Source organism: Lentzea albidocapillata subsp. violacea (genome assembly GCF_900100275.1).
Classification (GTDB): Bacteria; Actinomycetota; Actinomycetes; order Mycobacteriales; family Pseudonocardiaceae; genus Lentzea; species Lentzea violacea.
On the sequence record NZ_FNET01000001.1, the window covers coordinates 518066 to 575736 of the forward strand.

At 70.4% G+C, this 57671-nt stretch carries 55 protein-coding genes (2 of these 55 running past the window's edge); 29 read left to right on the plus strand and 26 right to left on the minus strand.

The genetic code is table 11. From position 1 onward, the window contains the following. Positions 1-442, plus strand: the 3' portion of a protein-coding gene (locus BLR21_RS02050) for a proprotein convertase P-domain-containing protein (RefSeq protein ID WP_090003901.1). Its footprint begins 1331 nt before the window's first position; 442 of the gene's 1773 nt are visible here — the last part of the coding sequence; the start codon falls outside the window, past its left edge; it ends in the stop codon at positions 440-442. A gap of 28 nt (positions 443-470) precedes the next feature. Here BLR21_RS02050 and BLR21_RS02055 read toward each other — a convergent pair whose 3' ends face one another. After that, positions 471-1355: a helix-turn-helix domain-containing protein gene (locus BLR21_RS02055; RefSeq protein WP_090003902.1), complete on the minus strand. Its 885-nt coding sequence runs from the start codon at positions 1353-1355 to the stop codon at positions 471-473. A gap of 389 nt (positions 1356-1744) precedes the next feature. Then, positions 1745-1891, minus strand: a complete 147-nt coding sequence (locus BLR21_RS44600) for a transposase (protein ID WP_176929414.1) — start codon at positions 1889-1891, stop codon at positions 1745-1747. Between the two features lie 34 nt (positions 1892-1925). On the opposite strand from BLR21_RS44600, the gene BLR21_RS02065 reads away from it, so the two are divergent. The 4 genes from BLR21_RS02065 (at position 1926) to BLR21_RS02080 (ending at position 7107) form a co-directional block, all read left to right on the plus strand. Next, a complete protein-coding gene (locus BLR21_RS02065; RefSeq protein WP_218130714.1) occupies positions 1926-3083 on the plus strand; it encodes an RNA-guided endonuclease InsQ/TnpB family protein in 1158 nt (385 codons plus the stop codon). A 178-nt stretch (positions 3084-3261) separates the two neighbouring features. Continuing rightward, on the plus strand, positions 3262-5538 hold the full coding sequence (locus tag BLR21_RS02070; RefSeq protein ID WP_218130715.1) for a proprotein convertase P-domain-containing protein: 2277 nt from the start codon (positions 3262-3264) through the stop codon (positions 5536-5538). Between the two features lie 80 nt (positions 5539-5618). Next, positions 5619-6059 carry a GNAT family N-acetyltransferase gene (locus tag BLR21_RS02075; RefSeq protein WP_256334386.1) on the plus strand — a complete coding sequence of 147 codons (441 nt, stop codon included), beginning with the start codon at positions 5619-5621 and terminating at the stop codon, positions 6057-6059. A 145-nt stretch (positions 6060-6204) separates the two neighbouring features. Further along, a complete protein-coding gene (locus BLR21_RS02080) occupies positions 6205-7107 on the plus strand; it encodes a S1 family peptidase (RefSeq protein ID WP_090003904.1) in 903 nt (300 codons plus the stop codon). Between the two features lie 202 nt (positions 7108-7309). On the opposite strand, the gene BLR21_RS02085 is transcribed toward BLR21_RS02080, so the two are convergent. After that, positions 7310-7840, minus strand: a complete 531-nt coding sequence (locus tag BLR21_RS02085; protein WP_090003905.1) for an AMIN-like domain-containing (lipo)protein — start codon at positions 7838-7840, stop codon at positions 7310-7312. Positions 7841-8151: 311 nt separating this feature from the next. On the opposite strand from BLR21_RS02085, the gene BLR21_RS02090 reads away from it, so the two are divergent. Continuing rightward, complete coding sequence (locus BLR21_RS02090) at positions 8152-10002, plus strand: DUF1996 domain-containing protein (protein WP_090003906.1); 1851 nt, start codon at positions 8152-8154, stop codon at positions 10000-10002. Positions 10003-10078: 76 nt separating this feature from the next. Here BLR21_RS02090 and BLR21_RS02095 read toward each other — a convergent pair whose 3' ends face one another. The 7 genes from BLR21_RS02095 to BLR21_RS02125 form a co-directional block, all read right to left on the minus strand. Continuing rightward, positions 10079-10966 carry a quinone oxidoreductase family protein gene (locus tag BLR21_RS02095; RefSeq protein ID WP_090003907.1) on the minus strand — a complete coding sequence of 296 codons (888 nt, stop codon included), beginning with the start codon at positions 10964-10966 and terminating at the stop codon, positions 10079-10081. Next, positions 10951-11817 carry a dioxygenase family protein gene (locus BLR21_RS02100; RefSeq protein WP_090003908.1) on the minus strand — a complete coding sequence of 289 codons (867 nt, stop codon included), beginning with the start codon at positions 11815-11817 and terminating at the stop codon, positions 10951-10953. Before BLR21_RS02100 ends, BLR21_RS02095 begins: the two co-directional genes overlap by 16 nt. A 3-nt stretch (positions 11818-11820) precedes the next feature. Then, the gene (locus BLR21_RS02105) at positions 11821-12588 is read right to left on the minus strand and encodes a citryl-CoA lyase (protein ID WP_090003909.1); all 768 of its coding nucleotides are present in this window, start codon (positions 12586-12588) and stop codon (positions 11821-11823) included. Then, entirely contained in the window at positions 12575-13711 is a 1137-nt protein-coding gene (locus tag BLR21_RS02110; protein ID WP_090003910.1) for a CaiB/BaiF CoA transferase family protein, read from the minus strand. Before BLR21_RS02110 ends, BLR21_RS02105 begins: the two co-directional genes overlap by 14 nt. Then, complete coding sequence (locus tag BLR21_RS02115) at positions 13711-15129, minus strand: amidohydrolase family protein (RefSeq protein ID WP_090003911.1); 1419 nt, start codon at positions 15127-15129, stop codon at positions 13711-13713. The genes BLR21_RS02110 and BLR21_RS02115 overlap by 1 nt, the downstream gene beginning before the upstream one ends. Before the next feature lie 74 nt (positions 15130-15203). After that, positions 15204-16010 carry an IclR family transcriptional regulator domain-containing protein gene (locus BLR21_RS02120; protein ID WP_090003912.1) on the minus strand — a complete coding sequence of 269 codons (807 nt, stop codon included), beginning with the start codon at positions 16008-16010 and terminating at the stop codon, positions 15204-15206. 155 nt (positions 16011-16165) lie between these two features. Then, a complete protein-coding gene (locus BLR21_RS02125) occupies positions 16166-17137 on the minus strand; it encodes a TerC/Alx family metal homeostasis membrane protein (RefSeq protein WP_256334387.1) in 972 nt (323 codons plus the stop codon). Between the two features lie 205 nt (positions 17138-17342). Here BLR21_RS02125 and BLR21_RS02130 point away from each other — a divergent pair, with 205 nt between their 5' ends. The 4 genes from BLR21_RS02130 to BLR21_RS02145 are packed head-to-tail and all read left to right on the plus strand — an operon-like array spanning position 17343 to position 21001. Continuing rightward, positions 17343-18389, plus strand: coding sequence for a MerR family transcriptional regulator (locus BLR21_RS02130; RefSeq protein ID WP_256334388.1), 1047 nt, complete (start codon positions 17343-17345; stop codon positions 18387-18389). Positions 18390-18399: 10 nt separating this feature from the next. Then, positions 18400-19227, plus strand: coding sequence for a CPBP family intramembrane glutamic endopeptidase (locus BLR21_RS02135; protein WP_090003915.1), 828 nt, complete (start codon positions 18400-18402; stop codon positions 19225-19227). Continuing rightward, positions 19224-20348, plus strand: coding sequence for a sensor histidine kinase (locus tag BLR21_RS02140; protein WP_090003916.1), 1125 nt, complete (start codon positions 19224-19226; stop codon positions 20346-20348). The genes BLR21_RS02135 and BLR21_RS02140 overlap by 4 nt, the downstream gene beginning before the upstream one ends. After that, positions 20345-21001 (plus strand): response regulator, encoded by a 657-nt coding sequence (locus BLR21_RS02145; protein ID WP_090003917.1) that lies wholly within the window; start codon positions 20345-20347, stop codon positions 20999-21001. The genes BLR21_RS02140 and BLR21_RS02145 overlap by 4 nt, the downstream gene beginning before the upstream one ends. A gap of 31 nt (positions 21002-21032) precedes the next feature. Here the strand turns inward: BLR21_RS02145 and BLR21_RS02150 are convergent, their stop codons facing one another. After that, positions 21033-22175, minus strand: a complete 1143-nt coding sequence (locus BLR21_RS02150) for a PucR-like N-terminal domain-containing protein (RefSeq protein ID WP_090003918.1) — start codon at positions 22173-22175, stop codon at positions 21033-21035. Between the two features lie 86 nt (positions 22176-22261). Here BLR21_RS02150 and BLR21_RS02155 point away from each other — a divergent pair, with 86 nt between their 5' ends. The 3 genes from BLR21_RS02155 (at position 22262) to BLR21_RS02165 (ending at position 26427) form a co-directional block, all read left to right on the plus strand. Beyond that, positions 22262-23329: a ferredoxin reductase gene (locus BLR21_RS02155; protein WP_090003919.1), complete on the plus strand. Its 1068-nt coding sequence runs from the start codon at positions 22262-22264 to the stop codon at positions 23327-23329. A 79-nt stretch (positions 23330-23408) separates the two neighbouring features. Then, on the plus strand, positions 23409-24527 hold the full coding sequence (locus tag BLR21_RS02160; RefSeq protein WP_090003920.1) for a fatty acid desaturase family protein: 1119 nt from the start codon (positions 23409-23411) through the stop codon (positions 24525-24527). A 118-nt stretch (positions 24528-24645) separates the two neighbouring features. Continuing rightward, on the plus strand, positions 24646-26427 hold the full coding sequence (locus BLR21_RS02165) for a CocE/NonD family hydrolase (RefSeq protein ID WP_090003921.1): 1782 nt from the start codon (positions 24646-24648) through the stop codon (positions 26425-26427). A gap of 86 nt (positions 26428-26513) precedes the next feature. Here the strand turns inward: BLR21_RS02165 and BLR21_RS02170 are convergent, their stop codons facing one another. Together BLR21_RS02170 and BLR21_RS02175 are read right to left on the minus strand one after the other, a co-directional pair. Then, the gene (locus BLR21_RS02170; RefSeq protein WP_090003922.1) at positions 26514-27023 is read right to left on the minus strand and encodes a YceI family protein; all 510 of its coding nucleotides are present in this window, start codon (positions 27021-27023) and stop codon (positions 26514-26516) included. Then, entirely contained in the window at positions 27020-27340 is a 321-nt protein-coding gene (locus BLR21_RS02175; protein ID WP_090003923.1) for a hypothetical protein, read from the minus strand. Before BLR21_RS02175 ends, BLR21_RS02170 begins: the two co-directional genes overlap by 4 nt. 109 nt (positions 27341-27449) lie before the next feature. On the opposite strand from BLR21_RS02175, the gene BLR21_RS02180 reads away from it, so the two are divergent. Further along, positions 27450-30149, plus strand: coding sequence for an ATP-binding protein (locus tag BLR21_RS02180; RefSeq protein WP_176929415.1), 2700 nt, complete (start codon positions 27450-27452; stop codon positions 30147-30149). Here the strand turns inward: BLR21_RS02180 and BLR21_RS02185 are convergent. Both BLR21_RS02185 and BLR21_RS02190 read right to left on the minus strand, forming a co-directional pair. Further along, the gene (locus BLR21_RS02185) at positions 30133-30789 is read right to left on the minus strand and encodes a response regulator (protein ID WP_090003925.1); all 657 of its coding nucleotides are present in this window, start codon (positions 30787-30789) and stop codon (positions 30133-30135) included. The two genes, BLR21_RS02180 and BLR21_RS02185, sit on opposite strands and share 17 nt — an antisense overlap. Continuing rightward, entirely contained in the window at positions 30786-31571 is a 786-nt protein-coding gene (locus BLR21_RS02190) for a sensor histidine kinase (RefSeq protein WP_218130716.1), read from the minus strand. The genes BLR21_RS02185 and BLR21_RS02190 overlap by 4 nt, the downstream gene beginning before the upstream one ends. A gap of 137 nt (positions 31572-31708) precedes the next feature. Between BLR21_RS02190 and BLR21_RS02195 the strand changes: the two genes are divergently transcribed. The 4 genes from BLR21_RS02195 (at position 31709) to BLR21_RS02210 (ending at position 40209) form a co-directional block, all read left to right on the plus strand. Further along, complete coding sequence (locus BLR21_RS02195; RefSeq protein ID WP_176929416.1) at positions 31709-32401, plus strand: ABC transporter ATP-binding protein; 693 nt, start codon at positions 31709-31711, stop codon at positions 32399-32401. Then, positions 32398-34698: an ABC transporter permease gene (locus tag BLR21_RS02200; protein WP_090003926.1), complete on the plus strand. Its 2301-nt coding sequence runs from the start codon at positions 32398-32400 to the stop codon at positions 34696-34698. Before BLR21_RS02195 ends, BLR21_RS02200 begins: the two co-directional genes overlap by 4 nt. 91 nt (positions 34699-34789) lie before the next feature. Then, positions 34790-36889: a penicillin acylase family protein gene (locus tag BLR21_RS02205; RefSeq protein ID WP_176929417.1), complete on the plus strand. Its 2100-nt coding sequence runs from the start codon at positions 34790-34792 to the stop codon at positions 36887-36889. 227 nt (positions 36890-37116) lie between these two features. Next, positions 37117-40209 (plus strand): PA14 domain-containing protein, encoded by a 3093-nt coding sequence (locus BLR21_RS02210; protein WP_090003928.1) that lies wholly within the window; start codon positions 37117-37119, stop codon positions 40207-40209. An 18-nt stretch (positions 40210-40227) separates the two neighbouring features. On the opposite strand, the gene BLR21_RS02215 is transcribed toward BLR21_RS02210, so the two are convergent. The 8 genes from BLR21_RS02215 to BLR21_RS02250 all read right to left on the minus strand — a co-directional run bounded on the left by BLR21_RS02215 (position 40228) and on the right by BLR21_RS02250 (position 44551). Beyond that, a complete protein-coding gene (locus BLR21_RS02215) occupies positions 40228-40539 on the minus strand; it encodes a YbaY family lipoprotein (RefSeq protein ID WP_090003929.1) in 312 nt (103 codons plus the stop codon). A gap of 4 nt (positions 40540-40543) precedes the next feature. Further along, complete coding sequence (locus BLR21_RS02220; RefSeq protein WP_090003930.1) at positions 40544-40801, minus strand: hypothetical protein; 258 nt, start codon at positions 40799-40801, stop codon at positions 40544-40546. A 13-nt stretch (positions 40802-40814) separates the two neighbouring features. Continuing rightward, positions 40815-41000 (minus strand): hypothetical protein, encoded by a 186-nt coding sequence (locus BLR21_RS02225; protein ID WP_090003931.1) that lies wholly within the window; start codon positions 40998-41000, stop codon positions 40815-40817. 11 nt (positions 41001-41011) lie between these two features. Next, positions 41012-41743 (minus strand): M12 family metallopeptidase, encoded by a 732-nt coding sequence (locus BLR21_RS02230; RefSeq protein WP_256334469.1) that lies wholly within the window; start codon positions 41741-41743, stop codon positions 41012-41014. Between the two features lie 15 nt (positions 41744-41758). Beyond that, positions 41759-42055: a hypothetical protein gene (locus tag BLR21_RS02235; protein WP_090003933.1), complete on the minus strand. Its 297-nt coding sequence runs from the start codon at positions 42053-42055 to the stop codon at positions 41759-41761. Positions 42056-42219: 164 nt separating this feature from the next. After that, positions 42220-43296, minus strand: coding sequence for a sensor histidine kinase (locus tag BLR21_RS02240; protein WP_090003934.1), 1077 nt, complete (start codon positions 43294-43296; stop codon positions 42220-42222). Then, entirely contained in the window at positions 43289-43954 is a 666-nt protein-coding gene (locus BLR21_RS02245) for a response regulator transcription factor (RefSeq protein WP_090003935.1), read from the minus strand. Before BLR21_RS02245 ends, BLR21_RS02240 begins: the two co-directional genes overlap by 8 nt. Before the next feature lie 30 nt (positions 43955-43984). Then, positions 43985-44551 (minus strand): VanZ family protein, encoded by a 567-nt coding sequence (locus tag BLR21_RS02250; protein WP_256334390.1) that lies wholly within the window; start codon positions 44549-44551, stop codon positions 43985-43987. Between the two features lie 101 nt (positions 44552-44652). On the opposite strand from BLR21_RS02250, the gene BLR21_RS02255 reads away from it, so the two are divergent. The 4 genes from BLR21_RS02255 (at position 44653) to BLR21_RS42235 (ending at position 48075) form a co-directional block, all read left to right on the plus strand. After that, positions 44653-45681 (plus strand): sensor histidine kinase, encoded by a 1029-nt coding sequence (locus tag BLR21_RS02255; RefSeq protein WP_176929418.1) that lies wholly within the window; start codon positions 44653-44655, stop codon positions 45679-45681. Then, positions 45674-46726 (plus strand): hypothetical protein, encoded by a 1053-nt coding sequence (locus tag BLR21_RS02260; protein ID WP_090003936.1) that lies wholly within the window; start codon positions 45674-45676, stop codon positions 46724-46726. Before BLR21_RS02255 ends, BLR21_RS02260 begins: the two co-directional genes overlap by 8 nt. After that, entirely contained in the window at positions 46711-47355 is a 645-nt protein-coding gene (locus tag BLR21_RS02265) for a response regulator transcription factor (RefSeq protein ID WP_090003937.1), read from the plus strand. Before BLR21_RS02260 ends, BLR21_RS02265 begins: the two co-directional genes overlap by 16 nt. 93 nt (positions 47356-47448) lie before the next feature. Then, entirely contained in the window at positions 47449-48075 is a 627-nt protein-coding gene (locus BLR21_RS42235; RefSeq protein WP_176929419.1) for a hypothetical protein, read from the plus strand. 37 nt (positions 48076-48112) lie between these two features. Here the strand turns inward: BLR21_RS42235 and BLR21_RS02280 are convergent, their stop codons facing one another. Next, complete coding sequence (locus BLR21_RS02280; protein WP_090003940.1) at positions 48113-48772, minus strand: response regulator; 660 nt, start codon at positions 48770-48772, stop codon at positions 48113-48115. Continuing rightward, the gene (locus tag BLR21_RS02285) at positions 48769-49902 is read right to left on the minus strand and encodes a sensor histidine kinase (protein WP_090003941.1); all 1134 of its coding nucleotides are present in this window, start codon (positions 49900-49902) and stop codon (positions 48769-48771) included. The genes BLR21_RS02280 and BLR21_RS02285 overlap by 4 nt, the downstream gene beginning before the upstream one ends. A 135-nt stretch (positions 49903-50037) precedes the next feature. Between BLR21_RS02285 and BLR21_RS02290 the strand changes: the two genes are divergently transcribed. The 6 genes from BLR21_RS02290 to BLR21_RS02315 all read left to right on the plus strand — a co-directional run bounded on the left by BLR21_RS02290 (position 50038) and on the right by BLR21_RS02315 (position 54962). Next, the gene (locus tag BLR21_RS02290) at positions 50038-51369 is read left to right on the plus strand and encodes a hypothetical protein (RefSeq protein ID WP_090003942.1); all 1332 of its coding nucleotides are present in this window, start codon (positions 50038-50040) and stop codon (positions 51367-51369) included. Next, positions 51366-51752 (plus strand): FixH family protein, encoded by a 387-nt coding sequence (locus BLR21_RS02295; protein WP_090003943.1) that lies wholly within the window; start codon positions 51366-51368, stop codon positions 51750-51752. The genes BLR21_RS02290 and BLR21_RS02295 overlap by 4 nt, the downstream gene beginning before the upstream one ends. Before the next feature lie 11 nt (positions 51753-51763). Next, positions 51764-52864, plus strand: coding sequence for a hypothetical protein (locus BLR21_RS02300; protein WP_090003944.1), 1101 nt, complete (start codon positions 51764-51766; stop codon positions 52862-52864). Then, positions 52857-53375 carry a hypothetical protein gene (locus tag BLR21_RS02305; RefSeq protein ID WP_090003945.1) on the plus strand — a complete coding sequence of 173 codons (519 nt, stop codon included), beginning with the start codon at positions 52857-52859 and terminating at the stop codon, positions 53373-53375. Before BLR21_RS02300 ends, BLR21_RS02305 begins: the two co-directional genes overlap by 8 nt. A 104-nt stretch (positions 53376-53479) precedes the next feature. After that, positions 53480-54445: a hypothetical protein gene (locus BLR21_RS02310; protein ID WP_143027581.1), complete on the plus strand. Its 966-nt coding sequence runs from the start codon at positions 53480-53482 to the stop codon at positions 54443-54445. Positions 54446-54617: 172 nt separating this feature from the next. Continuing rightward, positions 54618-54962: a sunset domain-containing protein gene (locus BLR21_RS02315; RefSeq protein ID WP_090003947.1), complete on the plus strand. Its 345-nt coding sequence runs from the start codon at positions 54618-54620 to the stop codon at positions 54960-54962. Between the two features lie 7 nt (positions 54963-54969). On the opposite strand, the gene BLR21_RS02320 is transcribed toward BLR21_RS02315, so the two are convergent. Continuing rightward, the gene (locus BLR21_RS02320; RefSeq protein WP_090004454.1) at positions 54970-55833 is read right to left on the minus strand and encodes an alpha/beta fold hydrolase; all 864 of its coding nucleotides are present in this window, start codon (positions 55831-55833) and stop codon (positions 54970-54972) included. Positions 55834-55886: 53 nt separating this feature from the next. Between BLR21_RS02320 and BLR21_RS02325 the strand changes: the two genes are divergently transcribed. Further along, on the plus strand, positions 55887-57671 hold the 5' portion of the coding sequence (locus tag BLR21_RS02325) for an ATP-binding protein (RefSeq protein ID WP_090003948.1). It continues 1038 nt past the right edge of the window; 1785 of the gene's 2823 nt are visible here — the first part of the coding sequence; it begins with the start codon at positions 55887-55889; its stop codon lies beyond the right edge, outside the window.

Here is a 57671-nt window from a genome sequence, read left to right on the forward strand (position 1 = left end):
GTTCTTTGTCCGTGCGGTGGACGCGGCCGGAAACCAGTCGAAGCTGTCGGCCGAAGTCAACGCGCGCACGTCGCCCGGCAACACCGGCGGCCGCACGTTCACCAACGGCACGGACTACCCGATCCGGGACTTCCAGGTGGCGATCAGCGCGGTGCGATCCACCGCCACCGGCTCCGCCGAGAACCCCGTCACGGTCAAGGTGGACGCCACCCACACCTGCCTGGAAGACCTGAACGTCACGCTCGTAGCCCCGAGCGGCCGCTGGTACGCGCTGATGCGCACGCCCGGTGGCGGCTACAGCTGCCACCCGTTCCCGGCGGGCAAGACGTTCACCGTGGTCCCCAGTGCAGGGGAGACCGCGAGCGGCACCTGGACGCTGCGCATCGGGGACAACGGTCCCGGTGACACGGGCGTCCTGAGCAGTTGGTCGCTCACGGTCTAGCAAAAGGGTGGACCTGGTGAGCGACCGTTCACCAGGTCCACTCGAAGCCGTAGCAGCCCGGCCCGAACTTGAGAGCCACGCCCAGCACGGAGTTGCCCTCGTCCAGCCGCACCCCGAACGACTGCCGCGTGCCGTCCGCGTCCCGGACGACCCGGCGGCACGTGCGGGGCAGGGCCAGGGCGTCGAAGGTGACCTCGAGGACGTACTCGTGCACGGGCCGGCGGAACTTGCGGGAGTAGTTGGTGGCCGGCGGGTACGGCGCCTGGTTGACCAGCTCGTGCTCGGTGATCACGGTCTGGCCCCGGCGCAGCGGCGCCCGGAACATCAGCTCTGCCACGAGAAGTCCCTCGGACGGCCGGGTCACGACGCGGCCGAGCCGGCAGTTGTGCAGCGGCCTGATCGACGGCAGCGGCCGGTCGTGCTCGTCGAGGTGCAGGATCACGACCCAGCGGTCCGGTCCGTCCTCCTCGGCGCGCAGCACCTGCCGCGACACGTAGGACCGTTCGCCGCGCTCCGGCCCGACCGTCACGCGGTCGTGCTGGCTGATCCGGGTCAGCCGCGAGTCCCAGCGCGTGTCGACCCCGCCCACAACGTCGTCTATCACCGACGGCACCGGCCAGAACGCGCTGATGGTGCTCTGACGCCGCCCTCCGCGCTGGGCGGGCCCGAGCAGTTCCGACAACGCACCGGGTTCCAGCGCCAGCACCTCTTCGAGATGACCGACCGCCGTGAGCGACGCACGACGTTCCGGACGGCTGCGACCCGTCTGCCAGTAGCTCAGCGTCGCGAGGCTGACCGACACCCCGCGGCGGGCGAGGTGGTCGCGGATCCGTTCCAGCGACAGGCCACGCGCCGCGACGGCCTCGCGCAGGGTGTCCGCGAAGCCGGGAGGCGTGTCTGGCGAGAGCGACATCGATGTCTCCTTCCTGCCGGTTCTCCGACGCTATCCCCCTGATGGCTCAACGGAAGCCGTGACTTAAAAGTGAAATCGGACATCGGCGGATCGCCGCACTTCAACGGGCTAATCGCAGGAATCCCGGCCGTTCTTGGCCGGGAGAAATGCGCTCTGTGGTGTCGCGGCGCTCTGGCACCGTGAGATCAGCCGGGACGTTTCTGGGTGACCAGAAGTGGTTGCCCCACAGTACTTCTTGATGTGGCTGGGGAAGTCGTGGCGCAGGTGCCGGGACGAGACGCCTTCGAGGCTGTTGAGCAGTCGGGAAAGGGCGACGTGGGCGGGTAGTGCACGAGCAGTTGCACTTGGTCGGTCTCGCCGTTGAACTCGCGTAGTTTGCCGCCGAGCTCTCACAAGACCTCGTGCATGATCTGCTCGCAGCGGCCGAGGATCTCGTCGGTGAACGCGCCGCGCCGGGACTTGGTGACGAAGGCCAGGTGTGCGTGCAGGGTGTAGACGACGCGCGGCCTCTGCGGATATCGGGGTTCGGCTCCCATTGAGGTGGCCCGGGCCAGCGATAGGATGATCGTTGTGAAGATCGTCGTGCGGGTGAAGCTGCTGCCGGACGCTGTGCAGGCGTCGGCGTTGGCGGCGACCCTGCATGCCTGCAACCAGGCCGCGGACGAGGTGTCGCGGATGGCGTTCGAGCGGCGGGTGTTCTCCCGTCAGGCACTGCAGCGACTGGCGTATGCGGGCCTGAAAGCGCGGGGTTTGTCGGCTCAGCCGGCATTGCATGTGATCCGCAAGACCGCCGACGCCTGTACCACGCTGCACGCGAACATTCGCAACGGCACTCTCGGCCCAGAAGGCTCGAAGCGCCGCGTGAAAGCGGAGTCGAAACCGATCGGGTTCCGGCCGGACGCGGCTCAGCCGTTCGACGACCGCTGCCTGTCGTGGAATCACGACGCGCGGACGGTGTCAATCTGGACCACGGCCGGTCGGATGAAGAATCTGCGGTTCACCGGTTCGCCAGATCAGCTGACGATGTTGCGTGAGCACAGGCGGGGCGAGACGGATCTGGCGCACCACGACGGCATGTGGTTCCTGATCGCCACCTGCGATATCGCGGAGCCGGAGACGTTCGAGCCGTCCGGGTGGCTGGGCATCGATCTGGGGATCGTGAACGTCGCGACCACAAGCGACGGCGACCGCGCCGCCGGGCGCCGCGTGAACCGCTACCGGCGGCATCTGCAGCGTCTGCGGCGAAAACTGCAACGCAAGAAGACCAAGTCCGCCAGACGCACGCTCAAACGGCTGCGCCGCCGGGAATCGCGGCATGTGGCCAACACCAACCACGTCCTGTCGAAACAGTATGTGACCACCGCGCAACGCACCGGACGCGGGATCGGCCTGGAAGACCTGGCCGGAATCCGCGACCGGGCACGGCTGAGGAAACCACAGCGCGTGGCACTGAACTCGTGGGCGTTCCACCAGCTCGGGGCCTTCATTACTTACAAAGCCCAGCGCGCCGGGGTGCCGGTCCAGTTCGTGGACCCGCGTAACACCTCGCGAGGCTGCTCCGAGTGCGGCCACATCGACAAACGCAACCGGCCCAGCCAAGCCCGGTTCGTCTGCCGGTCCTGCTGCTACACCGCGAACGCCGACTACAACGCTTCCCGCAACATCAGCCACAAAGCCGATGCCGCGTGGAACGCGGGGCGCCAGTCAGCCGCCCCGACAGCCGCCTGACCGGTGACTGTCCAGACGCAGCCGGCCACACCACAGCCAGTGGTGCCCGAGCCGCAAGCTCGGCCCTTCAGGGCCGAGAAGCTGACTCGTGACGACAACCATCCGAAAGACCGGATGTCGGCCGTGACTTCGGCGGCTACGGTCGCGTGACCCTGCATCCCTGCGAAGGAGCCCGACTGTGCGAAGAAGAAGATCTCTGCTCGCCACAGCACTGGTGTCGATGACCGTGGCGGCGCTGGCCGTCCCCGCGTCGGCCGCGCCCGCGGCACTGGCCGGGTGTTCCGGCACCAACGACAGCGACGTGGCGATCGGCGACAACACGACCGTCGAGTCGCCGATCGTCATCTCCGGCTGCGCCTCGGCTCCGTCCGCGACCGCCACGGTGCCGGTGAAGATCGTCCACACCTACGAAGGTGACCTCCAGGTCAGCCTCATCGCCCCGGATGGCTCCGCCTACGTCCTGCACAACCGCTCGGGCGGTTCCGCGGACGACATCGACCAGACCTACACCGTCGACCTGTCGGGCGAGACCTCGAACGGCACGTGGAAGCTGCGGGTCAACGACAACGCGGCCAACGACGTCGGCCGGATCGACACCTGGTCGCTCAACCTCGGCGGCTCGACCCCCGCGAACGACTTCTCCGTCGCCGTCTCGCCTGCCTCCGGTTCGGTGGCGGCGGGCTCGGCGGCCTCGACCACCGTCCAGACCCAGACCACGGCGGGCCAGGCGCAGACCGTCGCGCTGACCGCGACCGGGCTGCCCTCCGGCGCCACCGCGTCGTTCAGCCCCTCGTCCGTCACGACGGGCACGAACTCCACGCTGTCGATCAGCACGACCGCGTCGATCTCCTCGGGCACCTACCCGATCACCGTGCGGGCCGCGGGCGGCACGACGAAGACCGCGACCTACACGCTGACGGTCACCGGCGGCACCGGTCCGCAGATCCCGGACATCGACATCAACGCGGTCAAGGCGCACCTGACCGCGTTCGGCACGATCGCCTCGCAGAACGGCGGCAACCGGCGTTCGACGTCGGCCGGCTACCGCGCGTCGGTGACGTACGTGAAGGACAAGCTCACCGCGGCGGGCTTCACCGTCACCGAGCAGCCCTGTACCTCGGGCTGCACCACCGGCGCCGGTCCGAACGTGATCGCGGAATGGCCGGGTGGCAACGCGAACAACGTCTACATGTTCGGCGCGCACCTCGACGGCGTGTCCGCGGGCGCCGGCATCAACGACAACGCCTCGGGCTCGTCGGCGTTGCTGGAGACCGCGCTCGTGCTCGCCCAGCGCAACCCGTCGATGCTGAACAAGGTCCGCTTCGGCTGGTGGACCGACGAGGAGCAGGGCCTCAACGGCTCACGCTTCTACGTCTCGCAGCTCCCGTCCACCGAGCGCACGAAGATCAAGACCTACCACAACTTCGACATGGTGGGCTCGGTCAACGGCGGCTACTTCATCAACAACATCACCTCGGCGCAGTCCACGCACATGAAGGCGTACTGGGACTCCCTGGGCCTGCAGCCGGAGGAGAACACCGAGGGCCGCAACCGGTCCGACGACGCGTCCTTCACCAACGCGGGCATCCCGGCGTCCGGCTACGCCATGGGCGCGAGCGCCCGCAAGACCGCGGCGCAGGCGTCGAAGTGGGGCGGTACCTCGGGTGGCGCGTTCGACCCCTGCTACCACGCGTCCTGCGACGGCACCGCGAACATCAGCGACACGCACCTGAACCGCGCGGTCGACGGCATCGCCTACACCCTCTGGAAGTCGGCCGTCAGCGCCGGCACGCCGGGCGCGGACTTCTCCGTGTCGGTGTCGCCCGCGTCCGGTTCGGTGGCGGCGGGCTCGTCCGTCTCGGCCACCGTCGGCACCGCGACGGTCAGCGGTGACCCGCAGACCGTGCAGCTGTCCGCGTCCGGGCTTCCCTCCGGTGCGACGGCATCGTTCAGCCCGGCGTCCGTCCAGACCGGATCAAACTCGACGCTCACCATCGGCACCACGGCGTCCGTCGCGGCCGGCACCTACCCGGTGACGATCACGGCGGCCGGCTCGGCGTCCCGCACGGCCACCTACTCGCTGACCGTCACCGGCGACGGCGGCAGTTGCACCGGCACCAACCCCAACGACGTCGCCATCCCGGACGCGGGTGCCGCGGTCGACAGCGACATCGTGATCTCCGGGTGTTCCTCGGCGCCGTCCGCCGGTTCCGTGGTGACGGTGCGGATCGTGCACCCGTACGTCGGTGACCTGACGGTGGCCCTGATCGCGCCGGACGGCACGTCGTACACGCTGCACAACCGCTCCGGTGGTTCCGCGGACAACATCGACCGCACCTACACGGTCAACGTGTCGGGCGAGGGCGCCAACGGCACGTGGAAGCTTCGCGTCCGCGACCTCGGGCCGGCTGATGTCGGCAGGATCGACACGTGGGGCCTCAACCTGGCCCCGTAGGCTCCGTCGATAAGTGGCCTCTTGATTTATCCCCGCAATGGGTATTCTGAGAGGCCACTTGTTCGGCGAACATCTTGGTTGTGACCACTACCTTCACTCGCACCATCGCCGAACTGGACGGCGGGGACACCGCCCTGGCGTTCGACGTGATGCGCGAACTCCGCCCGCATCTCACCGACGCCGACGAGTTCGCCGAGCTCGTGCGCGCCCAGCGGCGGGAGGGCTACCGGCTCGTCGTCGCCTTCGACGAGATGGACCGTCTCGTCTCGTTGGCCGGATTCCGGCACATGACCAACCTCTACGCGGGGCCGCACCTCTACATCGACGACCTGAGCACCCTGCCGTCCGCCCGCGGGCAGGGCCACGCGAGCGCCCTGCTGCGGTGGGTCGACGACGAGGCCCGCCGCCTGGGCTGCGCGGGCGTGCACCTCGACTCCGGGACGCCGCGGCACGACGCGCACCGCCTCTACCTGGCGTCCGGCTTCGTCATCCCCGCGTTCCACTTCGCCAAGAGCCTCTGAAAGGGCGTCGCCCCCACGCCCGTCGATCGCGACCGTCGCGGTGTCGCCGCCGTCTCGATTCCAGCGATTCACCTAAACCGGTGCGCCTCGCTGTACGTACACCCAGACAGGAGCGGATCTCAATCCGGTAACGAGAGGGCGCCACATGGGCAAACACCACGATGACAACCGCCGGGCCAAGGTGATCGCGGGCGCCATCGGGCTCGTCGCCGTGGCGATCACCGCCTCGACGTTCACGGCGAGCCAGGCGGCGCCGGAGTTGCGCACGGCCCCCGCGCAGGCCACCGAGACGTTGCGGCAGAAGGCTTCCGTGCCGGGCACCGCGTGGGCGGTCAACCCGACGACGAACGAGGTCCTCGTCACCGCCGACAGCACCGTCACCGGCGCCAAGTGGGACAACCTGGTGTCCACGGTGAAGGGCATGGGCGCCGGGGTGAGGCTGCAACGCACCGGGGGCACGTTCAAGCTGTTCGCCGAGGGCGGAGACGGGATCTTCGCGGGCAACAGCCGCTGTTCGCTCGGCTTCAACGTCGTCACGGACGACGGCCGCCCCGCCATCCTCACCGCCGGCCACTGCGCGGCCGCGGGCAGGCAGTTCTCCCTCACACCGGGCGGCAGGGCCGTCGCGACCGTCGCGCGCTCGACCTTCCCCGGCAACGGCGACTTCGCCCTGCTCACCTACAACAACCGCAACACCGCCGCGCCCAGCGAGGTCGACACCGGCAACGGCCGCAAGGTGCGGATCCAGCGCGCAGCCGAGGCCAGGGTCGGCACGCAGGTCCAGCGGATGGGCAGCACGACAGGCCTGCGCGCCGGCCGTGTCACCGGTCTCAACGCCACCGTGAACTACCCGGAGGGACGCGTCACCGGTCTCATCCAGACGACCGTGTGCGCGGAGGGCGGCGACAGCGGCGGACCGCTCTTCACCGTCAACGGCAACGCGATCGGCCTGACCTCGGGCGGAAGCGGCGACTGCCGCAGCGGCGGTGTCACGTTCTTCCAGCCCGTCACCCGAGCGCTCGCCGCCGTGGGCGCGCGCATCCCCTGATTCAGGCGGCGTCCCGTCTGCTCACGGGACGCCGCCTGATCCGGCGCCGCACGCGCCGACGTCCGCCACGGTCCGCCGTGCTGGACGCGTCGCGTGCGGCGTCGTTCTCGTTGTGCGCCAACGGTTGCGGCCTGCCGATGGATTCCATCGACAGGCCGTCTGACCAGGTCGGACAAACTACGGTCCACAGACCCACGCGGGACTACCAGCGATGCGCGACGTCGACGACCATTCGCGATCCAGTGCCGGGCCCGTCGAGCAGGAACACCCGGAACGGCAGCCGCGCGCGGACGCCCAGCCCGATCGTCGTCTGCCCCTCGAACTGACCCGCCCACGCGACGTGGCGGAACGTGCTGTACTCGCTGACATCGGCGAGTTCGCCGTTCGGGAGGAAGATCGCGTCGGTCGCGATCGTCGGAACCCTCGCGATGACCTCCAGCCGTGCGCCGCCGCGCACCGGGACGAGCTCGCCCGACCCGTCCTTGCGGATCTCGGCGACATACCGCACGGAGTAGCCGCGCACGTCGCCGTTCACGTCGAGGACCATCCGGTCGAAGCAGGTGTGCCGGCCGGTGCGGATGTCGTACAGCTCGTCGGTGGAGCCGGGGCTCGCCTCCTTCGGCAGGGAACCCCAGGTGATGCCGCAGTACGGCGTACTGGCCCCCGCCGTGGCGGGCACCCCCAGCAGCACACCGAAGACAATCGCCACCAGGACCACAAGGGAACGCCTCATCACGGCCTCCTGACACGAAATACTGCTGCACTGAAGGACGCCTGCCCTGTGCCCCGGTTGCGTGGGATCACGTGTGTGGCCGCGTTGCACACCTCGGGATCCGAGTTGCTCAGGGGTGACAGCGTTGTCGGACACTTCCGGTTACCGCCCGGTGCGATAAGGGTGATCCTTACTCCCCGGTAACCCGGAAAGCGCTTACTACCCCATCAGGGCTGGATTTCCTACGAACTTGTGACGCGAAACTCGTGATTAATCCGGAAGCGCGCGTAGTACGTACTCCTGATCATGCACGGCATCGCCGAGGAGGACGTATGACACACCGCATAACCGACAGGCGGAAGTTCCGTCTGATCGCCTCGTTGTCGGCGGTCGCCGTGGTGGCCGCCGGTACCGCCACCGTGGCACTGGCCGCGAAGAACGGTGACCCGGCGCCGGCCAGCGCGTTCGTGCGCATCGAGCAGGTCGGTAGGAACGTCGTGAACCCGAAGGTGCAGCAGGGGGGCACCAGTGGTGTGTTCACCGTCGACTGCGGCACGAACGAGAACGGCAAGCGCAGCGCGGACAACCCGGTCGCCCAGCCGGGTGTTGATCACGGCGCCCAGCACGTCCACGACTTCGTCGGCAACCAGTCGATCAGCGCGGACTCGACCGACGAGTCTCTGGAGGATTCGGACACCAGCTGCAAGAACGGCGACAAGTCGTCCTACTTCTGGCCGGTCGTGCGGATCAACCCGAACGCGAACACGACCTCGTCGGGGTCCGGTCCGGACAAGATCAAGGAGGCGGGCGCACCGCACGTCACCTGCCCGTCGGTCAAGGACCGTCTGCCCGCCGTGCCGCAGCAGGCGAGCGGCGAGGTGGACCGCAACCTCGAGCTGCTGGACAAGCAGCTCAAGGAAGCCAACGACCGGGTGGCGCGCAACGAGAACCCCGGTGACCCGAACTTCGTCAACAACGCGATTCTCGGCCCGCTGCGCAGCAAGCGAGTGGCCACCCTGGACCGCATGGCGATCGCGATCGGCCGCAGTGCGCCCAAGCCGAACCTGACCTCGCTCGTCGAATGCGAGCTGTTCTTCGGCGGACACGGCGACAACGGCCAGGCCCCGCGCAAGTTCAGCGGCCAGCCGGGCGGCTCGGACGGACACGGCGATCACGGTCAGGCTCCGCGCAAGTTCGCCGGCCAGCCCGGCGGCTCTGGCGACGACGCGACCCCGACCGTGAAGTGCCCCTCGGTGCGCGGCGCGCTGGGTGCCGTGCCGGACCAGGCGATCGCCGAGGTGGATCGCAACCTCGTGCTGCTGGACAAGCAGATCGCGGAGGCCAACCAGCGGATCGTGACCTCCAAGGGGCAGGGCGGCCCGAACTTCGTCAACAACGCCATTCTGGGGCCGTTGAAGGACAAGCGGGTCGCCACGATCGACCGGATGGCCATCGCCATCGGCCGCAACGCCCAGAAGCCGCAGGGTCTGGAGCGCCTGGCGCCCTGCAAGCTCATCAACGACACCGCGGGCGGTAACAACAACGGCGGCGGTAACAACAACGGCGGTAACAACAACAACGGCGGCAACAACAACGGCGGTAACGCGGCACTGGCGGTTCCCGCCGGGCCGAACCTGGAACTCGTCGGCAACGTCGGCAAGATCGTCCGACCCGCCCAGGCGAAGATCGAGTACCGCGGCAACGCGACCAGCAAGGTCACCGCCATGCCGAAGTTCCTCAAGATGACCACCGGTGACGCCAAGCCGACCAGCCGTGGCCCCGCCAACGCCCGCGCGACGTGGACCTGCAGCGGGTTCGAGGACCGCCTCTCGGACAAGTACGTCATCTGCCCGAACGGCAGCAAGGTCATGCGGGTGCACGACTTCCCGGGCTGCTGGGACGGCCAGAACACCGACAGCGCCAACCACCGTGATCACATGCGGTTCGCGGACAAGCAGACCGGCGCGTGCCCCAAGGGCTTCAAGGCGATCCCACAGCTGCGGGTCACCACCGTCTACAACCTTCCGGCGGACGTGCAGCAGAAGGGTCAGTACCAGCTCGACGCCTTCCCCGAGGAGAACCACAACCCGTTCTCCGACCACCACGACTACGCCAACGTCAACTCCGACCAGACGATGGCGCAGATCGTGAAGTGCGTGAACGACGGGCGCAAGTGCTCCTGAACGTCGTGAGGTGGCGGTGCGACTCGCGCCGCCACCTCAGCCCATGGTGGCACGCGCAGGTCGTGTTACCTGAGGACTACATCGCCAGCACGACCCGGCCGTGAGCGGTGCGGTGCCAGGCATCGGTGACGTCGGCCAGTGGCACCACCTCGTGGTCGACGGTGAGCGCACCCGCCGCCGCGTGCCGGGCGATCACGGAGATGGCGTCGGCCCGCTGCCGCACGGTCAGTTCGTTGTTGGTGTAACCGGACAACCGCAATGACCGGCTGCGCAACGTGGACGACGTGATCGGGCTCGTCTCGCCCGCCGAACCGCCGAGGTTCACCCACCGGCCGCCCGGTCGCAACGCCTGGGCGGCCGCGGCGGCGGGAGCCCCGAACAACGGGTCGATCAGCAGGTCGGCGCCCTGGGCGGCGTCGGCCACGTCCTCCAGCGCGACCACGACGTCCGCTCCCGCTCGCACCGCGCGTGCACGGGCCTCGGCCGAACGTGCGGCGGCCACCACCCGTCCGGCACCGGCGAGCCGGGCGAGCTGGATCGCGGCCTGACCGACCGCGCCGCAGCCGAGCACGACCACGGACTCGCCCGGTGCCAGACTGCTCAACGCCATGTACGCGGCTACGGCGGACAGTCCGAGCGCGGCCATCACGAACGGGTCGACGTCCGGCAGGAACACCAGGTCTTCCTCGCGTGCCAACGCCTTCGCGGCCATGCTCCCGTCACCGGGAGCCATCCCGGCGGTGGTGGGGAACCACACCGTCCGCCCGTCGACGGTCCCGATCCCTTGCACCCCAGGCACATAGGGTGTCGCGGGCACGCCGAAGTAGGACGTGCCGCCGGCGCACAGGCGATCCAACGGGGTGATGGGCGCGGCGAGGACGTCCACGACGACCTCGCCGGAGGGCTCGTCCCGGTCGGCGAGCGACGGAGGCTGACCGGGACGAACGACTACCGCGGCGCGCACGGCTGCAACACGAAGTCGAACTCGGCGAGCACCCACGGCACCGCGGACGTGCCGCCGTCCGGCGTCGGGCCGGGCTCGCGCGGCTCGAACCTGACTACCAGCTCCTGCTTGGTGCCGAACACGACGTCGCTGTCGAGGTACTCGGCGCCCTCCTCGAACAGGTGCGTGATCAGCGGTTCGTGCCCCTCGGCGGTGAGCAGGAAGTGCACGTGCGCCGGCCGGAAGTGGCTGATCTCCGTCTGCCCGATCAACGCGCCGACCGGCCCGTCCATCGGGATCGAGTACCCCTTCGGCGTGATCGTGCGGACGCAGTAGGTGCCGTCCACTTCGGTGCGGTACTTCGCGCGCAGCCGTGCCTCGTCCACTTCGAGCTGCGCCTCGTACGCGCCGTCGGCGTCGGCCTGCCAGACGTCCAGCACGGCCCCGGACACCGGCGAACCGTCCAGCGAACGCACGCTTCCGGTGAGGTAGAGCGGAGTTCCGTCCACGTCGTCGGACATGTCACCGCCGAACCCGAGCTCGGGGGAGCCGTCGATGTGGAACGGCCCGAGCACGGTCGCCGGTGTCACACCCGCGGAGAACCGGTGGTTCATCTGCACGACGAGCATGCTCAGGCCGAGCACGTCGGATGCGAGGATGAACTCCTCACGCTTGGCGTCGCTGATCTGCCCGGTCGCGGTGAGCCACCCGATCGCGGCCATCCACTCGGCCTCGGTGAGCCGCACCTCGCGGGCGAACTCGTGCAGGTGCCGGACCAGCGCGGTCATCAGCGTCGCGGTCCGCGGGTCCTTCGCGGTGGCCCAGCGCTGCTCCGCGAGCGCGGTGATGTTGTCCTCGGTGACGAGCTGCATTGCTCACTCCTCGACAGGCGCGACAGACCTGGTGTTTGTGTCGACGGAAAGAAAGATCTGGTTGGCGACGGGGTTGCGCAGCTCCTCGGCGAGCTGCCCGATCAGTCCGGCGGTACGGGCCAGCAACGCGAAGCCCCGCAACAACTCCAGCGGCAGGCCGAGGTCGGCAAGCACCGCGCCGCACGTGCCGGCGCCGTTGAGCGGCAACGTCTTCCCGAGCACCTGCGGATGAACGCGCCCGATCGCGGCGAACAGCGAGAGGTGCGGCCCGACCAGGCCTTCCTCCTCGGCGATCTCGAACAGGCGTGGCGTGCGGGGGTCGCCGTTCTTGTGCACGTGGTGCCCGAGTCCGGGAATGCGTGCCTTCCCTTGCGCCCGAACGGTTTCCAGCGCGAGGGCGTCCCAGTCCTCGCGGGGTGCGTGAGCGCTGACCACGGAGTTGAGGAACCGGCCGGCGTCTTCGGTGACGCCGAGGAACCGCGAACCGCCGCCGAGCAGTCCCGCCGCCAGCGCGCCCTGCACGGAGTCCGGGGCGGACAGGAAGGTCAGGCGGCTGACGATGGCGGTCGGCGTGAACCCGTGGTCGGCGAGGGCGGCCAGCACCGCCTCGAACAGCCGCGTCTCGCCAGGGCTCGGCCTGCGCTGGGTGGCGAGCCAGAACGCCAGCTCACCGAACCCGACGGTGCCCATCACGTCCCGCGCGAGGTCCTGCCCCAGCAACGTGATGGTGTCGGGCGTGGACGCGCCGAGCGCCGTTTCATAGACCGTCACGGTCCTCCTTCAGCCACGTGCGCAGCTCCTCGCCGTGCTCGTCCAGTTCGGGCGGCGGCAGCCGGTAGACCGCCGGTGTCTCCGAGAAGCGGATCGGGTGCCGGGTCGTCGGCACGTCCCCGACCACCACGACGGGGTCGAGCCCGAACCGTTCGGCCATCGCGAACCCGCCGTCGATCGTGTTGATCGGCCCGCACGGCACGCCGGCCGCCACGAGCAGGTCGAACCACTCGACGGCGCCACGGGCTCGCAACCGTTCCACCAGGATCGGCCGCAGCTCCTCGCGGTTGCGGGTGCGGTCGGCGTTGCGGGCGAACCGCGGGTCGTCCGGCACCTCGGACAGCCCCAGGACCTCGCACAGGCGCCGGAACTGGCCGTCGTTGGCCGCCGCGACGATCAGGTCGTTGTCGGCGGTCGGCAACGGCTCGTAGGGGAACACGCTGGGGTGTGCGTTGCCCATCCGGAACGGCACGACGTCGCCCGCCACGAACGCCGAGCTGTGGTTCACCAGCCCCGTCAGCGCCGATGACAGCAGGTTCACCTCGACGAGCTGGCCCTGCCCCGTCGAGTCGCGGTGGCGCAGCGCGGCGAGGATGCCGATCACGGCGTGGTTGCCCGCCATCACGTCGAACACCGAGATGCCCGCGCGGTACGGCGGCCCGTCCGGATCACCGGTCAGGCTCATCAGCCCGGAGATCGCCTGCACCATCAGGTCGTAGCCGGGAACGTGCCTGCCCTCCCCGGAACCGAAACCCGTGATCGACGCGTAGATCACGCGCGGGTTCGAGGCGCTGACCGACGCGTGGTCGAGCCCGTACTTGGCCAGGCCGCCGGGCTTGAAGTTCTCGATCACCACGTCCGCGCGCCGGGCGAGTTCCCGGCCCAGCACGGCGTCGTCCTCGGAGCGCAGGTCGAGAGCGATCGACCGCTTGCCGCGGTTGACACCCAAGTAGTAGGTCGAGACGTCGTCGCGGACGGGCGGCATCCACGTGCGGGTCTCGTCGCCGGCCGGTCCCTCGACCTTGACGACCGTGGCGCCCATGTCGGCCAGCAGCATCGTCGCGTACGGGCCCGCGAGCACGCGCGAGAAGTCGGCGACGAGCAGGCCTTCGAGAGGGCCCATCAGACGGACGTCCGGGTGTCGCCGCGGTACTCGGTGTAGGTGTAGGGGTTGTCCAGCACCTTCGATTCCGGGATGTCGGGGTTCATGCCCTTCGCCCACGCCTCCTCGCCGAGTTGCGTCCGCAGGTGGTCCACGGTGTTCGACACCTGGCTGCGGATGGAGCCGAGGTCGACGCCGACGAGCCTGTGGTCGCGCTTCACGATCCGGCCGTCGACGAGCACGGTGTCCACATCGGACCGTTGGGCCTGGAACGCCACGTGCCCGTACGGGTTGAGGATCGGGAACATCGCGGGGGAGTTCTCGTTGCGCAGCAACACGATGTCGGCCTTCTTGCCGACTTCGAGGCTGCCGAGGTCGGCGGCGCGTCCCAACGCCCGCGCACCACCCATCGTCGCCCACTCCACGACCTGCTCGGCCCGCAACGACGAGTGCGTGACGGTGTCGTTGTTGCCGTGCGCGGCCATGTGCTCGCGGGCCCGGTCGGCTCCCAGCGTCGCGCGCATCGCGGAGAACAGGTCGCCGCTCCACCACACCGACGTGTCCATCGACAGCGACACCGGGATGCCGTGCTCGCGGATCGCCCAGGTGGGCGGGTAGCCCTGACCGGCGCTCTGCTCGCTCTCGGTCGACACGGAGATCGAGCCGCCGGTCGCCGCGATGCGGTGGTAGGAGTCGGTGGACAACGTCGCCGCGTGCACGTAGATCGACTGCGGCGTCATGAACCCGTTGTCGTACATCAGCCTGATGCCGTCGTCGTTCGTCGCGCCCCACACGCCCGCGTGCGTCGTGACGGGGACGCCGAGCTCCCGTGCGACCTCGAAGGCGGCCTTCTCGGGGAACGACGGGTCACCGGTCACGTCGAACGCGAGCTGGAAGCCCAGCATGTCGTCGCCGGTGATGCGGCGGGAGACGAAGTCCCGGAACGCGGGTGTGGCGGTCCAGGAGGCGGGGCTGTCCTGGATGTTGCCGTAGGCCAGCACGAACCGGCCGGGCACCGCCCGCAGCGCGTCGACGGCGGCGTCGGCGTGCTCGGTGGTCTGCAGGCCGTGCGACCAGTCGACGGTCGTGGTGACGCCGGCGTCGAGGGCCTCGGCCGCACCCAGGAGGTTGCCGGCGTGGATGTCCTGCGGCCGGAACACCTTGCCCCACTCCAGGTAGTACCAGACGAAGTACTGCGTGAGCGTCCAGTCCGCGCCGTAGCCGCGCATCGCGGTCTGCCACAGGTGCCGGTGCGTGTCGATCATGCCCGGCATGACGATGCCGTTCGTGGCGTCGACCTCGACGGTCCCCTCCGGCACCTCCAGCCGCGGCCCGATCGCGGCGATCCGGTCGCCGGCGACCAGGACGTCGTGGTCGACGAGCGGCGGGCGGCCGTCCATGGTCAGGACAGTGCCGTTTCTCAGCACGACGGAACTCATCGGGAACTCCCTTGACCGTCTGGCGGACAGGTGTCCGTTGAATCGTCAACCTTCGACGGCCGCTGGTCAACCCCTCAGGACGCGACGACCTCGTGCGGCACCGTGCCGAGCCGGGCGAAGTCGGCGCTGATCTCGCCCGCGACCTGCAACAGGAGGGGCAGGTGGTGCTCCACCATGTGCTCGACCGAGGTCTCGGACGCGTGGCAGTTGACGTTGATCCCGGCCACGACCCTGCCGCTCCCGTCGCGCAACGGCGCCGCGACCGACCGGATGCCCAGCGCGAGCTGCTGGTCGGTCAGCGCCCACCCGCGTGCCCGGACGTCCCGCAGCTCGGCGTCCCGCTCGGCCGCGTCCGGCTGCCAGCGCGACGTCAGGCCCGACCGGGTCGGCTGCGCGAGCACGGCCTCCAGCTCGTCCGGTGCCAGGGCGGCGAGCTGCACCTTCCCCAGCGAGGTCGGCAAAGCCGGGAACCGCGTGCCGATCTGCACGGACAGCGTGACGATCTTCGGCACGGCGACCCGCGCGACGTAGATGATGTCCGGCCCGTCGAGCTGTGCGATCGACACCGACTCGTTGGTGCGGGCGCACAGCCGTTCCATGTGCGGGCGGGCCACGTCCCACAGGCCCATCGACCGCACGTACGCGACGCCGAGGTCGAGCACTCGCGGCGTGAGCGCGAAACCGGACTCGCTCTGCCGCACGTACCCGAGCTCGGCGAGCGTGAGCAGGATGCGGCGCGTGGTCGGCCGCGCCAGCCCGGTGGCCGAGGCGACCTCGCTGAGCGTCATCACCGGGCGCAACGGCCGGAACGCGCGGATCACGTCCAGGCCGCGGGCGAGCGCCTCGATGAAGTCGGGGCCGGTGTCAGGGCGAGCAGGCATGCGCCCACAATATCGGACACGTGTCCGTTTGGTCGTGAGCGAACCTACGGCCTGGAGACCAGGGCCGCGCACGCGACCACCAGCGCCGTCAGCACGAGCAGCGTCACGCTGACGTCGACGAGGAAGTCGATCAGGCGCGCGGTGACCATCGGGGATCAGTCCACATTGGCTTCTTCCTTGCGACGAGAACGAAGGCTGGTCATCGTGACGACGCCCAGCGTCGCCACGATCACGGCCAGCGAGACCGGGGTGGGGATCGTCGGCACGGCCGGCCACACGCCGTGCGCCCAGTGCAGCACCAGCTTCACCCCGATGAACGCCAGGATGATCGCCAGGCCGTGGTTGAGGTGCACGAGCTTGGCGAGCGCCGAGTGCAGCACGAAGTAGAGCGCGCGCAGGCCGAGCAATGCGAACGCGTTGGTGGTGAACACGAGGTACGGGTCCTCGGTGATGCCGTACACCGCCGGCACCGAGTCGATCGCGAACACGACGTCGGTCGCGAAGATCGCCACCACCACGATCGCGAGCGGGGTGAGCGCCCTGCGCCCGTTCTCGCGGACGGTCATCCGGGTGCCGCGGTAGTCGTCGGTAACCGGCATCAGCCTGCGCAACAGCCGCACCGACCGCATGTTCGAGGTGTCCTTCGCGGCCGGTTCACCGGCGAGGGCCGCATGCAGGATCTTCAGTGCCGAGGCGAACAGGATCAGCCCGAACACGAGGAACGCCCAGGTCCCGGCCGACAGCATCGCGGCGCCGGCCGCGATGAAGATGCCGCGCAGCACCAATGCGCCGACGATGCCGTAGAGCAGCACGCGCTGCTGGATCTGCGACGGCACGCTGAACGCCGCGAGCAGGAGCATGAAGACGAACAGGTTGTCCACCGAGAGGGACTTCTCCACCACGTACCCGGTGACGAACTCCAGCGACTGGCCGCTGCCGAACTCGAACCACAGCCAGAGCCCGAACACCAGGGGCAGCGTGAGGTAGAAGACCGACCAGCCCGCCGCCTCCCGCATGGACACCTCGTGCGGGCGGCGAGTGACCAGGAAGTCGACCACCAGCAGGGCGAGCAGCGCCGCGATGCTCAGAAACCACAGACCGGGCGACGCCACGGATTCGACGGGCACGGAACCTCCTCGAACATGATCGTTCGAGGTCTCCTTCACCCGGTGCGGGTGGTCTCCCGAGGACATCTAGGGGTGTCCGTACTGACCGGGCAGACGCTTGGGAAGTACTCCCCTCGTGAGAAGCATAGGTAAAGAGTTGGTAATGCTCAAGTAAGTCATCCGTATGGGTTGCATCTCAAGCCACTTGAGGTTCGATAGTGGCCTCATGAACGACACCAGGCGGTACGCGATCGGAGAGGTGGCGCGCCGGACGGGGCTGAGCGTCAGCGCCATCCGGTTCTACTCCGACGAGGGGATCGTGGTCCCCGCCGAGGTCACCGCGGCCGGGCACCGGCTCTACGACGTCCACGCGATCGCCCGGCTGGAGTTCGTCCGCACGTTGCGCGACCTGGACGCGGGCCTGGACGACATCCGCCACCTGCTGGAGGGACGGATGACGTTGTCGGACCTCGCGACCGCCCACCTGTCCCGGCTGGACGACCAGGCCCGCCGCATCCGCTCCAGGAAGGCCGTGCTGCGGACGATCGCCCGGCAGCACACCGAGGCCGAGCAGGTGGTGCTGATGCACAAGCTCGCCGGGATGTCCGACGACGACCGCGACCGGTTGATCGACGACTTCTGGAACGAGATCACCGAAGGCCTCGAAGTCAGCTCCGCCTTCGTCGGCCTCATGCGCAAGGAACGGCTGGTCCTGCCGGACGAGCCGGCCACCGAGCAACTGGAGGCGTGGATCGAGCTGGCGAACCTCCTGCAGGACGCGGACTTCCGCCGCGAGGTGGGCGAGGCGCTGCGCGAGACCTTCTCCGCGCCCGGCGCCGAGGTGATGACGTCGGCGGAGATGGTGGGCGCGTTCGAACGGGGCGGCGCGATCCTGGTGCGGGCGCAGGAGGCGCAGCGGGCCGGCGCGCCGGCGGACTCACCACTCGGGCGTGAGATCGCCGGTCTCTACACCGCTTACCTCGGGGAGATCTCAGAGACCCCGGACAGCAGGGAGTTCCGCGAGAAGCTCGCGGCCGACGTGCTCGACATCGAGCGGCTGCACCTGGAGTCGATCGAGGAGGCGGCCGCGCCGGCCGATCCCTACACCCGGTACCAGTCGCTGGTGGCGATCATCGACGGGACCGCGCAGGAGGCCGCCGACTTCATGCCGTTCGCCTGGCTGTCCGCGGCGCTGAACGCTTCTGTGTCCCCCGAGCGAGCTACACGCGAATGTCCACCGCACGGTGACGTTCCCGAGGCGCGAAATCCCTAACGTTCCGGTCATGCGATTTCTGAAGCAGTTTCTCCTGATCGCGGCCGTCACGTTCGCGGGTGGCACCGGCGTGCAAGCGTTGGGGTGGAACGCGCCGCTCACGCTGGTAGCCGGCGTCGCCGCGGCGGCGCTGGCACTGGCGGCCTACGCCTGGGTGGTGCGCAGGACCGAACGCCGGGAGCCCACCGAGGTCTCGTTGAAGATCGCCCCGGGCGCTCTGGGCCGTGGTGTCCTCGTCGGACTTGCGATGTTCGGTGCGGTGATCCTGAACATCACCTTCCTCGGCGGTTACGAGGTGCGCGGCTGGGGTTCGGTGTCCGGCATGATCGCGATCTTCGGGTTCATGGTCGCCGTCGCGGTGACCGAGGAGCTGATGTACCGCGGCGTCCTGTTCCGCATCATCGAGGAGCGCCTCGGCACGTGGCTCTCGCTGGTCCTGAGTGGACTGGTGTTCGGCTTCGCCCACATCTTCAACCCGAACGCCACGGTGTGGAGCTCGCTCGCCATCGCGATCGAGGCAGGGCTCATGCTCGGCGCCGCCTACGTGGCCACGCGCAACCTGTGGGTGCCGATCGGGGTGCACTTCGCGTGGAACTTCGCCCAGGGCGGCATCTTCAGCACGAGTGTGTCCGGTCAGGACGCGCCGCAGGGGCTGCTGGACGGCGTCACGTCCGGTCCCGCGCTCGTCACCGGAGGGAACTTCGGGCCGGAGGCGAGCGTGTACTCGGTGCTGGCCGGTCTGGTCGTCACGGCGGCGTTCCTGTGGCTGGCGAAGCGCCGCGGCACCATCATGCCGCGCCGTGGCCGTACTGCGCCGGCCGCTACTCTCGCCGCGTGATCAGCCTTCAGCGGTGGCGCGTCCTGGACATTCGCGTCCAGGACGCGCCACTGGCGTTGCTGCTCGCGCTGGGGTCCCTGGTGCCCGCGCTGCACGACAAGGGCACCCAGCTCGGCGGGCTGCCGAACCGGCCTTTCGACGCTCTCGCGATCGCGGTGATCGCGTTCGAGTGCCTGCCGCTGGTCGTCCGCCGGAAGTGGCCCCTCGTCTGCCTGGTACTGGTGTCGGTCGCGTTCGCCGTCGACCAGCTGCGCGGCTACCACACCGTCGCCGGCACGGCCCTGCCGATCGCGTTGATCAGCGCCGGGCTGCACCTGTCGCACCACCGGCGCGGCACCGTGATCGCGCTCTCCGCCGGGTATGCCGGGTTGTCCGTCGCGCTGGATCTGAACGGGGCCACGGAGGGCGTGGCCGGGTTCGTCACGTTCTACCTGGCACTGGCCGCCACGTGGGCGATCGGCGCGTGGCTGCGGCTCTCGCGCACTGCCGAGGAGGAACGCCGCCGGCACGTCGCCGTGACGACCCGTGTCGCGGAACGGACGTTGATTGCCCGCGAGCTCCACGACGTGGTGACCCACCACGTGACCGCGATGGTGGTGCAGGCGGAGGCCGCGCGGTACCTGACCGCGGCTCCCGACCGGCTGGACCAGACTTTGCAGGCGATCACCGACACCGGCCGGCGGTCGCTGACCGACCTGCGGCACCTGCTCGACCTGCTCAATCCCGACCACAGCACGGAAACGCTCGGGGACCTGCGCACGCTCGTCGAGCAGACCCGGCTGGCCGGGCAGCCCGTGGAGTTCGCGGAGGAAGGCGAGGCGACGCGGGACGCGGGCAGCGCCGAGGCCGTCGCGTACCGGGTCGTGCAGGAGGCGTTGACGAACGCGTTGAAGTACGCGCACGGCAACCCGACGAACGTGCACGTGCGTTACGGCGAAAGGGAAATCACCGTGGAGGTCGGTACCGAGGGCGCGAAGTCGTCCACACCGGTCGGAGGCAGCGGCCGCGGCCTGGCCGGACTGCGCGAGCGCGTCGACGTGCTGGGCGGCGAGTTCTCGGCGGGACAATGCGACGGCGGTTTCGTGGTCAGGGCGCGCATTCCCGCGGGGAACCCGGCGTGACCGCACCGGTTCGTGTGCTGGTGTGCGACGACCAGGCGCTCATCCGCACCGGGTTCGCCACGATCATCGACGCACAGCCGGACCTCGAGATCGTGGGGGAGTGCGGGGACGGTCGCGCGGCGGTCGACCTCGCCCGCAGGCTCAACCCCGACGTCGTCGTGATGGACGTGCGCATGCCGGTGCTCGACGGCATCGGGGCGACCCGGCTGCTGGCGGGCGCCGGCGTCCCCGACCCGGTCAAGGTCCTCGTGGTCACGACGTTCAACCTCGACGAGTACGTCTACGAGGCGCTGCGGGCTGGCGCGAGCGGGTTCCTGCTCAAGGACGCGCCACCGGCCCAGCTGCTGCAGGGCATCCGGACCGTGGCGAGCGGTGCCGCCCTGCTCGCGCCGGAGGTCACCCGGCAGCTCGTCGGCAGGTTCGCGGCGCGCATCCGGCCCGCCGAGGAGGTCGCGCAGACCCAGTTGGCGCCGCGTGAGCTCGAAGTGCTCCGGCTGATCGCCGAGGGCCTGTCGAACAGCGAGATCGCCGCCGCCCTGGTCATCAGCCAGGAGACGGTGAAGACGTACGTGTCGCGCATCCTCACCAAGCTCGACCTGCGTGACCGGGTCCAGGCCGTCGTCTACGCCTACCGCCGCGGCCTGGTTACCTAGATCTGCTCGATAGCTTCAGTGTTGACCAAAATCAGCCTTGTACAGGCAGACCCACCGCCAGCGTCAGCTCCAAAACCCGCTGCGGAGACCCGAGGTCCGGAAACAGGTCCCGGAGCTGCCCCATCCGGTACCGGACGGTCTGCGGGTGCACGAACAGGGCGGCGGCCACCTCCTCGCGCCGGCCGTGGTGCAGCAACCAGGCACGCAGCGTCTCCTCGAGCCGCCGGGCCGTGGTGGCCGGCAACGCCAGCAGGGGTGCCAGGGCGCGGGCGCGCAGGTCGGCGTACGCGTCGGGGTCCGCGCTCAGCACGAGGGCGGCGAGGTGCTCCTCGGTGTCGCGGATGTCGGGGGAGAGGGAGTGCGCGCGTACGGCCCGTGCGTACGAGTCGGAGGCACGCATCCATGGACGCGCCGGCCCGACGACGGCGTTGCGGTGGCTGAGCTGTCGCAGCAGGTGGGCGCGGTCGGCGTCGGGCACGAACAGGACGCCGTTCGAGTCCGGCAGGTCGTCCAGGACGAGGGTGCCGGGGTCGAGCGAGCGGTAGGCGGGACGGGCCTGGAACGCGGGGAGCAGGACCACGGTCAGGGTGGCCGGCGGCTGCCAGGCGGCGCGTCCGGCGTCGGCCAGCAGGACCTCGGCGCTCGCGCCGGCCAGCAGGTCGCGGGCCAGTTGTTCGAGGTGGCGTTCGTGGGCGAGGCCTCGCGCCGCCAGTTCGTCGGCGTGGCCCGCGGCGCTGGCGGCGGACAGTTCGTCGATGTACGCGAAGGTCAGTTCGGCGAACTTCGCGACCTCCGCGGCGGGCAGACCCGCTGGTACGGCGCCTGCGGCCAGGCCTCGCCAGGCCACCCGGGCGCCGACGCGGTACGCGCTGAGCAGCGCGTCCATCGAACGGCCGTCGCGCACCTCGCCGCGGCCGAGTTCGTAGGCCGCGTCGCTGGCGTCACCGCCCCCGCCGGTGCCGCTTGCGAGGTCCAAGTACAGTCCGAGCGCCGTGCGAACGGCACGGCGGATGGTGCCGCCCATGCGTCCGGAAAGTGCGTTGGCGTAGCTCGGCACCTCGGTGATGATGGCGCGGACTACCTCGTCGGCCGTCGGCCTCAGGACCGCCCGCAACGCGGTCACGGTCTTCTCATCGAGGGCCAGTTCGGTGGCCCTCCTCATTGCGTGAGTCACGATTTGTTCCCTGCGAACAATCCAGCCGGGCAGATTCACGTCCTACGGACAGGACTTTACGCCCTGGGGCGCATCAAGCTGGAGTCATGACGAGTGCCGCCCTCCGCAGCAGGGCGTGGAAACTGCTAGAGCTGGTCACGACGCCGCTGCTGCCGTCCGACTACCTCGACCTGGTGAGCCCCCTTCGAGCCGGTGCCGACCTGCGCGGACGCATCGAGGCCGTACACCGCGAGACAGCCGATGCCGCGACGATCGTGATCAAGCCCGGCAAGGGCTGGCGCGGTCACGTCGCAGGTCAGTACATCCGCGTCGGGATCGACGTCGACGGCGTGCGCCTGTGGCGTGCGTACTCGGTGACGTCGCCGACCAACCGCGCGGACGGCCGCATCACGATCACCGTGAAGGCCATCCCCGACGGCAAGGTCAGCAACCACCTGGTCCGCAAGGCGAAGCCCGGCACGGTCATCCAGCTCGACCAGGCCACCGGCGAGTTCGTCCTGCCCGCGGCCAGGCCCGCCAAGGTGCTCTACCTGACGGCCGGCAGCGGCATCACGCCCGTGATGGGCATGCTGCGCGACTCGAGGCTCGCCGACGTCGTGATGGTGCACTCCGCGCCGCGCAAGGAAGACGTGATCTTCCGCAACGACCTGCACGACCTGGTCGCCGACAAGGCGCTGAAGCTGGTCGAGCTGCACACCGACACCGACGGCATGCTCGACCTCGCCGAGCTGGAGAAGCTCGTGCCCGACTGGGCCGAGCGCGAGACCTGGGCCTGTGGGCCGGCCGGTCTGCTCGACGCCGCCGAGGCGCACTGGGCGGAGCACGGCGCCGCCGAACGCCTGCACACCGAACGCTTCCGGCCGACCGTGGTCGTGGCCGGCGAGGGTGGCGAGGTCACGTTCGGCAAGACCGGCAAGACCGTCGAGGCCGACGGCGCCACGCCGCTGCTGAACGTCGGCGAGGAGGCCGGCGTGCTGATGCCGTCCGGCTGCCGCATGGGCATCTGCTTCGGCTGCGTCACGCCGCTGAAGTCCGGCGCGGTGCGGGACCTGCGCACCGGCGAGATCACCGAGGCCGAGGACAGTCCCACCGCCCACGTGCTCGTCCAGACCTGCGTGTCCGCCGCTGCGGGCCCCTGCGAACTCGAACGCTAGCCCGCGCCCACCACAGACGTTCAGTCCTCCCCCCGCGAAGTGGCCCACCCCAGCCACTGCTCCCCGGAAAGCGAGTTCCATGACCGCCATCGATCCCACCGCCCACCTGACCGACGAGCAGATCGAGGAGCTCGGCCGCGAACTCGACGCGATTCGCGACGAGGTGATCGCGAGCCGTGGCGAGAAGGACGCCGCCTACATCCGCAAGGTCATCTCGGTGCAGCGCAAGCTGGAGCTGACCAGCCGGGGCATCCTGCTGTTCTCGCTCTTCCCGCCGGCGTGGATCATCGGTACCGCCGGTCTGTCCGTGGCGAAGATCATGGACAACATGGAGATCGGGCACAACATCCTGCACGGCCAGTGGGACTGGATGCGCGACCCGAAGATCCACTCCACCACCTGGGAGTGGGACCACGTCTCGCCGGCCGAGCAGTGGAAGCACTCGCACAACGAGCTGCACCACACGTACACCAACGTGATCGGCAAGGACAACGACCTCGGCTACGGCATCATGCGCGTGGACGAGGACCAGAAGTGGCACCCGATGCACCTGGGCCAGCCGCTGTGGAACTTCATCAACGCGTGCTTCTTCGAGTACGGCATCGCCGCGTACGACCTGGAGCTCGGCAAGAACCTGCACAAGCGCCGCCGCAACCGTCCCGAGTTCCGCGCGCGTGCCGCGGCCGTGGGCCGCAAGATCCGCAAGCAGGTGCTCAAGGACTACATCATCCACCCGCTGCTGTCGGGCCCGTCGTTCCTGACCACGCTTGCGGCGACGTTCACCGCGAACCTGATCCGCAACCTCTGGTCGCACTCGGTGATCATGTGCGGGCACTTCCCCGAGGGCGTGCAGACCTTCGAGCGCCGCTCGATCAAGGGCGAGACGCGCGGCCAGTGGTACCTGCGCCAGATGATGGGTTCCGCGAACATCAGCGGCAGCAAGGCCATGCACTTCATGACCGGCAACCTGTCGCACCAGATCGAGCACCACCTGTTCCCGGACCTGCCGAGCAACCGGTACGCCGAGGTCGCGGTCAAGGTGAAGGCGCTGTTCGAGAAGTACGAGCTGGACTACGTGACCGGCCCGCTGCCCAAGCAGGTCTTCTCGGCGTGGCACAAGGTGTTCCGCCTGTCGCTGCCGAACCGCAAGCCGAAGGTCAGGACGCGGGACCGGGACAAGGAACTGGTCGCCGCCTGAGACAGTCAATGGTTTAGATCTTTCGGCCGTACCGGCGACCGCCGGATTCGGTGAGATTCCTTCGTAGGGCCCGAGTTCCACCCCTGCTGCTTCATCGGGCCCTCCGACGGAGGAACTCATGCGAAGGGTCTACCTCGTCACGGCCACCCTGCTCATGGCCGCGACGATCTACACGCCTGCCTCGAACGCGGCTCCTGCCGCCGCGGCGATCACCGAGACCGTCTACGTCGAGTCCACGATCGACAGTGACGCGGACGGCAAGCTCGACCGGATCGCCGCCGACGTCATGCGGCCCGATACGGCCGGGCGAGTGCCGATCGTGATGGAGGCCAGCCCCTACTACGGGCTGGGTGCGGCGGCGGCGACGGCGACGAACGTGCCGCGCGGCTTCCGCCGCTGGTACGACGAGTACTTCGTGCCACGCGGCTACGCCGTCGTCGAGATGGAGATGCAAGGCACCTCCCGCTCGACCGGCTGCCCGACCACGGGCGGTCCCGAGGACACCGCGAGCGTCCGCGCGGTCGTCGACTGGCTCAACGGCCGCGCCAAGGCGTTCTACGCGGACGGCCGGGCGGCGGTCGCGAGCTGGAGCACCGGCAACGTCGGCATGCTCGGCGTCTCCTACAACGGCACGCTGCCCAACGCGGCGGCCGCGGCGAACATCCCCGGTGTGAAGACGATCGTGCCGATCGCCGCGATCTCCAGCTGGTACGAGTACGCCCGTGACCAGGGCATCGGCTACAAAGGCTGGGAGCGCAACTACCCGACGTTCCTCGCCAACTACGTCGTGAGTGCGGCGCAGAAGGCGAAGTGCAAGCCGGTGTTCGACAGGCTGTCCCGCGAGGACGGCGACGAGTCCTACGACTACACGTCGTTCTGGAAGGCCCGCGACTACCGGGTGGGCGCGCAGAACGTGTCCGCGTCGGTGTTCGCGGTGCACGGCCAGGCGGACTGGAACGTCAAGCCGTCGCAGTTCGGCCGCTGGTGGGAAGAGTTGGCGGACCGCAACGTGCCGCGCAAGATCTGGCTGCACCGGGGCGGGCACCTCGACCCGATCTCGTTCCGCCAAGCCGAGTGGCAGCGCGTCATGGGCCTGTGGATGGACCACTGGCTCAAGGGCGCGGACAACGGGATCATGAACGAGCCCATGGCCGACGTGCAGAAGTCCGACGGCAGCTGGGAACAGGCCGCCGCGTGGCCGCGACCGGACACGAAGGACACCACGCTGTACTTCGGTCCGGCGGCCGGCGGCATGTCCGGTTCGCTGACCACCGCACCGGTTCCCGGCGGCACGCAGACTCTGGGCGCGAACGCGAACATCAGCGAGGCGACCATGATGGCCAACCCGGAGACCGCGAGCACCCGCCGGCTGGCCTACGTGACGGCACCGCTGACGAAGGCCGCGCGGTTGTCCGGTGAGGTCAGCCTGACCGTCCGCATCGCGTCGAACCGGGCGTCGACGCCGCTCACCGCGTTGCTGGTGGACTACGGCCCGAGCACGCAGGCGGTGCTGTCCGAACGCAGTCCGCTGCAGCTGTCCACGGAGGTGTGCGGCAAGAACGACCTGCGGGACAGGACCGGCTGCGCGCGGCCGCCGGACGTGTCGATCCAGGCGGTCTCGGCGACGATGCTGACCAAGGGCGCCGTCGACGCCAAGAACCGGCTGTCGCTGGAGACCGCGACCCCGTTGCCCACCAACGGGTCCACCGCGGACGTCACCTGGAAGCTGCACGCCAGGGACGCGCTGATCCCAGCCGGGCACCGGATCGGGATCGTGCTCGTCACGAACCACAGCGCCTACATCACCGTGGACACGGCGGCGAGCGGTGTCTCGCTGAACGTGTCGCTGGGTGTCAGCAAGGTGGTGCTGCCGATCGTCGGCGGTGCGCTGAACAAGTGATGACGAGCCGGGGCCTGCGCACTTCACAGTGCGCAGGCCCCGGCGTCGTCAGTGTTCTGGCCGCCATCCCGGTCCGGCCCAGTCCTTCAGGCGGACTGAGCGATCACCGCGGTGACGGTGATGTCGACGTACCGGCCGATCAGAAATCCCGGCGCGCGGATGCCGAGCGTCCTGCGGTCCAGCCGTGCCGTCGCGGTCAGCACCGCCTCGCGGCCGTCCAGTGAGGACACCTCGACGGTCCCGCCGAGCTCGGTCTCGGTGCCCCTGGCGGCGAGCGTGCCGGTGACGTGCCAGCCGTTGCCCGCAGCCCTGGAGGACGTCGCGGTGAACGTCATCACGGGGTGCCGGTCGAGGTCGAGCAGGCCGGGTTTGCGCAGGTCCTGGTCGCGTTTGGCGATTCCGGTGTTGATGGCGCCGAGGTCCAGGGTGCCGTGCACGGCGAGCAACGCGCCGTCCGGGCCGATCTCGATGGTGCCCGCGGTGACGGGCACGGTGCCGTTCGCCCTGCGGCCGAGGTTGCCGACCTGGAACGACGCGGTGCTGCGGCTCAGGTCGGCCTGCCACACGCCGGCGGCGAGTGCCCGCGTGGCGGTCATGACCGCGCTCCGTCGTGCTCGAAGACCTCGAGGACCGGGTAGATCTCGACGCGGTCCGCGCCCCGCAGCAACGCCGGGTCCTCGCCGGGCAGCAGCGGCGTGCTCATGATCGCCTTCTGGGTGTCGATCAGCGCCTGCTCGGACTCGGCGATCGACAGCACGACCTCCGAGCCGTCGGTTCGGCGCAGCACGTAGGTCCTGATGTTGCCCGGCACCTTCATGGCCGCCGGCGCGATCCGCTGCTTCGCCGCGAAGTCCGCGGCGGCCAGCTGTTCGGGCCCGCGGGGCCCGTCGAAGTAGGTGAGCTGCGCGTACATGGTCGCCTCCTTTGGTGGTGCACCGAGTCTCTGCCCGTCCGGCGCGACACGGATCCGTGCCAGTACGGAGTCCGGTACCGAACCACCACCGGTCGGCGATACTCCCGGCGTGGAGGAAGCCCCGATCTTCGGCCGCGACCGCGAACTGGCTTCGCTGCGGGCAGGCCTCGTCGCGGCGGCGGGTGGTGCGGGCCGTCTCGTGCTGGTCGGCGGCGAAGCGGGCATCGGCAAGACCCGGCTGGCCACGGCCGTCGCCGCGATGGCCGGCTCGTACGGCATCCCGGTCGCACGCGGGCACGCCGTCGACGACCCCGGCATGCCTCCGTTGTGGCCTTGGCGGCGCCTGGCCCGTTCGCTGCCCGCGCTGCACCGCGTGCTCTCCGACGTGCACTCCGGCACGGACGACTCGGCCCGCTTCGCCCTGTTCGCGGACGCGGCGGACGCCCTGGTCGCCGAGGCCGAACCGGGCGGTCTGCTGATCGTGCTGGAAGACCTGCACTGGGCCGACCGCACGTCGTTGCGCCTGCTGGCCCACCTTGCGACCGAACTGCCCGACTCCCGGATCCTGGTCGTCGCGACCCACCGCGAGGCCGAGTTGTCCGAGCTGATGCGCGCCCCGGCCACCCGCGCGGTACAACTCCGCGGTCTGAGCCATGGCGACGTCACCGGGTGGGTGCGTTCGGCGACGGCCGCGGCGGACCCCGAGTCGGTGGCGGCGCGGCTCGTGGACGGCACCGGCGGCAACCCGCTGTACGTGCGCATGCTGCTCGACAGCGGTGAGGTCGCGGGACACCTGGAACTGCACCGGCTGGTGTTGTCGAGGCTGGACCGGCTGAGTCCGCGCGCCCGTGACGTGCTTGGCGTGGCCAGCGTCCTGGGGGAGCGGATCGACCCCGCGCTGCTCGCGGCCGTCACCGGGGAGGATCCCGCCGTGCCGCTCGACGACGCCGTCGCCACCAGGGTCCTGCAGGCCGACGAGGGGTCGCTGGCCTTCACGCACGCTCTCGTGCGGGACGCCGTGTACGAGGACCTGGCTCCTTCCGTGCGCGCGGAGCTGCATCGGCGTTGTGCGGTGGTACTCGCCGCCAGTGGTGGTGCGCCGGGACGGATCGCGACGCAGTGGCGCCGGGCGAGTGGGGCGGACGCTGCCGCGGAGTGCACGCGGTGGGCGACGGAGGCGGCGAGGGCGGCCACCGCGGAACTCGCCTACGACGAGGCGGCGGGGTTCGCGGCGCTCGCACTGGCAACGGCGGAGGAGAAGACGGCGGAGCTCACCCTCGGCCTCGCCCGCGCCGAGTTCCTCGCGGGAGACACGCAGGCCAGCCTCGCCCACTGCCGCACCGCCGCTCGCCTGGCTCAGGAGGCGGGCGCCCCCGGCCTGATCGCGGAAGCCGCCCTCGTGATCACCGGTCTGGGCGACCGCTCGCTGCTGGCCGCCGTGGACCAGCTCTGCACGACCGCGCTGCGGCACCTCCCGGAAGAGGCCACCGCGACCAGGGCCCGGCTGCTGGCCCGCCGGGCGATGGCGGCCACCATGACCGGTGCGGCGCAACGGGCGCGCGAGTTGTCCGCGGCGGCGCTGGAACTCGCCGTGCGCAGCGGTGATCCGGACGCCGAACTGGACGGCATCCACGCGCGGCACCTCACCTTGTGCGCGCCGCAGTTCAGGGACGAACGGGTCGAGCTCGCGAACCGGGCCGTCGCGCTGGCGGAGACGGCGCGGCAGCCGCACGCCGAGCTGTGGGGCCATGTCTGGCTCGTCGACGCGGCGATCCAGGTGGGGGACCTGGCCGAGGTGGACCGGCAGCTGGACCTGATCGAGCAGTTCGCGGCGGCGCGGCAGCACGGGGTCGCGTGGTGGCACCTGCATCGGCTGCGGGCCACGCGGGCGGCGCTGGTCGGTCAGTTGCAGAAGGCGCGGGAGTGCAACGAGACGGCCCGTGCCGTGGCCGAGCGGATGGGAGTCTCGGCGGCCAAGGGCATGTACCACGCGTTCCGCAACGAGATGGCGCAGTTGGTCGGCGGCATCGACGAGGCGACGGCGCGGGAGGCGTTCGACATGATCGAGCTGGTCGGGGACATCCCGCTGGCCCGTGTCTACGTGCCGTTCCTGCACGCGCTGCTCGGGCAGACCGAGCAGGCTCGGGCGACGTTCGAGGAGTTCCGGGCCATGCCGGCCACGCTGGAGGCCGGGCCGACGTGGGCTCCGCTGGTCTGGCAGATCGGCGTGGTCGCCTGCATGCTGGACGACGCCGAAACGGCGGCGAGCGTCTACTCGGTACTGTCCACATTGGACCCGTGCTTCGCCGCGGACGGATCCGGCGCGGTGTTCTCCACCGCCGCCACACCGCGGTTGCTCGGCGACCTCGCCATGACCTGCGGATGGACGGAGGTCGCGGCCGGCCACTACCGGCTGGCCCTGGAGATGAACGCCCGCATCGGCGCCCGGCCGTTCGCCGCGCTGAGCAGGCTCGGCCTCGCCAGGGCCCTGACCGACCTGCCGGCGGCCAGGACGCTCGCGGCCGAGGCGGCGGCCGAGTTCCGCGCGCTGGACATGCCGATCCGGCTGGCCGAGGCCGATCGGCTCCTCACCCGGATCGGCGCCGCGGAACAGGCACAGAACCCGTTGTCACCACGGGAATCCGAGGTCGTGGACCTGGTCGCGCAGGCCCTGACCAACCGGCAGATCGCGACCCGCCTGCACCTGAGCGAACGCACCGTCGAGACCCACGTGCGCAGCGTGCTGGCCAAACTCGGGCTGCGCACCAGGACCGAGATCGCCGCGTGGGAACTCACGCGCCGGGCGTGACCAGGCCCGTCTCGTAGGCGAGGACGACGGCCTGCGCGCGGTCGCGCAACTCCAGCTTCGCGAAGATGCGGGCCACGTGCGTCTTGACCGTCGCCTCGCTCAGCGTGAGATGACCGGCGATCTCCGAGTTCGACCGCCCGCTGCCGACGAGCGTGAGCACCTCGCGTTCCCGTGGCGTCAACGCGGTCAGATCCCGATGCACGGCGGGAACGGAGACGCCGGAGGCGAACCGTTCCACCAGCCGGCGCGTGATCGACGGCGCGAGCAGGGCGTCACCGGTCTCGATCAGCCGCACGGCCGCGACGAGGTGCTCCGGCGTGACGTCCTTGAGCAGAAACCCGCTCGCACCGGCCGCGAGCGCCTCGTACACGTACCGGTCGAGGTCGAACGTCGTCAGCATCAGCACCCGGCAGTCCCCCGGCTCCCGCATGATCCGCCGGCACGCCTCCAGGCCGTCCATCCCCGGCATGCGGATGTCCATCAGCACGACGTCCGGCCGCAGGTCACGCACCGCCGTCACCGCCTCGGCGCCGTCCGCCGCCTCACCGACGACCTCGACACCCCCGGAGTGCAGAATCATCCGGAACCCGATGCGCACGAACGCCTGGTCGTCCGCGATCACCACCCGTGGCCCGCTCACGGCCGCTCGACCGGGATCTTGGCCCGGACGCGGAACCCGCCGCCGAGCCGCCTGCGCGCGTCCAGGTCGCCACCCAGCGCCGCCACCCGCTCGCGCAACCCCAGCAAGCCCCGCCCCTGTCCGTCCTCGAAGGACACCCGGTCGCCGGACAACGCGCTGGGCCCGGAGTTCAGCACCTCGACGCGCAGGTGGTGCTCCGCGTACCGCACCGTCACCTCCGCCTGCCGCCCGTCGCCGTGCTTCAACGCGTTGGTCAGCGCCTCCTGCACGATCCGGTACGCCGTCAGGTCGACACCGGACGGCAACGGCCGGGGCTCACCGGAGATGCGCACCTCCACCGGCAGGCCCGCGAAGCACATACGGTCCACGAGCGAGCTCAGCCGGCTCAGGCCTGGTTGCGGCGCCAGCAGATCGTCGCTGTCGGCCGACGGCGCGAGCAGGCCGAGCATGTGCCGCAGCTCGGTCATCGTGTCGCGGCCCGCGCTCTCCACGGCCAGCAACGCGTCAGTCGCCTGGCCGGACCCGCTCGAAAGCACCCGTCGCGCCGCCCCTGCCTGTACCACCATCACGCTCACGTTGTGGCTCACGATGTCATGCAGTTCCCGCGCGATCCGGGCACGTTCGGCGTCGACGGCGCCTCGGGCGGCGGACTCGCGTTCGCGCTCCAGCAACCAGCCTCGTTCCTCCATCGCACGCGTGTACGCGCGCCGGGACGCCGCCAGCCGCACCGCGAAGTACGCGGCGGCCAGGCAGGCGACGACGGCCACCACCAGCTCCCACACCCCGTCACTGTCCCAGAACGGCGATCACCGGCGCATCAAACCCCGGATGCAGGCCCTACACCCACAGGATGACGGGCCCGGCGAGTTACCTCCGCAGACTGACGCCTCCGGACGCGTGGCTGAGCAGGATGGCGGCCATGCAGAACGCAGACGCCGTCGTCGAGCTGACGAACGTGCGCAAGGAGTACAGCGACTCGACCGCGCTGGACGGGGTGTCACTCACCGTCCGTGCCGGGGAGGCCGTCGCGGTGATGGGGCCGTCCGGCAGCGGCAAGTCGACGCTGCTCAACATGATCGCGGGCCTCGACCGCCCGACGTCGGGCGAGGTCGTGGTGCACGGCACCGATCTGGGGAAGCTGAGCGAGACCGGGCTGGCCCTGTTCCGCCGCAGGGGCGTCGGCATGATCTTCCAGTTCTTCAACCTGCTGGACGACCTCTCGGCGCTCGACAACGTCGCGCTCGCCGCCCAGCTCACCGGCACCACGGCCGGTCAGGCCCGCAAACGCGCCCTGGAGCTGTTCGGCGAGCTCGGCATCTCCAGCCGCAGGAACATCTACCCGGCGCAGCTCAGCGGCGGTGAACGGCAGCGCGTCGCGGTGGCGCGGGCGTTGATGAACCGCCCCGCCCTGCTGCTCGCCGACGAACCGACCGGCGCGCTCGACAGCAAGTCTGGCGAGCAGGTCATGGACCTGCTGCTCGACCTCAACCAGATCGGCCAGACGCTGCTGCTCGTCACCCACGACGAACGCCTCGCCACCCGTTGCGCGACACGGTTGATCGAGGTCGCCGACGGCCGGATCGCCCGCGAGAACACTCTGGAGCGGGCATGACCGCGGTCTGGTCGGCTGCCTGGGCGGCAGTCCTGCGCAGGAAGCTCCAGACGATCGTCATCGGCGTCGTGGTCTGCGCGGCCAGCGCGACGCTCGTGATGGCCCTCGGCCTGTTGGAAGCGGCGGCGGCGCCGTTCGACCGCGCCTTCGCCGCCCAGCAGGGCGCGCACCTCGCCGCCCAATACGACGCGGACAAGGCGACCGGCTTCGCGAACCCGGCCGCACAGGCCACCGCCGGGCCGTTCCGGCAGGCCACTGTGGACACTTCGGAGGGCGAGGTCTTCCTGGGCACGCTCACCGTCGTCGGGCGGGCCGACCCCGGTGGCCAGGTCGACCGGCTGGCGGTGTCGCAGGGCAGGTGGGCCACCGGTCCCGGCGAGATCGTTCTCAACCGCACACCGGGTGCGGCAGGCCGGATCGGCCTGGGCTTCCGGGTGGAGCTGCCCGGACGCCCGGCGCTGACCGTCGTCGGCTTCGCCCACTCGGTCACGGGATCCGCCGACGCGTGGGTCGCGCCCGAGCAGGTCGAGGCGCTGCGACCGGACGCGCTGCAGGTGCTCTACCGGTTCGCCCACGCAGGCACGGCCGCCGAGATGGCCGCGGCGACGGCGGGGCTGCCGCGCGACGGGCTGCTCGGCACGCTCTCGCACCTCACCGTCAAGGACAAGGCCACCTCCGAACTGGGCGTGTTCATCCCGTTCCTGATGATCTTCGGGATCCTCGGCCTGGCCGTTGCGGTGCTGATCGTCGCCAACGTCGTGAGCGGCGCCGTCGTCGCGGGACTGCGGCACATTGGCATGTTGAAGGCGATCGGCTTCACCCCGAACCAGGTCATGGGCGTGTACCTGGTGATGGTCTCGATCCCGGCGTTCGCGGGCTGCGTGCTCGGCACGGTCGCGGGCAACCTCTTCGCCAAACCGATCGTGCAGGACGCGGTGGAGGGCTTCGGCGTCGACGACCTGAGCTTCGCGCCGTGGGTGAACCTCGTCGCGGCGCTCGGCATGCCGTTGCTGGTGGCGTCGGCCGCGCTCGTTCCGGCACTGCGGGCGCGCGGACTTCCGGCGGCACGGGCGATCAGCGCGGGCACCGCCACGCACACCGGGCGGGCGTTGAGGATCCAGCACTGGCTGGGCGGTACGGGGTTGCCGCGGTCGGTCAGCCTCGGCCTCGGGATGCCGTTCGCCCGCACCGGCCGCAGTGCGCTGACGCTGGCCTCGGTCGTGCTCGGCGTCATGACGGTGACCCTCGCGGCCGGCGTGACGATGTCGATGACGGCCTACAACGACGCCGTCCGGCCCCACTTCACCGATCGCGTCGAGTTGATGGCCGGACCACCGCCGGGGGCACCCGCCGTCCGTCCGGAGGGGGTGGAGGCGCCGGCCGCGACACTGAGCGATGCCGAGGACGAGGCGATGCTGCGCTCCTTGCCCGGCACGACAGCGGTTCTCGCCGGTACGCAACTCGACGCCGAGGTCGCGGGCGGCACCCAGAAGGCCACGATCCGGTTCTACCGCGGTGACACCGCCGCACTCGGTCCGCGGGTGCTGACCGGGCACTGGCCGGACGGGCCGGGACAGGTCGTGGTGCCGTCGAGGTTCCTGAACCAGCGCGGGCTCGCCGTCGGCGACACGATCACCGTGCAGGCGCTGGGAAACCGGACGCAGGTGAAGATCGTCGGTGTCGTGCTGACGAACAACGCCGACGAGATCTTCGCCGACTGGTCCACTGTGGACGTGCTCGGACCTGGCACGCGTGCCGCCACGTACCTGGTGCGGATGGCCACCGGCACCGACCGCGACGCCTACACCGCCGCCGTGAAGGCCGCGGATCCGGGACTGCAGGTCCTGCCGCCGCGCGACGGCACGTCGTCGACCGCGGTGATCATCATCAGCGCCGCCCTCGTGCTGACGCTGGTGCTGGGCGCGGTCGCCGCTCTCGGGGTGTTCAACACCGTCGTCCTCAACACCCGCGAACGGCGCCGCGACCTCGGCATGCTCAAGTCGATCGGCATGACCCCGCGTCAGGTCACCGTGCTGCTGGTGACGTCCATGGGCGCCCTGGGTGTACTCGGCGGACTGATCGGCGTGCCGGTCGGCATCGCCGTGCATCAGCTCGTCGTGCCCTTGATGGCGCAGGCGGGCCAGGCCGACGCCGTCGACATCCTCATGAACGTCTACCACGCGCCGTTGCTCGCACTCCTGGCTCTCAGCGGCGTCGTCATCGCCGTGCTGGGGGCGGTCGTGCCGGCCAGGGGAGCGGCGCGCCTCTCGATCGCCACCGTCCTGCACAACGAATAGGGGGATCACGATGCGCAGGTTCATCGCTTTATCGCTTGCGATAGCCGGAGTTCTGATCACTAGCCCGCCCGCCGTCGCCGGTGGGGGCACGGTGATCAGACGGACTTCCTACGGCATTCCGCACGTGCTCGCCGCCGACTACCGCGGTGCGGGCCAAGGCCTCGGGTACGCGTTCGCCGAGGACAACGCCTGCGTGATGGCCGAGATCGTCGTGACGCTCGCGGCCGAGCGGTCCCGCTGGTTCGGGCCGGACGGCCTGGCCAGCGATCTCTACTACCAGCGGCTCAACCAGTCCACAGTGGTCGAACGGCAACTCGCCCGCGGCCCGTCGAAGCAGGCACGCGATCTCGTGCGCGGTTACGTGGCCGGGTTCAACCGCTACCTCACCGACAACGGCCTGCCCGCCGCCTGCGCCACGTACGCGCGGCCGATCACCGAGATCGACGTCTGGCGGCGCGTCCACCAGGTGGCCGGGCTCACCGGCGGCGAAGGGTTCCAGGAGCAGCTCGTGTCGGCGCAGCCGCCGGGATCGGCGGTCACCGCGCCCGCCCGCGTCGCGACGGAACGCCCCGGCAGCAACGGCATCGCCCTCGGCCGTGACGCGACGGTGCCGGGCACCGGCATGGTGCTCGGCAACCCGCACTTCGACTGGGACGACACCTGGCGCTTCTACCAGCACCACCTCACGATCCCCGGCGAGCTCAACGTCAGCGGCGCCGGCCTGTATGGCGTACCGGTCGTCAACATCGGCCACAACGACAGGCTCGGCTGGACCCACACCGCGTCCGAGGCGCAGACGGTGACGCTCTCGAAGCTCACGCTCGTCCCCGGTGACCCGACCAGCTACGTCGTGGACGGCAAGGCGCACCGCATGATCGCCGAACAGGTCACCGCCGGCGGCATCACGAGAACCCTCTACCGCACTCCGGACGGCCCGGTGGTCGAGGACGACCGCGCGTTGCAATGGACGGACACCAGCGCGTTCGTCCTGCGCGACGCCAACCACGGCAACCTTCAGGTCGTCGACCAGTGGCTCGCCATCGCCCGCGCCCGCAGCGTTTCCGGCCTGCACAAGGCACTCGTCCGCCACCAGGCCCTGCCGTGGGTCAACACGATCGCCTCGGACGCCACCGGCACCGCCTACTACGGTGACGTCCAGGTGGTCCCGCACGTCACCGATGAGCAGCGAACCCGTTGCGGTGTCAGCGCACCGATCGGCCTGGTGGTCCTCGACGGCAGCCGGTCGGACTGCGGCTGGGGCACCGATCCCGACGCCGTGACACCGGGCAGGTTCGGCCCGGGCCGGTTGCCGCACCTCATCCGGCGCGACCACGTGAGCAACATGAACGACAGCCCGTGGCTCGCCAACCCGGCCGCACCGCTGACCGGCTACCCGTCGATCGTCGGCGACGTGGGCACCGAACGCTCCGCGCGCACCCGCATGGGCCTGGACATGATCGGCAGCAACGACTTCACACTGTCCACTCTGGAATCCGCGATGTTCGGCAACCGCAACCTCACCGCCGAACAGGGACGAGCCGCCGTCGTGGAGATGTGCCAGGCGAATCCGGCCCTGCCCGCGAACGACGGTCAGCTCGTGGACGTCCGCGCGGCCTGCGCGGCCCTGGCGGCTTGGCCGGGAACCGGTGACACCGGCGAACGGAGCGGCGGCGCGTACTTCTGGCGTTCGTTCCTGGCGCTGACCGGACGCCCCGGCACCCAGCTGTGGCAGGTGCCGTTCGACCCGGCCGACGCTGTCCACACGCCGCGTGGCATCAACGCGGACGACCCCGGCGTCCAGCGGGCGTTCGCCGAGGCGGTGCGGATGTTCGCGTCCGCCGGAGTCGCGGTGGACGTGCCACTCGACGCCGTGCAGCAGTACGAGGGCATCCCGATCCACGGGTGCCGCGGCCCGGAAGGCTGCTTCAACGTCATCTCGGTGCCCGGCCCGCCCCGGCCGGGCATGGCTCCCGGGATCCCGCACGGCTCCAGCTTCGTGATGGCGGTGGAGCTGACGAGGAACGGCCCGCGGATGAGTTCGATGCTGGTCTACGGCCAGTCCGCGGACCCGGCCTCGCCGCACCACACCGACCAGGCGCGGCTGTACGCGCGGAAGCAGTGGGTCAAGGGGGAGTTCACCGAACGGGAGATCGCCGCCAACCCCGACCTCAGCGTTCGCCGTCTCCGCTGAACTCGCCGTGCCGTCCGGCGCCGCCCGCGAACCGGGCGGCGCCGGCCTCACGGCCGAGTGGTGGCAGTTCGGCCCAACGACCAGGGCACGCCTCGTGACGTCCCGGAAACTTGTCCGGTTTGACATGCCCGATACCTCCGTTCGGCCGTAGCCCGGCCGCGGAGCCGTATGCGTGGATGTATGGGAGCGCTCTTACAACGTTGTAAAACTGAAGGGGATCTTCGCCGATGAAGAAAACCGCCCCCGTACTCGTCGCGCTGCTGCTGGCGCTGGGCATAGCGCCCGGCACGCCGTCCGCGGGTGCCGCCGAGCCCGTGCACGGTCTGAAGGGCGAGTACTTCAGCATGTCGGCACCGGGCGCGCGGGACTTCGCGACCCTGGGCGGCACCGTGCTCGACGCCGACGTGAACCACGGTGACCTGACCGGAGTGTTCGGGTTCCTGAACGGCCGCACCGAACACACGACCGCGCGGTGGACCGGCCAGATCGCGGTGCCGCAGACCGGCGACTACACGTTCCACGCCGTCGGGGACAACGGGTTCCGGCTGCTGGTCGACGGCAAGCCGGTGATCGACCACTGGGTCGGCGACTGGGACCGCGAGCAGACCAGCGCGCCGGTGACGCTCACCGCCGGGCGCCAGTACGACTTCCGGCTGGAGATGTTCCAGGACGTCGGCGGCGCCAACATGTTCCTGCGCTGGTCGAGCGCGACCACGCCCAAGCAGATCGTGCCGGAGTCCGCGTTCACGCCGCCGTCCGGCTTCCAGGTCGTGCCGCGCACGGCCGGGGTCTCGAAGGACGGCCGGACCCTCACCGCGGAGTTCGACGGCCGCGTCTCGGGCACGGCGGACCTTAAGGACCACCTGGTGGTCGAGGTCGACGCGACGCCGATGCCGATCTCGGTCGTCACCACGAGCCGCAACCGGCTGACCGTCCGGCTGGCCGAGCGGGTGCTGAAGGGCCAGCGGGTCCGCATGTACTACGACGGCGCCGGTGCACTCGCCGTCGGCGGCAAGAAGGTCGAGAAGACCGCGCGCACGGTCGGCAACGTCTCCACGGAACGGCTCAGGACGCCGTGGGGCGAGAAGGTCGACACGCGCAACCCGTTGCCGGAGTACCCGAGGCCGCAGCTGGAACGCGACAAGTGGCTCAACCTCAACGGCCCGTGGGAGTTCGCGGGTGCCAAGGCCGGCGAGCAGCCGGTGTTCGGGAGGAAGCTGCGCGAGAAGGTCGTCGTGCCGTACCCGATCGAGTCGCAGCTCTCCGGGCTCGAACGGCACGAGGACCACATGTTCTACCGCCGCACGGTCAGCGTCCCGCACGACTGGCGGATCGGGTCCGGGCAACGGCTGAAGCTCAACTTCGGCGCGGTCGACTACCACGCGAAGGTCTGGGTGAACGGCAGGCTGGTCGCCGAGCACACCGGCGGCTACACGGCGTTCAGCGCGGACATCACCGATGCGCTGAAGCGCGGTGAGCAGGAGATCGTCGTCGCGGTCACCGACACCACCGGCCCGCACCAGCCCAAGGGCAAGCAGTCGCGCAACCCCAGCGGCATCTTCTACACGCCGTCGTCGGGCATCTGGCAGACCGTGTGGATGGAACCGGTGGCGGACAAGGGCATCGACGAGATCAGGACGACCCCGGACCTCGCCACCAGCTCGCTGTCGGTGAACGTCAAGTCCGCCGGCAACGCCACCGTCACGGCGGTCGCCCGCGACGCCAGGGGCAAGCAGGTCGGCACGGTCACCGGACCAGCCAACACCAAGCTGACGCTGCCGGTGCCGAACCCGCACCTGTGGACGCCGGACGACCCGTACCTGTACAAGCTCGATGTCACGCTCGGCAGGGACAAGGTCAAGAGCTACTTCGGCATGCGGTCCACCGGCATCGCGAACGTCGGCGGCACGCCGAAGCTGACGCTCAACGGCCAGCCGATCTTCTCGTTGATGCAGCTGGACCAGGGTTTCTACCCGGACGGCCTGAACACCGCGCCGAGCGACGAGGCGCTGATCTTCGACCTGAAGGCGCAGAAGGACCTCGGCTTCAACTCCGTCCGCAAGCACATCAAGGCCGAACCCGCCCGCTGGTACTACCACGCGGACCGGCTCGGACTGCTGGTGTGGCAGGACTTCGTGTCCGTCGAGGACGGCAACAACCCGGTGGCGCAGCAGGCTTTCCTCAACGAGAGCCGTGAGTTGATGCAACAGCTGCACAACTACCCGTCGATCTACGCGTGGATCGTGTTCAATGAGGGCTGGGGCGAGTGGGACCGCACCGTCACCGGCCAGATCACCGACGACGTCAAGGCGGCCGACCCGAGCCGGATCGTCAGCGCGCACAGCGGCGTGAACTGCTGTGCCTCCAAGGGCGACAGCGGCAAGGGTGACGTCATCGACCACCACGACTACAACAACACCGACCCGGCACGCCCGGACGGCAAGCGCGTCGTGATGGACGGCGAGCACGGCGGGTTCACGCTGCGCACGCCGGGACACCAGTGGCCCGGTGCGCCGATCGCGATCTACAGCGGCGTGGCGAACAAGGCGGCGCTGACGGCGAAGTACGTCGACAACACCCGCACGTTCTACCTGGGCCAGGCGCGCCAGGAGATGTCCGCGTCGGTCTACACGCAGGTCACCGACCTGGAAGGCGAGCTCAACGGCCTGTGGACCTACGACCGCAAGCGCATCAAGGTCGACCCCGGTCCGGTCCGCGAGATCAACCGGCGGGTGATCGAGGCCGGTGCCAACGCCGGCAAGCCGTACCCGTACGCGGGCAGCGGCGAGTGGAAGCTGAACGAGACCACGGGAACGACGGCGAAGGACTCGACGGGCGCCAACCCGCTGACGCTCAGCCCGGCCGGTGCCACCTGGAAGGACGGTGCGCTGGAACTCCGCGACGGCTCGGCGGAGACCTACGGCCCGGTGGTCGACACGACCAAGGACTACACCGTGTCCGCGAAGGTGCGGCTGGACGAACTGCCCGGCAACTGGGTCTCCGCGGTGAGCCAGGACGGCCGTCAGTCGGAGAACCCCTTCTACCTGCAGTACGGCCAGGGCGCGTTCGCGTTCAGCACGCCCGGCGGCAACCGGGCGCGGTACGAGATCACGCCCGAGATCGGCCGCTGGTACGAGATCAAGGGCGAGCGGAAGGGCGGCGAGATCCGGCTCTACGTGGACGGCGCGCTGGTCGCGACGGCACCGGCGGGACCGGCCGTCGAGAGCACCGGGGCGTTCGCGGTGGGACGCGCCAAGTACAACGGCCAGAACGTGGATTTCTGGCGAGGTGCGATCAAGGACGTGGTCGTCACCTCCTGATGTGTGGGACGCGGTGAGCTACACCGGTTCCACGGGCACGACCACGTCGTCCGACGGTTCGATGGCCCTGGTGCTGACCAGATCGCCGTGACGAATCCGCCCGTCGCCGCTCACGTCCACGTGAGCGGCGACGTTCAGCATCGGCCCATCAGCCAGGCCGAAGTCGAAGGGCAGGCGCTGCTCGGCGGTGTCGTCACGGCGGAACTCGCTGACGTGCTCGGCTTTCGTGACGGCCGGCGCGTCGGCGAGGGTGACGTCGAGCAGCCGCACCCGCAGCACCGCCCGGCCGAACGCGGGCGTGCCTGCCGGGATCACGACGATGCCGTGCACCTGCTCAGTTGAGCACGGCGAAGCGGGCTTCGATGTCGACCGGGCCGCCGGTGAGGTTGCGGATCTCGATGAAGTACTTGATCAGCCCGGCGGCCTGCCGGTCGACCTGCACCTTCCACTCGATCTGCGCGCCGCCGTCGACCATCGGCCATGTCGGCACCACCATCCACACGACCCGCCAGCCCTCCGGCCAGCTGTGGGTGAACCAGCGCCGCGACGTCCCGCCGGGCACCTGTCCCCGGAACTGCACACCAAGTCGCATCGGGGTTCTCCCTTCACTCTGCTTCGGGCGCGGGACCGGCGTCCTCGGCCGTGTGCGAGGTCTCTTCGGCCACGGCGGCGTCGGTGTCCGGCGCGGCATCCGGTGCCGCACCACCGTTGTCCGCGGCTTCCAGGGGCTCGGCGACGATCAGGTCGTCGAGCGACGCGGGGGCGGCCCCGCCGTCGAGGTCGGCGCTCACGGTAGCTCCTCTCACAGTGCGCCCGGCGACCAGCCGAGCACGTCGTAGCGGGCCTCGACGTCGACCTGGCCGCCGGTCAGGTTCGTGATGGCGAGGAAGTACTTGAGCAGCCCGCCGGACTGCCGGGTGACCTGGGTGGTCCACTTGACCTGCGCCCCGCCGTCGACCGCGGGCGCCGTCGGCACGACCGTCCACAGCACGTACCAGTGGGCGGGCCAGCTGTGGGTGAACCACCGCTTGGTCGTGCGGGCCGGGACGGACCCGGTGAACTGCACGCCCCGGAACACCGCCGCCGGTTCGAGGCCGCTGTACATCGACCGCACCGCCGCGCAGTCGCCGGGACTGAGCCCCTCGCGCTGGCCGATCTCGACGTTCTGGACCGGTGTCATCGTGTCGCGGCCGGTGTCGATCGCGAACGCGCGCCGCGGGTAGTGCATGATCGAGTGGTAGTCGTACGGCCCGACGTCGTCGCCGTCGGTGATGTGCTGGTTGAAGTTGTGGGCGCTCTGCTGCTGGATGTTCGTGAAATCGATCGTCACGAAGTTGTTGCGGTCCTCGCGGCTCTGTTCGTGCCACAGACCGGCGCTGTGCCCGATTTCGTGAATGGTCGCGCCGAGCCCGCAGCCGGGTGCCAGCGTGATGTTCTGCCGGTTTCCGCGCATGCCCACGGGAGAACTGCAGCCACCGCCAGGCTGGAACCGAATGAAGTTCGTGTCTGTCGCGTTTCTCGGCACCAGGCGAATGCGGGTGTTGCGTTCCTAGTGCGCGATCGCGTTGTGCACGCGGGCCTGGTCCGGCAGGGCCGGGTCGATCTCGAACGGCACCCGCCCGCCCGGCCAGCGGAACTGCTGACCTGGGATGACCACGCCCCTGGCGTGGACCTCGCCCTCCTGCACGAGGGTGAGCACGATGTCGCCCTCGACCATCGGCTCGCCGTCGACCACGGTGTACAGAACGGCTTTCGCGCCCTTCTGTGTTTCGATCACGCCGGTTCGGAGTTCGGGGCCGACGCGGAACTGGCCGCTGCCGGTCACCGTGCCACTCGGCTCGGTCATCGTGCCCTCCCGTCCTGGCAGAAGACGAACAAGCCTGATCCCCGAATGGTCGCAACGCCTAGGGTCGAAGGTCTCCGTCGCATTCGCCGAATTGATGGAGAGTACAAAGTGGTGGTGTAACGGAAAAGCGGCGAAAGCCGACTTCAACGAGATCCAGCCATTGCTCAGCGGCTGGGCAGCCGGATCGTGACGCGCAGGCCGCCCTCCGGCCGCGGGACGATGTCGAGCGCGCCGTCGTGCGCCTGGACGATGCTGTGCACGATGGCGAGTCCCAGGCCGACCCCCGCGTGATCGTCGTCGCGGACGCGCTCGCCGCCGCGCTGGAACGGCTCGGTGAGCGTCGGCACCAGGTCCGCGGCGAGCCGGCGGCCGGTGTTCTCGATGCGGACGACGCACGCCTGGTGCTGCGGTTCGGTGTGGACGGTGACCGTGCCGCCGGTCGGGAGGTTGTGGACGATGGCGTTCTGGACGAGGTTCGTCACCATCCGCAGGAGCAGCTCCGCCGAACCGGTGGTGGTCGCCGGCTCACCGGTGACCACGAGCTCGATGCCGCGCCGTTCCGCAAGGGGGAGCAGGGTTTCGGCGGCTTCCTCGGCGATCAGGGAGAGGTCGACGGGCTCTCGGGTGAACACGCCCCGCTCGCCGCGGCTGAGCAGCAGCAGGGCCTCCGTGAGGTCGATCGCGCGGCGGCTCGCGGTGTGCAGGCGGTCGAGGAGTTCGGCGTCCACCAGGGACGGGTCCTGGCGGGCCACGTCGAGCAGTGACTGCGAGATCGCCAGCGGGGTGCGCAGTTCGTGGGAGGCGTTGGCGGCGAACCTGCGCTGCTCGCCGACGTGCGACTCGAGTTTTTCGAGCATGGTGTCGAAGACGTCGGACAGTTCGCGGAACTCGTCCGCCTTGCCGGGCAGCCGGATGCGGTGCGACAGCGACCCCTTCGAGGCCAGCCGGGCGGCGTCGGTGATCTTGTCGAGCGGGGAGAGCATGCGGCCGGCCAGGAGCCATCCGCCGAGCAGGCCGAACGCCACCAGGAACACCATGGCGATGGCGGCGGCGCGGCCGAAGATGCGGGAGAGCAGGAAGCGGTTGGGGCTGGTGAAGAGCAGGCCCTGGTCGTTGTCGGGGAGGTAGCGCAGCAGATACCACCAGGCCACCGCGATCAGGACGGCGCCGGCCACGACGACGATGCCCGCGTAGCTCAGGGTGAACTTCAGGCGCGCGGAGAGTCCTGGGGGCCTAGCCATCCGCGTCGATGCGGTAGCCGACGCCGGGCACGGTCGCGATGAGCCACGGTTCGCCGAGTCGCTTGCGCAGTGCCGAGACCGTGATGCGGACGGCGTTGGTGAACGGGTCGGCGTTCTCGTCCCAGGCCCGCTCCAGCAGTTCCTCGGCGCTGACGACGCCACCCTGGGCACCGACGAGCACCTCGAGTACCGCGAACTGCTTGCGGGTCAGCGCGACGTACTGCCCGTCGCGGAAGACCTCACGCCGGAACGGGTCGAGCCGCAGGCCGCCGATCTCACTGATCGGCGGCCGCGCGTAGGCACGCCTGCGGGCCAGCGCTCTGAGTCGCAGCACCAGCTCCCGCAGCTCGAACGGCTTGGTCAGGTAGTCGTCGGCGCCGAGCCCGAACCCCGACGCCTTGTCGTCGATCCGGTCGGCGGCGGTGAGCATCAGGATCGGCATGCCGCTGCCGGACGCGACGATCCGCCGCGCGATCTCGTCCCCGGACGGGCCGGGGATGTCGCGGTCGAGCACCGCGAGGTCGTAGGAGTTGACACTGAGCATCTCCAGCGCCGTGTCGCCGTCCCCGGCGATGTCCGCGGCGATCGCCTCCAGCCGGAGTCCGTCCCGGACGGCCTCGGCCAGGTACGGCTCGTCCTCCACGATCAGCACACGCATGGCACCAGCCTAGGCAGATCGCCCGCACGTTCACACGGCGACAAGGTGTCGTTCCTCCACCGGTGCGGGCTTGGGACGCCACCACCACCGCGAAGCCAGCGAGGCCAGCGCCGCGCCGACGGCGTTGAGCAGCACGTCGTCCACAGAGGACACCCGGTCCAGGCGCAGCACGAACTGCGCGATCTCCAGGAACGCGGAGCAGGCCGCCGCGAACACCAGCACCCGCCACGCCGACCGCAGCGCCGCGAACCTCAGCGGGGCGAAGAACCCGAGCGCCGCGAACACCAGCATGTTGCCGACGATCTGGCCCGCGTCCCGGTGCTCGACGAGATCGATCAGGTCCGCGAACGGCACCAGGCTCAGCTCGCCCACGCCGCCCGGCTCCGCGCCTGGGAGCATGATGATCCACACCCACGGCAGCGTCCCGTAGACCATGCCGACGTCGGCCAGCGCCGTCCGCCACGGGTGCGGGTTCCTGCCGAGTCTCCGGTAGAGCGCCAGGAGCAGCATCGCGAGCACGGCCACCGGAATCCCGAGCACCGCGCCGACCACGACGCCGGTCTCCGTACCGACCCACTCCTGCCAGGTGTTGAGCACGCTCCAAGTGAAGGCGTACGGCCGTTGCGAGGGCGTACGCGGTTTTTGATACGCGGACGATATGTGGCCCGGCCAGGCGGTCCGGGAGTGCCTCGCGCAGAATGCCTGACGTGCTGGAGGCGAGGCTGCTTGCGACGGTGTCCCGTCTCGCGGGTCCGATCCGCGGCGCCGGCGTCGTGTTGATCAGCCTCTTCGGCGCCTTCTCGCTGAACTCGCCGCTGGGCTGGTCGCTGTTCGCGGCGGTCGCGGTGAGCACGGTCGCCGATTTCCGGCTGCCCCGCGTGGCGCTGCCGGTGGCGTTCCTCCGTGTCGTGGTGCTGTCGGTGGTGCTGGGGGCCGGTGCCGACCAATGGGTGCTGACGGTGCTCACGACGACACTGATCACGTGGCAGTGGCAGTGGCCGCCGAAGGTCAGCGTGCCCGCGACGGCCGCGTTGCTCGCGGTGCAGGTCGTCACGACCGGGCCCGGCGTGCTCGTGCGGGCGGTGCTGGAGTCCGTGCTCGCCCGGCTGTCGTACGAGTTGTTGCGCAGGTCGAGCCGGAAGGTGGACCTGCTCAGGGAACGCGCCGCCGAGCAGAGCCGGGCCGCGGCCATCGCCCTCGACCAGGGCAGGCGGGAACGGGAGTACCTCGCACTGCTGCACGACACGGCTGCCGCCACGTTCCTGATGGCCGCGCACGGTGGCGATCCGGAGGAGGTCGCGGCCCAAGCGCGCCGCGACCTGGTCGTGCTGGCCGAACGGGGCAACGCGCAGGGGACCGTGGACCTCGGGGCCGCGCTCACGGCGGTGGCGCGGGACAGTGCCGTACACGTGCGGGTGGAGGCCGAGGTCGTGCCGGTGCCGGCCGGGGTCGCGCTGCAGTTCGTGCGGGCCGCGCGTGAACTGCTCACGAACGTGGAACGTCACGCGGGCACGACCGAAGCCGACCTGACGGTGACGCGGGCGCGCGGCGCGGTGGTCGTCATCAGGGACGGCGGCAGGGGTTTCGTGCCCGCCGAGGTGCCCGAGCACCGGCGTGGCCTGCGCGGATCGGTGGTCGGGCGCCTCGAAGCGGCCGGCGGTACGGCGGTGGTCGAGTCGGGACCGGCGGGTACCACCGCGCGGCTGGAGTGGACCGCCGGTGACTGACCACACCGTCGCCACCACCACCCGGCAGGTCCTGCTGGTCGTCGTCTTCGCGGTCCAGCTCGTCCTCATGCTGCCCCCGCTCGTCGCGCATCCGCACGGCCCGGCGGCGTGGGTCGCGTACGGGCTGCTCACGGCCGTGCTGGCGGTCGTGGCCGGGTATGTCGCGGCCGCGGTGCCGACACCGGGCTACCTCGCGGTCGTACCCCTCGTCTCGTCGGTGCTGGCGACGACCGCGCTGCCCGCCGGGGCGTCGTTCAGCCCGGCGGACTGGGGGTTCGGGCTCGTCGGCTGGTACCTGCTGCTGGTGCTGGTCGAGAGACCGGCCGCGCTGGTGGCGGCACTGACCGCGCACATCTGCTTCAGCATCGCGTGGTTCGCGCGCGAGGGAGGCGGTGACGTCGGCACGGCCGGCGTCGTCATCCTCAGCGGCACGAGTTTCCAGCTCGGTGTCCTGGTGATCAACCGCGTCCTGCACCGCGACGCCGCGCTCGCCGCCGAGGCTGCCGCCGAGCACGACGCCGCCCGCACCCGCGAAGAGCTCGCCCGCCAGCGGGAACAGGACCTGCGAGCCGGGTTCGAGGGCCAGCTGGGCGCGTTGCTGCCGCTGCTGGCCGACCTTGCCGACGAACGCGCGAGCGTGGCCGACCAGACGACCAGGCTGCGCTGCTCGGTCGCGGCCGTGCAGCTGCGCAGGTTGTTCGCGGAGAACGACGATGTGCCCGACCCGTTGCTGCACGAACTGACGGCGTGCGTCGATGTCGCCGAACGGCGCGGTGTCGTCGTCTCGCTCGCTGTCAGCGGCACGGCCACGCCAGTTCCGACGGAGGTGCGTCGTGACCTGGTCGCGCCGATGGCCCAGGCACTCGCCGCTGCGAACGGACGTGCGAAGGTGAGCCTGCTGCGCACCGCGACGGAGGTGCGCGTGGCGGTGGTGGCCGACGCGCCCGAAACGCTGCCGGCACCGGGCAGGACCGGAACGGTCACCGTCGAGACGAACGTCCACAGTGGACTGGTGAGGAGCGAGGCGCGATGGCGGACGACGTGACGGCGGTCGTGGTCGACGACCATCCCGTCGTGCGCGCGGGAGTCGCGCACTGGCTGTCCACAGCGGACATCGAGCTCGTGGCGAGCGGCGAGGACCCCGGGGTGGCCTGGACCGGTCCGGGCGCCAGCGCGGCGGTCGTCGTGCTCGACCTGCACCTCGGCGGCGTCGCGCCCGCCATGTCCGAACTGCGCAAGCTCGTCGAGTACGGCCGCAAGGTCATCGTGTACTCGATGCGCGCCGACGACGAGATCGTCCTGCAGTGCCTGGAGATCGGCGCACTCAGCTACCTGACCAAGGCCGAGGGCGCCGACCACCTCGTGCAGGCCGTCAAGGCGGCGGCCGCCGGGCAGTCGTACACGCCACCGGCTCTCGCGGGCGCGCTGGCGGGCGACAGGTCGGACACGAGGCCCGCCCTCTCGCCGCGCGAGACCGAGGTCCTGGTCGAGTGGTTCCAGTCGGAGTCCAAGGAGTTCGTGGCGCAACGCCTGAACATCACGCTCAGCACGGTGAACTCCCACCTGGAACGGATCAGGGTCAAGTACGCGGCGATCGGCAGGCAGGCACCGACCAAGGCGGCACTCGTCGCGCGGGCGATCCAGGACGGACTGATCGGTCTCGACGACCTCTGAGCCCGCGTGTGGTGTGAACGACCGATACCATCGCTCCGGCATCCGGCCTAACGTGCTGGGCAACCCAGGTTCCGCAGTCCGAGGAGTTCCGCAGTGACGCACGCCCGTGGCCCCCTGTTCATCGCCGCCCTCGCATCAGCGGGCCTGCTCCTGTCGGCCTGCGGCTCCCAGACCGGCGGTACCGCGACGCCCGCCACGGACACGACGACGACCACCGCCACGAGCACCGAGGAGACGTCTGCCTCGAAGGAGGCGCCGCCGGTCCCGGCCGGTGGGGACGTCACCGCTCCCGGCTCGAAGCTCAAGGTCGGCGCCCGCGCGGTGATCCCCGTCGCCACCGGCGACAAGACCGGCACCATCGCCATCACCGTCACTATCGAGGCGGGCGAGAAGGCGGACCTGGCGAAGTTCGGCGACAAGGCCAAGCACCTCACGCCGTTCTACCTGCGGGCCAAGGTCGAGAACCTCAGCGGCACGGACCTGAGCTTCACCTCGATCGGTCTGCGCGGCCTCGGCGAGGACGGCAAGGGCACCGGCGTGATCATCAGCGGTGACACGCCGAAGTGCGACTCCACCAGCGCGCCGAAGACGTTCAAGACTGCCGGCGAGACGTACGAGACGTGCGTGCTGAGCGCGGCTCAGGACGGCTTGAAGGTTGCGGCGGCCGAGTACAACCGAGGCGACGACTACGTCAAGTCGCCGGTCGTCTGGCAGAGCTGAGTCGCTGGTCCGCGGGGTAACGAGGGGTCCCCGCGGCTCAGCGGCCGCTCTGCACCAACCCGTTGACGTGCGCGTACGCCACGGCGTGCACCCGGTCGCGCAACCCGAGCTTGGCCAGCACCCGTGAGACGTGCGTCTTCACCGTCTCGTCCCCGACGTGCAGCCGCGCGGCGATCTCGGCGTTGCTGTACGCGGCCGCGACGAGCTGCAGCACCTCCCGTTCGCGCGCGGTGAGCAGCGCGAGCTCCGGCGGCGTCGGGGGAGGGGCGAGGCTGACGGCGAACCGCGCGATCAGCCGTTGCGTCACCGACGGGTCGATCAACGCGTCCCCGCGCGCCGCCACCCGCACCGCCGAGATCAGCTCCTCGGGCGGCAGCGACTTCAGCAGGAACCCGCTGGCCCCCGCCTTGAGCGCGCGGTAGACGTACTCGTCGGTGTCGTAGGTCGTGAGCAGCAGGACCTTCGTGCGGTTCGCCGGGTCGGCCAGGATCATCTCCGTCGCGCCGAGCCCGTCCAGCTTCGGCATCCTGATGTCGAGCACGGCCACGTCCGGGCGCAGCCGCGCGACCTCGGCCACCGCGGCCCTGCCGTCCGCGACCTCCGCGACGCACCGGAGATCCTCCTGCGTGTCGAAGATCGCGCGCAGGCCGGAGCGCAGCATCGCGTGGTCGTCGGCCAGCAGCACGGTCAACGTCACGACGCCTCCAGGGGGAACGTGACGACGGTGCGCCAGGTCCGGCCGTCCGGGTCGAGCCCGGACCGGGTGGTGCCGGCGAACATGCCGGCGCGGTTGCGGATGCCGACGAGACCGCGGCGCACCGAGCCGGAGTCGCCGGCGAGACCCGCGACGTTCTGCGCGGTGACGCTCAGCGAGTCCGGCGCGTACTCCAGGATGACCGTCACCCCGCACGCGTCGCCGTGCCGCAGGGCGTTGGTGAGCATCTCCTGGATGATCCGGTAGACCGTGATGTCCAACGACTCCGGCACGTCCCGCCGTTGCCCGCGCACCTCCAGCCGGGCCGGCCGGCCCGCCGCACGCACGCCGTCGAGCAGTTCGTCGAGGTTGTCGAGCCCTGGCTGCCGCGCGCCCTCGGACTTGTCGCCGTGCAACAGGTCGAGCAGGTGCCGCAGGTCGACCATGGCCGCGCGACTGGACGTCTCGACCGCGCGCAACGAGCTCGTGAGCTTCGGATTGCCCTCCGGCAGACCGAGACGGGCGGCGCCGGCGTGCAGGTTGATCGCGCTCACGTGGTGGATGATCACGTCGTGCAGGTCGCGGGCGATCGCGCCGCGTTCCTCGGTGATCGCCTTGGTGACCGCCGCCTTCGCGTCCTTCTCGGCCATCGCCGACCGCTTCTCCAGCTCGGCCAGGTACGCGCGGCGCGCCGTCGTGTAGCGGCCGACGAGCCACGGCAGCAGTGCGCCCTTGGCCGCCACGAGCACCGCGTACAGGGGGCCGTAGCCGTTGAGGACCATGCAGGCCATCAGGCTGGCCGAGAGCAACCCGAGCGACGTGTACGCCGGTGTGCCGCGCAGCCACGCCCCCGCCCGATAGCCGGCGATCAGCAGACCGGCGTCGTTGGCGTCGACCCCGTTGCGCATCGAGACGAGGACGATCACCGGAACGGCCGCCTGTGCCGCCGCCACCCACAGCGACAGCCGCGCCGGACCGGCGAGCATCGCGTCCACGGCCAGCGTCAGCAGGAGCACGACCACGGTCTGCGGCAACGGTTCGCGGTCGAGCAGCACGAACCCGCCGTCCACGACCATGCACACGGTCGCGACCAGCCACGACTGGTGCCTGAGGGGCAGCTTGATCAGATCCATCGAGCGCAATCCTGCCCCATGGCGTCCCTTGGAACCTCCCGCTGCGCAGGGGCGGGAGATCCCCCGCGCGGGGGATGCGGTTTCCGCCTCGCCAGTGACGCGGTGCCGGGGCCATGATCGATACGTTCGGTCGCGATGAAACGACGTGGTGTGACCTTGTTGCTCGCGCTCGCGGCGCTCCTGGGGATCGCGGCCCCCGCGCTGGCCGACGGCGCCCAGTCCGGCGCCGACCTCCACGTCGCGCAGAGCCTCGGCGACCGCGACCTCACGGTGATCATCCGGCGGGTCGCGGAGGTGCCGGGGCCGGTGCACGTCGACGTGGTGACGCACGCCGGTACGCCGCCGGGCGAGCTGACGCTGACGTTGCGCGCGGCGGGTGCGCCCAGCAGCGCCGCCAAGGTGGTTCTCGGTGCCACGCCCGGCTTCCACTCCGGGCTGCTGCACGTGGACCGGCCCGGTCCGTGGGAGCTCGCGGTCGACGAGGCGACCATCCCGTTCGTCGTGCCGGCGCTCGTGCCGTCGCCGTGGGAGAACGCGACCTACGGAGGGTTCATCGCGGCCGGAGTGCTGTTGCTGGCCGCCCTCCTGCTGGCGGTGTCCGGCAAGGTCGGCCTCGCGCTCGTGCCCACGGCGGGCATGGTCGCCGCGGTGGCGGCCGGGGTGACGGCGGCGTTGCTGGCACCGAGCATCCCGCCGGTCGCGGCGCCCGGCACGCAGCTCGACCCGACGTACGACAACGTCATGAACCCCTACGAGCGAACGTCCATAGTGGACTTCTCTCGGCCGCCGGTGAACATGGTGCCCGGCATGGACGGCAAGGACCTCGTGCTGAGCCTGACCGACGGCTCGTCGGGACGGCCGGTGGACGACCTTCTGGTGCACGACAGCGCGTTCGTCCACCTGGTCGTGGTGTCGCCGTCCGGGCATCTGCGCCACCTGCACCCGGTCCGCACGGCGCCCGGTGAGTTCCGCGCCCGGCTGAGCGATGCCGAACCGGGCACGCACGCCGTCGCCGCCGAGATCGCCCGGCGTGGCGGGGGAGTGCAGCTCCTGCGGTCGAGCGTCGAGGTCTCCGGCACGGCCGCGCCCCGGCACGACGCGAAAGCCGCGACGGCGATGGAGATCCGCGAGGCGGGCAGGCCGAGCACGATCACCGCGAAGTTCGGCGAGCGCGACCTGCAGCCGTGGCTGGGCATGCTCGGGCACATGATCGTCGTCGGCCCGGTGACCGGCACCGCCGTGAACGCACCTATCTGGGCGCACGTGCACTCCATGCTCCCGCAGACCCCCGGCCTGCCCGACAGGCCCGACGAGAGCGTCGCCGCCTACGGGCCGGACGTGCCGTTCACCTACTCGTTCCCGTTGCCGGGCAGGTATCTCGTGTGGATCCAGGTCGAACGGGACTACTCGGTCGTCACCGTGCCGAAGGTCGTCGACGTCCCGGCCGGGAAGGTGGCCTCGAAGTGAAGCGTTCGGCGGTGGCCGTCATGGCCGGGGTGATCGCGGTGGTGGCCGCGCTGCTGGTGCTGTGGCCGCGCGGCGTCGAGGCCCGGCCCCACCTCGCGGAGAGCGCCCAGTTCCGGTTCGAGCTCACGCCCGCCAGCACGCGGTCCGGCAGCAACTCGTTCGACCTGTTGATCACCGACCGGTCCGGCAACGCCGCCGACGGTGACGTGACGGTCGAACCGGCCATGCCGCAGATGGGCCACGCGCTCGCCCCGATCACGGCGGCACCGCGTGCTCCGGGCCGGTACCAGGTCGCGGGCGTCGACCTGTTCATGGCCGGTCAATGGGAAATCACCTTGTCACTGCGCGGCGAGCGGGTAGTGATCCCGCTGCTGCTCACCTAGAAGGGGGAGGAATGACTGTGCACATCACGGCGACGGCAGCGTCGCCGGCGAGGACGGTCCCGAGGGGGCTGGTCCCGGCGAGCGTCGTGGTCGGCGGCACCCTGATCTCGTTGATCGGACTGACCTGGGACATCCAGTGGCACTCCGACGTCGGGCCGGACACGTTCTTCACCCTGCCGCACCTCTTCCTGTACGCGGGCAGTGCGATCTCGGGCCTCGCGAGCCTCGCCGTCGTGTTGCTGACGACGGCGAGTTCCAAGCGCGGCAGGGCGGTCGACCCGATGATCGGCGGCCGCGCGGTCGGTGTGTTCGGCCGCACGTTCGCCGCGCCCGTCGGGTACCTGATCTCCGGCATCGGCGCGGCGCTGTTCCTGGTCTACGGACTGTGGGACCAGTGGTGGCACGGCCTGTACGGCTTCGACGCGGTGATCGACTCGCCGCCGCACATCGGGCTGCTGCTGTCGATCTCGATCACGATGGTCGGCGCGGTCATGATCTTCGCGGTCGCCCGTGACCAGCGCTGGGGAACGTACGGCGTCGCCGCCGCGGCGGGCACGTTGCTCGCGTTCAGCATGGTGACCGTGCTCGGCCTGCGCGCGTTGCCCGGCGGGCTCGTCAACACGGTCAACGTGGGCAGTGCGTTCTTCTCGGTGATGATCCTGTTCATGGGCGCGTACGTCCTGAGCCGCCGCGGCGGCGCGCTCGCCGTCGGAGTCGTCGTCGCGGTGCTGCAAGCCGTGTTCTGGTGGTTCTCCCCGTGGGCCACCGAGGTCTACGCGGACGCCACCGGCCTGCCGTTGCGCGACTACGCCGACGGCATCCCCGGACTGCCCAACATGATCCCGATGAGCCTGATCCTCGTCGCGGTCGCCGTGGAACTGCTGCGGGGACTGCCCGCCTGGATTCCCGGCGCCGTCGGCGGCGTGATCATCACGGCCTGCGCGCCCCTGCAGCGGATGCTCGTGCAGGGCAGCAACTTCCCGGCGCTCGAACGGTACGTGGCCACCGTCGCGGCGGGTGCGGTGCTCGGCGCCCTCGCCGGAATGCTCGGCCGGCGGTTCGGTCTCATGCTTCGCCACCTCGCACCAGCAAAGGAACACAGCCATGCGTAAGACGTTGCTGGGCCTGCTGGGCACGGCCGCCCTGCTGTTCGGGCTGACCACGCCCGCGCTGGCCTTCGAACCGGTCAACGTCGTGCACACGGAGAAGGTGCAGGCGGGGCCGTACGACCTGACCATCGGCTTCAGCACGTGGCCGGTGAAGGCCATGCAGTCGCTCGACTTCACCTTCGCGCCGGAGAACGGCATCGACGGCAAGAAGGGCACGCTGACCCTGTTCCGCGGGTCCGTGGAGAGCGAGGACAGCCCGCTGGCCCGGCACCCGCGCAAGCGCGAGGTGTGGGGCCTGGACATCTTCGCCCTGCCCGAGCCGGGGACGTGGACGATGCGCTTCGACGTCGACGGACCGGCGGGCGCGGGTACGGGCGAGCTGAAGAACCTCCAGGTGATGGAGCAGCCGGGGCCCCCGATGGGCCTGTCCTGGGCGATCAGCACGATCCCGTTGTTCGGCCTGATCGCGTTGATCGTGGTCGCCTGGCGCCGGACGCGCGTCACAGTCCACTAGCACATGAGGTCCGAGCTTCACCCGGCAACCTGACCGGGTGAAGATCGGTCCGAAAGGCTGGACTGGCTGGCTTTTCGGTGACGAGGTCCGATACCCAGTTCGCCGTGCGCTTGCCTCACGCTGTTTGGATCGGCGGGCTCTTGGTGCCCGCGTTGCTCGCCATCACCGGCGTGTTCGTCTACGGCGGTGGCGTCGAACGGACGCTGCACTCCGATGTGCGTACAGCGCTGGGAAAGGCCGGCTACCACGGCGTGGTCGCGGTGGACGGCCGGTCGGTCGTGGTCAGCGAGGTGTCGCCGCGCTCGGTCGACGCGGTGCGCGCCGTGGTGTCCGACGTGAACGGCGTCGGCGGCGCCGACGTGCGCGTGGCCGAACCCGAGCAGTTGCTCGTGGCGGTGCGCGGCGGCGAGATCCTGGTGTCCGGCGCGGTCGCCGACGACGCGGAACGCCGTGCGCTGCTGGAAGCCGTGCGGTCCGACGGCCACCGCGTCACGGCCGCGCTCCGGCTCGGCGGCCTGCTGCCGATCCCGCCGGCGGTGATCGGGCGCGTGCTCTCCGCCGCGCTGTCCGCGAAGGTGTCGGACGTGACCACGACCATCCACAACGGACAGGTCGTGATCGCCGCCAGGGTGCCCGACGAGGCCAGGGCGACCGCGGTCCGCGACGCCGTCCGGGAGGCGGCGAACGGCCTGCAGGTCACCGACCGCATCGAGGTCGGCTCGTCCGCGCCGGTCGGCGACCTGAACGTCCAGGCGCTGCACGACTCGATCTCCCGCTTGGTCAACGGCAACGGCGCGATCCGGTTCGTGCAGGGCACCACGGCGTACGAAGGCCACGGCCCTGTGCTCATCGAGCGCGTCGGCCGCATGCTGCTGGTCGGCCCGCGCGCCTCGATCACGCTGGTGGCGCACGGCACCGAGCAGGCGGTGGCGACGAAACGCGGCGAGCTGGTCCGCGACGTCCTCGTCGGTCAGGGCGTGGCGCCCGCGTTGATCGCCATCGAGACCCGTCCCGCCCCCGACGGCGAGTACGACCCGGCCACGCGCCAGGTCGACGTCGTAGTCCGATAGTGGCGCGACCCGGAACGTTGGCGAGGTAATTCACGCCCAGCAGGGCACCTCGTGGTGTCGCCCCCACGCCCCCGTACATCCAGTACGAGAACGTGGGGGCGACACCACGATGCACCCGTCTGACCCCGAATTCCCCCGGCAACGTTCCGGGCCACACCACTAGGAGTTCGCTGTGCTCTGGTTGTTCTCGCAGATGTTCCTGCTGTGCCTGGTGTCGTTCGCCGCCGGCTCACTGGTGACGTGGCTGTCGGTCCGCGCTCGCCTGCAGCCCGAACGCCCGAAGACGCGCCTCGCCCTGCCCGCACCCCGCCCGGCGGCCGAGCAGGTGGTGATCGCCGAACAGCCGCCGAGGCAGGAGTCGTTGCCGGTCAAGGGTAATTCGAGGACGATGGTCTACCACACGCCCGACTCGCCGTACTACCGGCGGATGAAGGGCGACATGGCGTTCGCGTCGGAGACCGATGCCCTGTCTGCCGGTTATCGGATGTGGACCACCAAGGCCCGCGTCAGGGCCTGAGGAACAGTCACCGCTTCAGCAGGTCACGGATCGCCGCCGCGGTGACGTCCGGTGCCTCCTCGGCCATGAAGTGTCCACAGGAGACCGTGCGGTGGTCGAGGTCGGGTGCCCAGGCCTGCCACAGCTGCCGGGCGTCGAACCCGAGCGCCGCACCCCAGTCCTGCTGCAGCACGGTGACCGGCATCTCCAGCTGGTTGCCCGCGTTCTTGTCCGCGGTGTCGTGTTCGACGTCGATCGTCGCCGACGCCCGGTAGTCCGCCACGATCGACGTGACGGCTTCACGGCTCGCGCGCAGGTATTCGGCGCGGATGTCCTCGGGGAACGGCCCGGTGCCCCAGCTGTCGAGGAAGTGGCCGAAGAACGCGTCCGAGGTCGCGCTGATCATCTGCTCGGCGAGGCCGGGCGGCTGGGCCATCAGGAACAGGTGGAAGCCGACGGCGGCGGACGTGCCGCGCAGGACGTCCCACATGTCCAGCGTCGGCAGCACGTCGAGTGACGCGAGGTGTGTGACGTGCCGCGGGTGGTCGAGCCCGGTGCGGAACGCCACGAGCGCGCCCCGGTCGTGCCCGGCCAGGGCGAACCTGTCGTGCCCGAGCGCTTGGGCGACCTGCACGACGTCGGCGGCCATCGTGCGCTTGGCGTAGGTGAGGCCGGTGTCGGCGGGCTTGTCGCTGTCGCCGTAGCCACGCAGGTCGGGCATGATCACGGTGTGGTCGGCGGCCAGGCCGGCGGCGACGTGCCGCCACATGAGGTGGGTCTGCGGGAAGCCGTGCAGCAGCACGACCGGGCTCCCCGATCCGGTGGTGGCGACGTTGAGCTCGACGCCGTCGGAGACCTGAACGCGCTGGTAGTCGAATGCGGTGTGGTTCACGAGCCCACTGTGCGGGTGCCCGATCAGCAACGAATCAGCGTTAGGGTCAGCGGGTGGTGACGTTCGGGGTGCTGGGCCCGCTGACCGCGGGATCCGCCCGCCTCGGCGGCCCCAAGCAACGCGCCGTGCTGGCCCGCCTGCTGGTCGCCCGGCGCCGGGTCGTCCCGGTGCGCACGCTCGTCGACGACCTGTGGGAGGACCCGCCCGACGGTGCTCTCGGCACGGTGCAGACGTTCGTCGGCGCACTGCGCAAGGCGCTGGAACCCGACCGTCCACCCAGGACTCCGTCGACGCTGCTGGTGACCGAGGGCGCGGGGTACGCGTTGCTCGCGCCGGACGTGGACGCGTGGCGGTTCGAGGAGATGCTGGGCGGCGACCTGTCCGTGCTGGACGGTGCGCTCGCGTTGTGGCGCGGTCCCGCGTACGCCGAGTTCGCCGACTTCCACTGGGCACGGGCCGAGATCGACCGGCTGGAGGAGTTGCGGCTGGTCGCGATCGAACGCCGGGCCGCCGCTGCCCTTGCCCTGCGCCGTTCCGCCGAGGTCGTCGCCGACCTGCGCGCTCACCTGGCCGCGCACCCGTGGCGGGAGAAGGCCTGGAGCCTGCTCGCGCTGGCGCTGTACCGGGAGGGCAGGCAGGGCGACGCGCTGGGGGCGGTGCGCGAGGCACGGCACGCACTCGTGGAGAACCTCGGGGTCGATCCAGGTGAGGAACTCCGCGCGCTGGAGTCGGACATCCTGGCCCAGTCGCCGCGCCTGCGGCCCTCACCCGAGTCGTCACTCGTGGGACGCGCCGCCGAACTGGCGTTGCTCGACACCGCCGTCCCGGCCGCCGGTCTGGGGCTCGCGCTGGTGACGGGTGAGGCCGGCGTGGGCAAGACCGCCCTCGCCACGGCGTTCACCGAGCTGCTGGCCGGTCGGGGGTGGAGGACGGTCTGGGCGCGCTGTCAGGACGATGCGCCCGTGGCATGGCCGTGGCAGCAGGTGGTGGAGGCACTGGGGGAGGGGCTGGTTGCCACGGACCGGTTCCAGCTCCGCCTGTCGATCGTGTCCACTGTGGAATCGGCCGCGCCGGTCCTGGTCGTGCTGGACGACCTGCACCAGGCTGACCAGGAGACCCTCGCGGTGCTGGCCGCGTTCACGGGCCGGGTGCTCTCCGGCCGGGTGCTGATCGTCGCGACCTCGCGCTCCGCGGTGCCGTCCGAGGCCCTGGCGCGCGCGGAACCGGTCCGCGTAGAGCTGGGCGGCTTGGACGAAGAGGCCGTCGCCGCACTGGTGGGACCACGGGACGCGCGCGTGATCCACCAACGCACCGGTGGCAATCCCTTCTACGTCAAGGAACTCAGCCGGCTGGTCGCCTCGGGCGGCGACCTCGGCTCGGTGCCGGCCGGTGTGCGGGACGTGCTCCGCCACCGCCTCGCCGGACTGCCGCCCGAGGCGCGGACCGTGCTGCACCAGGCTTCCGTGCTGGGCAGGGACGTCGAGGTGGACCTGCTGGCCGCACTGGCCGGTCACGACGTGCTCGACGCGCTGGACCTGGCGATCGAGGCCGGTTTTGTCGTCGAGGTGGCATCCGGCCACGCCAGGTTCACGCACGAACTGGTGCGCGACACCCTGTACGAGGACGTGTCGCTGACCAGGCGCGCACGCTGGCACGCCGCGGTGGCGGAGGCGTTGCGACCGGGCGACGTCCAGGTGCTCGCTCACCACCTCGCCCTCGCGGGTACGCGGGGTGCCGAGGCGGTGAGGGTGCTCGCCGAGGCCGCGGCAGGGAATCGATCACCGCGTGAGGCGGTGCGGCTGTGGCGGGCGGCGCTCGCGGCGGCCGGTGCGGAGCGG

Excerpts from the sequence above, each read along its gene's own strand:
- BLR21_RS02255 (WP_176929418.1), top strand. The coding sequence starts at position 44,653 with ATGCCTGACGTGCTGGAGGCGAGGCTGCTTGCGACGGTGTCCCGTCTC.
- BLR21_RS02080 (WP_090003904.1), top strand. The coding sequence starts at position 6,205 with ATGGGCAAACACCACGATGACAACCGCCGGGCCAAGGTGATCGCGGGC.
- BLR21_RS02085 (WP_090003905.1), bottom strand. The coding sequence starts at position 7,840 with ATGAGGCGTTCCCTTGTGGTCCTGGTGGCGATTGTCTTCGGTGTGCTG.
- BLR21_RS02265 (WP_090003937.1), top strand. The coding sequence starts at position 46,711 with ATGGCGGACGACGTGACGGCGGTCGTGGTCGACGACCATCCCGTCGTG.
- BLR21_RS44600 (WP_176929414.1), bottom strand. The coding sequence starts at position 1,891 with ATGGGAGCCGAACCCCGATATCCGCAGAGGCCGCGCGTCGTCTACACC.
- BLR21_RS02160 (WP_090003920.1), top strand. The coding sequence starts at position 23,409 with ATGACCGCCATCGATCCCACCGCCCACCTGACCGACGAGCAGATCGAG.
- BLR21_RS02305 (WP_090003945.1), top strand. The coding sequence starts at position 52,857 with ATGCGTAAGACGTTGCTGGGCCTGCTGGGCACGGCCGCCCTGCTGTTC.
- BLR21_RS02120 (WP_090003912.1), bottom strand. The coding sequence starts at position 16,010 with ATGCCTGCTCGCCCTGACACCGGCCCCGACTTCATCGAGGCGCTCGCC.
- BLR21_RS02175 (WP_090003923.1), bottom strand. The coding sequence starts at position 27,340 with ATGTACGCGCAGCTCACCTACTTCGACGGGCCCCGCGGGCCCGAACAG.
- BLR21_RS02170 (WP_090003922.1), bottom strand. The coding sequence starts at position 27,023 with ATGACCGCCACGCGGGCACTCGCCGCCGGCGTGTGGCAGGCCGACCTG.
- BLR21_RS02195 (WP_176929416.1), top strand. The coding sequence starts at position 31,709 with ATGCAGAACGCAGACGCCGTCGTCGAGCTGACGAACGTGCGCAAGGAG.
- BLR21_RS02155 (WP_090003919.1), top strand. The coding sequence starts at position 22,262 with ATGACGAGTGCCGCCCTCCGCAGCAGGGCGTGGAAACTGCTAGAGCTG.
- BLR21_RS02285 (WP_090003941.1), bottom strand. The coding sequence starts at position 49,902 with ATGGATCTGATCAAGCTGCCCCTCAGGCACCAGTCGTGGCTGGTCGCG.
- BLR21_RS02055 (WP_090003902.1), bottom strand. The coding sequence starts at position 1,355 with ATGTCGCTCTCGCCAGACACGCCTCCCGGCTTCGCGGACACCCTGCGC.
- BLR21_RS02200 (WP_090003926.1), top strand. The coding sequence starts at position 32,398 with ATGACCGCGGTCTGGTCGGCTGCCTGGGCGGCAGTCCTGCGCAGGAAG.
- BLR21_RS02135 (WP_090003915.1), top strand. The coding sequence starts at position 18,400 with ATGCGATTTCTGAAGCAGTTTCTCCTGATCGCGGCCGTCACGTTCGCG.
- BLR21_RS02220 (WP_090003930.1), bottom strand. The coding sequence starts at position 40,801 with ATGCGACTTGGTGTGCAGTTCCGGGGACAGGTGCCCGGCGGGACGTCG.
- BLR21_RS02130 (WP_256334388.1), top strand. The coding sequence starts at position 17,343 with ATGAACGACACCAGGCGGTACGCGATCGGAGAGGTGGCGCGCCGGACG.
- BLR21_RS02090 (WP_090003906.1), top strand. The coding sequence starts at position 8,152 with ATGACACACCGCATAACCGACAGGCGGAAGTTCCGTCTGATCGCCTCG.
- BLR21_RS02290 (WP_090003942.1), top strand. The coding sequence starts at position 50,038 with ATGAAACGACGTGGTGTGACCTTGTTGCTCGCGCTCGCGGCGCTCCTG.
- BLR21_RS02115 (WP_090003911.1), bottom strand. The coding sequence starts at position 15,129 with ATGAGTTCCGTCGTGCTGAGAAACGGCACTGTCCTGACCATGGACGGC.
- BLR21_RS02245 (WP_090003935.1), bottom strand. The coding sequence starts at position 43,954 with ATGCGTGTGCTGATCGTGGAGGACGAGCCGTACCTGGCCGAGGCCGTC.
- BLR21_RS02210 (WP_090003928.1), top strand. The coding sequence starts at position 37,117 with ATGAAGAAAACCGCCCCCGTACTCGTCGCGCTGCTGCTGGCGCTGGGC.
- BLR21_RS02100 (WP_090003908.1), bottom strand. The coding sequence starts at position 11,817 with ATGCAGCTCGTCACCGAGGACAACATCACCGCGCTCGCGGAGCAGCGC.
- BLR21_RS02165 (WP_090003921.1), top strand. The coding sequence starts at position 24,646 with ATGCGAAGGGTCTACCTCGTCACGGCCACCCTGCTCATGGCCGCGACG.
- BLR21_RS02235 (WP_090003933.1), bottom strand. The coding sequence starts at position 42,055 with ATGACCGAGCCGAGTGGCACGGTGACCGGCAGCGGCCAGTTCCGCGTC.
- BLR21_RS02240 (WP_090003934.1), bottom strand. The coding sequence starts at position 43,296 with ATGGCTAGGCCCCCAGGACTCTCCGCGCGCCTGAAGTTCACCCTGAGC.
- BLR21_RS02300 (WP_090003944.1), top strand. The coding sequence starts at position 51,764 with ATGACTGTGCACATCACGGCGACGGCAGCGTCGCCGGCGAGGACGGTC.
- BLR21_RS02110 (WP_090003910.1), bottom strand. The coding sequence starts at position 13,711 with ATGGGCCCTCTCGAAGGCCTGCTCGTCGCCGACTTCTCGCGCGTGCTC.